This window comes from Streptomyces sp. NBC_01296 (assembly GCF_035984415.1).
Classification (GTDB): domain Bacteria; phylum Actinomycetota; class Actinomycetes; order Streptomycetales; family Streptomycetaceae; genus Streptomyces.
This window is the reverse complement of record NZ_CP130720.1, coordinates 6991068-7048291: the sequence shown is the minus strand read 5'-3', so window position 1 is coordinate 7048291 and position 57224 is coordinate 6991068. Positions and strand designations below refer to the sequence as shown.

The 57224-nt window shown below is 71.4% G+C and carries 47 protein-coding genes, 3 rRNA genes and 1 riboswitch (2 of these 51 cut by a window edge); of the genes, 16 read left to right on the top strand and 34 right to left on the bottom strand.

The annotated features are described in order from the left end of the window. Positions 1-613, top strand: partial view of a DMT family transporter gene (locus OG299_RS32175; protein WP_327363346.1) — the 3' portion only. The gene continues 320 nt to the left of window position 1, outside the view; only the last 613 of its 933 coding nucleotides appear in the window; its start codon lies beyond the left edge, outside the window; the stop codon is at positions 611-613. Positions 614-619: 6 nt separating this feature from the next. Here the strand turns inward: OG299_RS32175 and OG299_RS32170 are convergent, their stop codons facing one another. After that, positions 620-1951 carry an aminotransferase class I/II-fold pyridoxal phosphate-dependent enzyme gene (locus OG299_RS32170; protein ID WP_327363345.1) on the bottom strand — a complete coding sequence of 444 codons (1332 nt, stop codon included), beginning with the start codon at positions 1949-1951 and terminating at the stop codon, positions 620-622. Between the two features lie 65 nt (positions 1952-2016). Here OG299_RS32170 and OG299_RS32165 point away from each other — a divergent pair, with 65 nt between their 5' ends. Further along, positions 2017-2703 carry a pyridoxamine 5'-phosphate oxidase family protein gene (locus OG299_RS32165; RefSeq protein ID WP_266633705.1) on the top strand — a complete coding sequence of 229 codons (687 nt, stop codon included), beginning with the start codon at positions 2017-2019 and terminating at the stop codon, positions 2701-2703. On the opposite strand, the gene OG299_RS32160 is transcribed toward OG299_RS32165, so the two are convergent. Beyond that, the gene (locus OG299_RS32160) at positions 2685-3743 is read right to left on the bottom strand and encodes a DMT family transporter (RefSeq protein ID WP_266631346.1); all 1059 of its coding nucleotides are present in this window, start codon (positions 3741-3743) and stop codon (positions 2685-2687) included. The two genes, OG299_RS32165 and OG299_RS32160, sit on opposite strands and share 19 nt — an antisense overlap. A 164-nt stretch (positions 3744-3907) precedes the next feature. Beyond that, the gene (locus OG299_RS32155) at positions 3908-4879 is read right to left on the bottom strand and encodes an EamA family transporter (protein ID WP_327363344.1); all 972 of its coding nucleotides are present in this window, start codon (positions 4877-4879) and stop codon (positions 3908-3910) included. A gap of 171 nt (positions 4880-5050) precedes the next feature. Between OG299_RS32155 and OG299_RS32150 the strand changes: the two genes are divergently transcribed. Continuing rightward, entirely contained in the window at positions 5051-5479 is a 429-nt protein-coding gene (locus tag OG299_RS32150) for a type II toxin-antitoxin system Rv0910 family toxin (protein WP_266631342.1), read from the top strand. An 87-nt stretch (positions 5480-5566) separates the two neighbouring features. Here OG299_RS32150 and OG299_RS32145 read toward each other — a convergent pair whose 3' ends face one another. The 4 genes from OG299_RS32145 to OG299_RS32135 form a co-directional block, all read right to left on the bottom strand. Then, positions 5567-6175, bottom strand: a complete 609-nt coding sequence (locus OG299_RS32145) for a PadR family transcriptional regulator (protein ID WP_266631340.1) — start codon at positions 6173-6175, stop codon at positions 5567-5569. Positions 6176-6307: 132 nt separating this feature from the next. Next, positions 6308-6559, bottom strand: a complete 252-nt coding sequence (locus OG299_RS42825; RefSeq protein ID WP_442817548.1) for a PALP domain-containing protein — start codon at positions 6557-6559, stop codon at positions 6308-6310. An 85-nt stretch (positions 6560-6644) separates the two neighbouring features. Next, positions 6645-7130 (bottom strand): pyridoxal-phosphate dependent enzyme, encoded by a 486-nt coding sequence (locus OG299_RS42820; RefSeq protein WP_442817547.1) that lies wholly within the window; start codon positions 7128-7130, stop codon positions 6645-6647. Next, a complete protein-coding gene (locus tag OG299_RS32135) occupies positions 7131-7436 on the bottom strand; it encodes a nuclear transport factor 2 family protein (RefSeq protein ID WP_327363343.1) in 306 nt (101 codons plus the stop codon). It lies immediately after the preceding gene. 98 nt (positions 7437-7534) lie between these two features. On the opposite strand from OG299_RS32135, the gene OG299_RS32130 reads away from it, so the two are divergent. Beyond that, positions 7535-8353 (top strand): PhzF family phenazine biosynthesis protein, encoded by an 819-nt coding sequence (locus OG299_RS32130; protein WP_266631334.1) that lies wholly within the window; start codon positions 7535-7537, stop codon positions 8351-8353. A gap of 17 nt (positions 8354-8370) precedes the next feature. Here the strand turns inward: OG299_RS32130 and OG299_RS32125 are convergent, their stop codons facing one another. After that, a complete protein-coding gene (locus OG299_RS32125) occupies positions 8371-9171 on the bottom strand; it encodes a CPBP family intramembrane glutamic endopeptidase (protein ID WP_266631332.1) in 801 nt (266 codons plus the stop codon). Between the two features lie 100 nt (positions 9172-9271). Next, positions 9272-10807: a glutamate-cysteine ligase family protein gene (locus OG299_RS32120; protein WP_266631331.1), complete on the bottom strand. Its 1536-nt coding sequence runs from the start codon at positions 10805-10807 to the stop codon at positions 9272-9274. 494 nt (positions 10808-11301) lie between these two features. Here OG299_RS32120 and OG299_RS32115 point away from each other — a divergent pair, with 494 nt between their 5' ends. Together OG299_RS32115 and OG299_RS32110 are read left to right on the top strand one after the other, a co-directional pair. Next, positions 11302-11922 (top strand): hypothetical protein, encoded by a 621-nt coding sequence (locus tag OG299_RS32115; RefSeq protein ID WP_053789725.1) that lies wholly within the window; start codon positions 11302-11304, stop codon positions 11920-11922. Between the two features lie 382 nt (positions 11923-12304). Beyond that, positions 12305-12511, top strand: coding sequence for a DUF5999 family protein (locus tag OG299_RS32110; RefSeq protein WP_030303831.1), 207 nt, complete (start codon positions 12305-12307; stop codon positions 12509-12511). A 164-nt stretch (positions 12512-12675) separates the two neighbouring features. Here OG299_RS32110 and gcvP read toward each other — a convergent pair whose 3' ends face one another. Then, the gene (gcvP, locus tag OG299_RS32105) at positions 12676-15561 is read right to left on the bottom strand and encodes an aminomethyl-transferring glycine dehydrogenase (protein ID WP_327363342.1); all 2886 of its coding nucleotides are present in this window, start codon (positions 15559-15561) and stop codon (positions 12676-12678) included. 198 nt (positions 15562-15759) lie between these two features. Further along, a riboswitch (glycine riboswitch) is annotated at positions 15760-15858 on the bottom strand. 113 nt (positions 15859-15971) lie between these two features. On the opposite strand from gcvP, the gene OG299_RS32100 reads away from it, so the two are divergent. Next, a complete protein-coding gene (locus tag OG299_RS32100) occupies positions 15972-16343 on the top strand; it encodes a PRC-barrel domain-containing protein (RefSeq protein ID WP_243879077.1) in 372 nt (123 codons plus the stop codon). Here the strand turns inward: OG299_RS32100 and OG299_RS32095 are convergent. The 13 genes from OG299_RS32095 to OG299_RS32035 all read right to left on the bottom strand — a co-directional run bounded on the left by OG299_RS32095 (position 16340) and on the right by OG299_RS32035 (position 31848). Beyond that, complete coding sequence (locus OG299_RS32095; RefSeq protein ID WP_327363341.1) at positions 16340-17836, bottom strand: DNA polymerase IV; 1497 nt, start codon at positions 17834-17836, stop codon at positions 16340-16342. The genes OG299_RS32100 and OG299_RS32095 overlap by 4 nt on opposite strands. 79 nt (positions 17837-17915) lie before the next feature. Next, the gene (locus OG299_RS32090; RefSeq protein ID WP_266631319.1) at positions 17916-18554 is read right to left on the bottom strand and encodes a MerR family transcriptional regulator; all 639 of its coding nucleotides are present in this window, start codon (positions 18552-18554) and stop codon (positions 17916-17918) included. A 179-nt stretch (positions 18555-18733) separates the two neighbouring features. Continuing rightward, positions 18734-19207 (bottom strand): bifunctional nuclease family protein, encoded by a 474-nt coding sequence (locus OG299_RS32085; RefSeq protein ID WP_030009777.1) that lies wholly within the window; start codon positions 19205-19207, stop codon positions 18734-18736. A 64-nt stretch (positions 19208-19271) separates the two neighbouring features. Then, on the bottom strand, positions 19272-20036 hold the full coding sequence (gene ftsR / locus OG299_RS32080; RefSeq protein ID WP_266631317.1) for a transcriptional regulator FtsR: 765 nt from the start codon (positions 20034-20036) through the stop codon (positions 19272-19274). Positions 20037-20110: 74 nt separating this feature from the next. Next, positions 20111-21064: an FHA domain-containing protein gene (locus tag OG299_RS32075; protein WP_327363339.1), complete on the bottom strand. Its 954-nt coding sequence runs from the start codon at positions 21062-21064 to the stop codon at positions 20111-20113. A gap of 70 nt (positions 21065-21134) precedes the next feature. Continuing rightward, positions 21135-22067, bottom strand: coding sequence for a DUF881 domain-containing protein (locus OG299_RS32070; protein WP_327363338.1), 933 nt, complete (start codon positions 22065-22067; stop codon positions 21135-21137). A 5-nt stretch (positions 22068-22072) separates the two neighbouring features. After that, positions 22073-22405 carry a small basic family protein gene (locus OG299_RS32065; protein WP_030158423.1) on the bottom strand — a complete coding sequence of 111 codons (333 nt, stop codon included), beginning with the start codon at positions 22403-22405 and terminating at the stop codon, positions 22073-22075. Further along, the gene (locus tag OG299_RS32060; protein WP_327363337.1) at positions 22402-23310 is read right to left on the bottom strand and encodes a DUF881 domain-containing protein; all 909 of its coding nucleotides are present in this window, start codon (positions 23308-23310) and stop codon (positions 22402-22404) included. The genes OG299_RS32065 and OG299_RS32060 overlap by 4 nt, the downstream gene beginning before the upstream one ends. A gap of 109 nt (positions 23311-23419) precedes the next feature. Further along, positions 23420-25915, bottom strand: a complete 2496-nt coding sequence (locus tag OG299_RS32055) for a sugar phosphate nucleotidyltransferase (RefSeq protein ID WP_327363336.1) — start codon at positions 25913-25915, stop codon at positions 23420-23422. 100 nt (positions 25916-26015) lie between these two features. Beyond that, positions 26016-26606, bottom strand: coding sequence for a cardiolipin synthase ClsA (locus OG299_RS32050; protein WP_266631309.1), 591 nt, complete (start codon positions 26604-26606; stop codon positions 26016-26018). 118 nt (positions 26607-26724) lie between these two features. Beyond that, positions 26725-26841, bottom strand: a 5S ribosomal RNA gene (gene rrf / locus OG299_RS32045). Between the two features lie 77 nt (positions 26842-26918). Further along, a 23S ribosomal RNA gene (locus OG299_RS32040) occupies positions 26919-30041 on the bottom strand. A 282-nt stretch (positions 30042-30323) separates the two neighbouring features. Next, positions 30324-31848: ribosomal RNA gene (locus tag OG299_RS32035) — 16S ribosomal RNA — on the bottom strand. Together the 16S, 23S and 5S rRNA genes form the textbook arrangement of a ribosomal RNA operon. Positions 31849-32559: 711 nt before the next feature. Here OG299_RS32035 and OG299_RS32030 point away from each other — a divergent pair. After that, positions 32560-33009, top strand: coding sequence for a PTS sugar transporter subunit IIA (locus OG299_RS32030; protein WP_327363335.1), 450 nt, complete (start codon positions 32560-32562; stop codon positions 33007-33009). Positions 33010-33084: 75 nt separating this feature from the next. Further along, a complete protein-coding gene (gene ptsP, locus OG299_RS32025; RefSeq protein ID WP_327363334.1) occupies positions 33085-34755 on the top strand; it encodes a phosphoenolpyruvate--protein phosphotransferase in 1671 nt (556 codons plus the stop codon). Positions 34756-34830: 75 nt separating this feature from the next. Here ptsP and OG299_RS32020 read toward each other — a convergent pair whose 3' ends face one another. Both OG299_RS32020 and OG299_RS32015 read right to left on the bottom strand, forming a co-directional pair. Beyond that, a complete protein-coding gene (locus OG299_RS32020; protein WP_266631305.1) occupies positions 34831-35763 on the bottom strand; it encodes a DUF8829 domain-containing protein in 933 nt (310 codons plus the stop codon). A 63-nt stretch (positions 35764-35826) separates the two neighbouring features. Next, complete coding sequence (locus OG299_RS32015) at positions 35827-37809, bottom strand: acetoacetate--CoA ligase (protein ID WP_266631304.1); 1983 nt, start codon at positions 37807-37809, stop codon at positions 35827-35829. A gap of 190 nt (positions 37810-37999) precedes the next feature. Here OG299_RS32015 and OG299_RS32010 point away from each other — a divergent pair, with 190 nt between their 5' ends. After that, complete coding sequence (locus OG299_RS32010; RefSeq protein WP_266631303.1) at positions 38000-40504, top strand: glycoside hydrolase family 31 protein; 2505 nt, start codon at positions 38000-38002, stop codon at positions 40502-40504. A gap of 76 nt (positions 40505-40580) precedes the next feature. Further along, on the top strand, positions 40581-41159 hold the full coding sequence (locus tag OG299_RS32005; protein ID WP_266631302.1) for a hypothetical protein: 579 nt from the start codon (positions 40581-40583) through the stop codon (positions 41157-41159). Positions 41160-41242: 83 nt separating this feature from the next. On the opposite strand, the gene OG299_RS32000 is transcribed toward OG299_RS32005, so the two are convergent. Next, positions 41243-41755, bottom strand: a complete 513-nt coding sequence (locus OG299_RS32000) for an NUDIX domain-containing protein (protein WP_266631300.1) — start codon at positions 41753-41755, stop codon at positions 41243-41245. A gap of 29 nt (positions 41756-41784) precedes the next feature. Here OG299_RS32000 and OG299_RS31995 point away from each other — a divergent pair, with 29 nt between their 5' ends. The 4 genes from OG299_RS31995 to OG299_RS31980 are packed head-to-tail and all read left to right on the top strand — an operon-like array spanning position 41785 to position 44546. Continuing rightward, a complete protein-coding gene (locus OG299_RS31995) occupies positions 41785-42477 on the top strand; it encodes a M15 family metallopeptidase (protein ID WP_389868565.1) in 693 nt (230 codons plus the stop codon). 13 nt (positions 42478-42490) lie between these two features. Beyond that, a complete protein-coding gene (locus OG299_RS31990) occupies positions 42491-42859 on the top strand; it encodes an Mpo1-like protein (RefSeq protein ID WP_327363331.1) in 369 nt (122 codons plus the stop codon). Positions 42860-42900: 41 nt separating this feature from the next. Next, positions 42901-43359 (top strand): Zn-ribbon domain-containing OB-fold protein, encoded by a 459-nt coding sequence (locus OG299_RS31985; RefSeq protein WP_266631296.1) that lies wholly within the window; start codon positions 42901-42903, stop codon positions 43357-43359. Then, on the top strand, positions 43356-44546 hold the full coding sequence (locus OG299_RS31980) for a lipid-transfer protein (RefSeq protein WP_327363329.1): 1191 nt from the start codon (positions 43356-43358) through the stop codon (positions 44544-44546). The genes OG299_RS31985 and OG299_RS31980 overlap by 4 nt, the downstream gene beginning before the upstream one ends. Before the next feature lie 256 nt (positions 44547-44802). Here the strand turns inward: OG299_RS31980 and OG299_RS31975 are convergent, their stop codons facing one another. Genes OG299_RS31975 through OG299_RS31960 form a run of 4 tightly spaced genes read right to left on the bottom strand, consistent with a single transcriptional unit; the run spans position 44803 to position 49111 of the window. Continuing rightward, on the bottom strand, positions 44803-45429 hold the full coding sequence (locus OG299_RS31975; protein ID WP_362638156.1) for a GTP-binding protein: 627 nt from the start codon (positions 45427-45429) through the stop codon (positions 44803-44805). Next, complete coding sequence (locus OG299_RS31970) at positions 45410-45877, bottom strand: DUF742 domain-containing protein (RefSeq protein ID WP_327363328.1); 468 nt, start codon at positions 45875-45877, stop codon at positions 45410-45412. Before OG299_RS31970 ends, OG299_RS31975 begins: the two co-directional genes overlap by 20 nt. Before the next feature lie 10 nt (positions 45878-45887). Then, positions 45888-46325 carry a roadblock/LC7 domain-containing protein gene (locus OG299_RS31965; RefSeq protein ID WP_030871925.1) on the bottom strand — a complete coding sequence of 146 codons (438 nt, stop codon included), beginning with the start codon at positions 46323-46325 and terminating at the stop codon, positions 45888-45890. Then, positions 46322-49111, bottom strand: coding sequence for a sensor histidine kinase (locus OG299_RS31960; protein WP_327363327.1), 2790 nt, complete (start codon positions 49109-49111; stop codon positions 46322-46324). The genes OG299_RS31965 and OG299_RS31960 overlap by 4 nt, the downstream gene beginning before the upstream one ends. A gap of 347 nt (positions 49112-49458) precedes the next feature. On the opposite strand from OG299_RS31960, the gene OG299_RS31955 reads away from it, so the two are divergent. Beyond that, positions 49459-49953 (top strand): hypothetical protein, encoded by a 495-nt coding sequence (locus OG299_RS31955; protein ID WP_327363326.1) that lies wholly within the window; start codon positions 49459-49461, stop codon positions 49951-49953. A 19-nt stretch (positions 49954-49972) separates the two neighbouring features. On the opposite strand, the gene OG299_RS31950 is transcribed toward OG299_RS31955, so the two are convergent. The 4 genes from OG299_RS31950 to OG299_RS31935 all read right to left on the bottom strand — a co-directional run. Continuing rightward, positions 49973-54799 (bottom strand): hypothetical protein, encoded by a 4827-nt coding sequence (locus tag OG299_RS31950; RefSeq protein ID WP_327363325.1) that lies wholly within the window; start codon positions 54797-54799, stop codon positions 49973-49975. A 76-nt stretch (positions 54800-54875) separates the two neighbouring features. After that, positions 54876-55778: a hypothetical protein gene (locus tag OG299_RS31945; protein ID WP_327363324.1), complete on the bottom strand. Its 903-nt coding sequence runs from the start codon at positions 55776-55778 to the stop codon at positions 54876-54878. Continuing rightward, positions 55775-56047: a hypothetical protein gene (locus OG299_RS31940; protein WP_327363323.1), complete on the bottom strand. Its 273-nt coding sequence runs from the start codon at positions 56045-56047 to the stop codon at positions 55775-55777. Before OG299_RS31940 ends, OG299_RS31945 begins: the two co-directional genes overlap by 4 nt. Next, positions 56044-57224 carry the 3' portion of a hypothetical protein gene (locus OG299_RS31935; RefSeq protein WP_266631277.1) on the bottom strand. It continues 325 nt past the right edge of the window, so 1181 of the gene's 1506 nt are visible here — the last part of the coding sequence; the start codon falls outside the window, past its right edge — the gene reads right to left on this strand; its stop codon occupies positions 56044-56046. The genes OG299_RS31940 and OG299_RS31935 overlap by 4 nt, the downstream gene beginning before the upstream one ends.

Below are 57224 nucleotides of genomic sequence, written 5' to 3'. Positions count from 1 at the left end.
GCTGAGCATCCCGTCGGGCCTGGCCGGGATCTGCAACGCCACCTCGCCGCTGTGGGGCATGGCGCTGTCGCTGGTGGCCCTGTCGGAGGACCGCCCGACGCGCCGCCGCTTCGCCGGCCTGGGCCTGGGCTTCCTCGGCGTCCTGACGGTCCTCGGCGCCTGGCAGGGCTTCTCGGGCATCGACGCCAAGGGCACCGCGCTCGCCCTGCTCGCCTCGCTCTGCTACCCGATCGGCTGGATCTACGTCCGGCGCACGCTGGCCTCGGTCCCGGGCTCGCCGGTGGCGCTGACCGGAGCCCAGCTGATGCTCTCCGCACTCCAACTGCTGGCGATCAGCGCCGCGTTCACCTCGACCCCCGCCTCGTTCCCGCTCTGGCCGACCCTCTCGGTGATCGCGCTGGGCGCCCTGGGCACGGGGATGGCCCTGCAGATGCAGTACGGCCTGGTGGCGGAGGTCGGCCCGACCACGGCCCAGATGGTCACGTACTTCATCCCGGTCATCGCCACCGCGGCGGGCGTCCTGCTCCTCGGCGAACAGCTCCACTGGAACACCCCGGTGGGCGCCGCGATCGTCCTGGCCGGAGCGGCCCTGACCCAGACCCGCCGCCGCTAGGCGGCGTCAGTCGAAGCGGCCGCCCGTCGCGGGCCGGACCGATGCGGCCACCGCGGCCGCGAGCCCCGGCACTTCGCCGATCCGCACGCCCGACACCGTGATCCGCACGCCCGGCCCCGACTCCACCCGGAACCGGCTGCCCGGGGCCACCGCCCAGCCCGCGGCCAGCAGCCGCGTCACCGCCCCCGTCTCGTCGGCGACGGGCACCCATACGTTCATCCCGGTGCGCCCGTGGGCCCGTACGCCCCGCTCCCGCAGGGCCGTGACCAGCCCGTCCCGCCGTTCCCCGTACGAGCGCGCGACCGCCGCCCGGTCCACCGCGCCCGAGGTCCACAGCTCGACCACCGCGTACTGGAGCAGCCGGCTCACCCAGCCCGGGCCGAGCCTCTGCCGCCCCCGTACCCGGTCCAGGGTCACGGGGTCGCCGGTCAGCACCGCGAGGCGCAGGTCGGGCCCGTACGCCTTCGCCGTGGACCGCACCAGCGCCCAGTGCCGGGTCACCCCGCCCAGCGAGTGCAGCGGCAGGTCCACGATGGCGTGCCCGTGGTCGTCGTCGACCACCAGCACCTCCGGGTACCGCGCCAGTACGCCGCGCAGCTGCGCCGCCCGGTCCGCGCCGACGGCGGCCCCGGTCGGGTTCTGCGCCCGCGCCGTCACCAGCAGCGCCCGTGCGCCCTCCGCTAGCACCCGTTCCACCGCCGAGACGACCGGTCCTTCGTCGTCCACCGCCACCGGCACCACGCGCAGACCCAGCGCCGCCGCCAGGTCCAGCACGCTCCCCCAGCCCGGATCCTCGATGGCCACCGCGTCCCCCGGCCGCAGGTGCGAGGCCAAGACCCGCTCGATCCCGTCCAGCGCGCCCGAGGTCACCCCCACCGGCCCGGCGGGCACCCCGTCCGCGTCGAGGTCGGCCCGGGCCAGCCGCTGCAGCTCCGGTACCACCGGGTCGTCCCCGTACAGCGTGGGGGCCTGTGCGTACCGGCGCGCGGCCGCGGCCAGGGCCCCGTCCAACGAGGGCAGCAGCCGTACGTCCGGATTCCCCGAGGCGACGTCCCGCGCCCCGGGCGGCACCGCCATCCGCAGTTCGTCCCGCGGCGCACTCGCCGGCCGCCCCCGCACCCGACTGCCGCGGCGCCCGTCGGTCTCGATGACCCCGCGCTCGCGCAGCGTCCGGTACGCGGCGGCCACGGTGTTCGGGTTCACCCCGAGCACCCCCGCGAGCTCCCGCATCGGCGGCAGCAGCGCTCCCGGCGCGAGCGCGCCCGATCCGACGCCCGCTTCGACACTGGCCGCGATATCCGATGCGCGACGCCCTGTGATCCGATACTCTCCTAGCACAAAGTAAAGTATGCACTAGTACAACGGAGCGCGCCACCATGACCGCCACGACCGACACGCAAGAGATGCCCGAGACGAACGGGACGACCGGGACGACCGGCGGCGGCTACGAGCCCACCGACCGCACCGTCCCGAGCCGCTCCCGCGAGCGGGCGCGCTACGACCGCGAGACGGTCCACTCGATACTCGACCAGGCCTACGTCTGCCACCTCGGCTTCGTCCGCGACGGCGCGCCGGTGGTCCTGCCGACGCTCTACGGCCGGGTCGGCGAGACCCTGTACGTCCACGGCTCGACCGGTTCGCGCCCGCTGCTCGCCGCCGGCCAGGCCGACCCGGGCCTGCCCGTCTGCCTGACCGTGACGCACGTGGACGGGCTGGTGCTGGCCCGGTCGGCCTTCCACCACTCGATCAACTACCGCTCGGTGATCGTGCACGGCACCGCGTACCAGGTGACCGACGAGGACGAGCGCCGGATGGCCCTGGACGCCCTCGTCGACCACGTGGTGCCGGGCCGCTCGGCCGACTCCCGGCCCGCCAATGCGAAGGAGCTCGCCGCCACCGCGGTGATCCGCCTGGACCTGAACGAGGTGTCGGCGAAGCTCCGCACCGGCGGCCCCAACGACGAGCCCGAGGACATGGACCTGCCCTACTGGTCGGGCGTGGTCCCGGTCGCGCCGGTGCACGGGACCCCGATCCCGGCGGACGACCTGGCCCCCGGGATCGCCACCCCGGACTATCTCGCCGCGCTCTGAGCCTCGCGGGTCTCTCGGGCGTCATGGGTCTCGCGGGCCTCGGGGGTGTCGCGAGCCTCATGACCCTGACGGGACTCGCCGGGCTCATGGGACCCACGGGCGGGCCGGACCACCGGCCCGCCCTTGGGCCTGCGCGCCTCGGCCGCGATCAGCGCTCCCACCGCGGTGAGCAGCAGTACGGTGCCCAGCACCACGGCGCCGGTCAGCCGCTCACCGAGCACCAGCACGGCGATCACCGCCGCGGCGACCGGCTCGATCAGCATGATCACGGACACCGTAGCGGCCCGCACCGCGGCGGCCCCGGTGAAGTACAGCGCGTACGCCAGGGCCGTCGGCACGGTGGCCACGTACACCAGCAGCCAGAGCACCCGCCCGAGTTCGGCGGTGTGCGGCACCAGCCCCTCCGCCGCGGCGAGCGGCAGCAGGCACACCGTGCCCACCGCGACCGACCAGGCGGTGGTCACCAGCGGGTCCCCGCCCGCCCCGCGCCGCCCCAGCGAGCGCGCCCGCAGGGTCATCGCGGCGTACCCGGCGGCCGACAGCAGGGCCCAGCCGACGCCGACCGGCCGCACCTCACCGCCCCCGCCGCCCCCGCCGCCCAGGACCAGCACGGCGAGCCCGGCGAGCGCCCCGACAACGGCGGCCACCCCGCCCCGGCCGAGCCGCTCGCCCATCCAGTGCCGCGCCCCGAGAGCGATCAGCACCGGCCCGGCGCCCAGGGTCACCACGGTCCCGACTGCGAGGCCGGTCTCCCGTACGGCGGCGAAGTACGCGGCCTGGAACAGGGTGAACATCAGCCCCGTCCCGATCAGCGAGACCGCCGACGGCCGCGCCCGCCGCGGGCCCCGGGGCCGGCGTACGGCGAGCACTCCCAGCAGCACCACCAGCCCGCCGGCGCACCGCCAGAACGACAGGGCGAGCGGGCCGAGGTCACTGGCCAGGAAGAGGAGGGAGGCGGCCGCCCCGGCGGTGCCCCAGGCGGCTCCGGCGACGACGAGGTACAGCAGACTGCGCCCTGAGGCGGGCGAAAGATTCGACACGAGTGTGCTCCGCGCATGCGTGAAGGATGAAAGGGAAGGTCATCGCTTCGCGGGCAGCGCGGACCCGCCCGGGAACTCCCCGGGCCGGGTCTACGTCACGAGGGGCAGCTGCCCGCGGCTACGCGGCGGGAGGCGGAAGCACGGTCGAATGCACGATCGCCACCTTAGGCCGTCATCGTCTCGCGGTCCAGAACGGCCGATTCCGGATCCGCCGCACCCGGCGGGGTGGGCCGCGCGGACTGCGCGATGAAGGCCCCGGCCAGCACCAGCGCGCCGCCGACGATCTGAGGGGTCGAGAGGTGCTCGCCCAGCAGGATCCAGGCGAACACGGTGGCCACCACCGCCTCCAGGCAGGCCACGACACCGGCCACCTGCGGCGAGAGCATGCGCACGGAAACCACGCCGGTCAGGTACGCGAACACCGTCGCGATCAGCACCACCCAGCCGAGCAGCGTCCATGCGGGCACCGACAGGTCCCCCATCGCGGCCCGCCCGCCCAGCAGCTGCCAGTCGATCTCCCACGGCCGGGCGATCACCGTCATCACCAGCGCGCCGATGAGCATGCCGTACGCGATCACCCCGAGCGGGTCGGGCACGTCGCCCCCGGCGGCGGCGTCGGCACCGTGGTCCGCGAACACGAAGTAGAAGGCCTGGCAGCAGGCGGCGGCGAGGCCGAGCAGCACGCCGAGCAGGTCCAGGCTCAGCCCGGACCAGATCTCGACGACACAGGCGAGCCCCACGACGGCCACGGCGGCGCCGGCCGCGGCGGCCCGGGTCACCGGCTTGCGCTGCACGAAGCGGATCCAGCCGAGCAGCAGCGCCGGGCCGAGGTACTCAAGGAGCAGGGCCACGCCGACCGGGATCCGGGACAGGGAGGCGAAGTAGAAGGCCTGCACGCCGGCGACGCCGACGAGCCCGAAGCCGGCGAGCAGCAGGGGTTTGCGCAAGAGGAGGCCTCGGTGGCGCCAGGCCAGCGGGGACAGCACCAGCGCCGCCCCGGCCACCCTGAGCCAGACCATGTGCAGCGGGTCCAGACCCGCCTCGATCAGCGGCTTCGCCGCCACACCCGAGCCACCGAACGCGAACGCCGAGACGAGCGCGAGGCCCAGTCCGGCGTTTCTCCCTGACGCTTGCATCCGGCCATCATGGCAGGGCCGGTCAGCACCATCACAGATGTGACACCTGTTGAGACGCATCCGAGACCCGCCGTGACCGGGCCGTCCATTTCTGACAGGTCGTCAGTATTGAATGTTCCGCCCGCCGGGGCTACGTTCCGCCGCACGTACCCGACGAGAAGGGGTGGTCGCATGGCCGAAGTCACCGCGGAATCACGCATTGAGGCGTCCGCCGCGAAGCTCTGGGCCCAGCTGACGGACTGGGCGGCGTACGGCCAGTGGAGCATGACCCACACGAATTTCCCGAAGGGCGGCCCGGAGACCCTCGCGGTCGGCGCCACCTTCGAGGAGAACATGAAGATGATGGGCTTCCCGGCCGAGGTCGCCTGGACCGTCTCGGAGCTGGAGGCCGAGCGCGTCTTCGCGATCACCGGCAAGGGCCCGATGGGCGTGGCCATCCTCACCCGGTACACCCTGATCCCGGACGGCGGGGCCACCACGGTCCGCATCGACGGGGAGTTCAACGGGGCCGCCGTCTCCCTGATGGCGGGCAAGCTCAAGGACTCGGCCACCGCCGCCCTGAACGAGTCGCTCCGCAAGCTCGCCGGGCTGGTCGTCTGACCCCGCCTCCCCCGGCCGGTACGCAGGTACGGCGGCGCGCCCCGCGAGAGGACTCGCGGGGCGCGCCGTTTTCGTCGGCCGGCCGGCTCAGTGCTCGTCGGCCAGGATCAGGTAGAGCTTCTTGCGGGCGTCGTTGATGACCGCGAGGGCCTTCTCGCGCTGCTCGGCCGAGCCGGTCTTGAAGACCTGACCGAAGGCCTCGAACAGGCCGATTCCGGCCGTCCGGACCTCGTGCATCGCCTCGAAGTCGAACCCGCGCCCGGCCTCGGCCCAGGGGGCCTCCGGGGCCGACTCGGCCTCGGTGCGGCCGGCGTCGGTGAGCGTGAACAGCTTCTTGCCGCCCTCGCTCTCGCTGGTGATGAGCCCCTCGTCCTCGAGCAGCTGCAGGGTCGGGTAGACCGAGCCCGGGCTGGGCTTCCAGGCCCCGCCGCTACGCTCGCCGATCTCCTGGATCATCTCGTAGCCGTGCATCGGCCGGTCCTTGAGCAGCGCCAGGATCGAGACGCGCACATCTCCCCGCCGGGCCCGGCCGCGCGGTCCGCCGCGCCCGCCGCGCCCACCGAAGGGACCGCCGCCGAAGGGCGGTCCGAACGGGCCGAAGGCGCCGCGCCGCCCCTGGAACTCCTCCCGACGATCCGGCCCGCAGTGGCCGTGGCCCCGTCCGTGCTCGTGTTCGTGCTGTCCGTGTGAACGCATGACTGCGCTCCTTTCGTCTTCCGGTTTCTCGCTATCGCTCTTGCGATACGTCAACTATCGCTGACCCATCACGATGCGTCAACGATATATCGGAAACTCCCAACGAACACGCCCCTGACCAGGCCGGTCGCCTCAGTCTTCGGCGGTGAGTGCGGCCTCCGCCCTCGTGAGCGTCGCCGGGTGTCCGAAGAGGCCCGGCAGGCCGCCCGAGTGCAGGAAGACGGTGCGCCGGCCCGGGCGGATGTCGCCGTCCTCGACCGCTGCGGCCGAGCCGGCCATCGCGCGCCCGGTGTAGACGGGGTCGAGCACGATGCCCTCGGTGCGGGCGGCGAGCGTCAGGGCGGCCAGGACCGGCTCGGTCAGCGCCCCGTACCCGTTGCCCACCTGGTCCAGCCTGAGCCTGAGCGCGTCCGGGGCCGCCCGGTGCGGAGGAGTTCGCGCCCGCACTCCACGTAGCCGCGCGCACCGGTCACGCTCGAACCGCCGAAGGGGAGCAGCGCCGGCACCTCGCCCCGGCTCCGCAGCCGCTGCGCCACCTCAGCCGCCGTGGCGGCGAGCGCACCCCCTCCGGCGGAACCCGCCCAGACGACCCTCGCGCCGAAGAGCCGTCGAGCGCGAGGTTGCCGGAGGCCGAGGATCCGGGCGCGCCGGCGAGCACGAGGACGGCCCCCAGCCCCAGCCGGGCCGCGGCGGCCGCGGTCAGCCGGGCGTGGTTGCTCTGCGGCGCGCCCGTGGTCACGAGGGTCGTCGCGCCCTCGGACAGCGCCGCGCCGCACAGCCACTCGAGCTTGCGGATCTTGTTCCCGCCGCCGCCCAGGCCGGTGAGGTCGTCCCGTTTGCCCCACAGGTCGTCCGGGCCGAGACCGAGTGCGCGGGCCAGCCGCGGCGCGGGCTCGAGCGGGGTCGGCCAGGTGCCGAGCGGGGCCCGTTGCGGGGTACGTCCGTCGGAGGTCATTCAGTTCCCCGGCGCCTCGTGGTGGATGGGCCGGCCGACGGCTTCGCACACCGCGACGGGGTCGAGGCAGTCGCGCCGGTGCGAGATCCCGCGGTCCTTGATCGTGACGACCGACACGAAGCGGTTGCCGTAGGCGCGCCCGGTGCCGACCGTTCGGCCGTGCACCGCGCACTCGGGGACGACGACCGAGGTCTCGCGGTCCCGAGGATCCGGAATCGCCGCGGCCTTCCGCCGCCACCACGGCCGGCCGCCCGGCCCGTGGCGCGAGCAGCAGGCAGAGCGAGCCGCGCTGTCGGGGGACGGCACGGGGACGGCCGGCGACGGTGTCCACTTCGGCTGAGACGGGGCCAGTCATCCCGGATTGGCCTTTGCCGACGATCAGGAACCGGCCCTACGGTCGCTCCATGCGCCTGCGAATCGTCGATGCCTTCACCGACCGCCCCTTCCGCGGCAACCCCGCCGGGGTCCTGCTCCTCGACGGGGAATTCCCCCCGGACGCCTGGCTCCAGCAGGTCGCCACCGAGGTCAACCTGTCCGAAACCGCGTTCGCCCGCCCGCTGCCGCCCGGCGGGGACGCCGACTGGGCCCTGCGCTGGTTCACCCCGTCCGCGGAAGTCGACATGTGCGGCCACGCCACGCTCGCCACGGCGCATGTGATCGCGACGAGCGGCCTGGCCACGGGGCTGATCCGGTTCTCCGCCCGGTGCGGCGTCCTCACGGCCGCGACCGCCGAGGACGGCACGATCACGATGGATTTCCCGACGTCCTCGCTGACACCCGTGGACCCCGACCCCGCCGTACGCAGCGCCCTGGGCGCCGAGATCAGGTCCGTCCACGACACGGCCGAGCACATCGGCGACCTGGTCGTCGAGCTGGCGGACGAGCGGGCCGTACGCGAGCTCACCCCCGACATCGCCGCCCTGCGCGGCTACTCCCGCCGCGGGGTGATCGTCACCGCGGCCGCCGAGGACCCCTCCCGCGGGTACGACTTCGTCTCCCGCGGCTTCTTCCCGGCCGTCGGGATCGACGAGGACCCGGTCACCGGCAGCGCCCACACCGCGCTCGCCCCGTTCTGGGCCGCGCGCCTGGGCCGCACCTCGCTCGTCGGACTCCAGGGCGGCGCGCGCACCGGCCTCGTCCGGGTCCGCCTGGCGGGCGACCGTACGCTCCTCACCGGCAACGCGGTCACGGTCGTCGACGGCGAACTGCTGGCCCGCCCCTGACGCGCGCCGTTGCAGGCTTACGGCGTCGGCAGCCAGCCCACCTTGCCCGCGAGCAGTGCGTACCCGCCGAAGGCCACGATGTCGAGCAGTGCGTGGGCGACGACGAGCGGGCCCACCCGGCCCCAGCGCCGGTAGGCCAGGACGAAGACGACGCCCATCACCATGTTGCCGAGGAAGCCGCCGATGCCCTGGTAGAGGTGGTACGAGCCGCGCAGCACCGCACTGGCCAGCAGCGCGGCCGTCGGCGACCAGCCCAGCTGATCGAGCCGACGCAGCAGGTAGGCCAGCACGATGACCTCCTCCACCACGGAGTTCTGCACCGCGGAGAGGATCAGCACGGGGAACTTCCACCACACGTCGGGCAGCGCCTCCGGCACCACCGTGAGGTTGAAGCCGCTCGCCCGGGCCGCCAGGTAGAAGGCGAGCCCCGCGCTCCCGATCCCGGCCGCGACCAGGGCTCCGCGCCCCAGGTCCCAGCCGGGCCGGGTGCGGTCGAAGCCCAGCACCCGCAGCCCCGGCGCGCCCTCCCGGGTCAGCAGGTGGGCGACCAGCAGCACCGGCACCAGCGCGGTGGCGATGCCGAACAGCTGCCAGGCCAGGTCCAGCCAGGGCCGGCCGGGGGCGTACGAGCCGTTGAGCGTGGCGGCCTGGTCCTTGAGGCCGCCGGGCTTGGTCAGCGAGCCGATGAAGCTGATCAGCGAGGAGAAGGCGCTCGCCCCCAGCGACAGCGCCAGCACGAGCAGCGTCTCGGTGCGCAGGACCCCCCGCCGCCCGTCCTCGTGCAACGCCTTGACCTCCGGCTCCGGCTCCGCCCGCACGTCCGACTCCGTCCCGCCGTTCCGCTTCCGTCCACCCCATACTGCCTCGTCGGCGGGGGAAGGGGATCACCGGACCCGGAACGCGCGCGGGGCGGCCGGTTCAGCGCCGGACCGGCACCGGGGCGCTCACCTCCTCGTCCACCAGGCCGACGGGCCAGGTGTGCACCGGATCGCCCTTGTGCATCAGCTCGCTGTAGCGCCGGGTGATCGCGGCCAGCGCCGCGTCCCGTTCCATCCCGGATGCGAGCGCCCGGTGGTAGGTGTCCACCTGCCAGGTCGCCCCGTTGACCCGCCGCTGGCAGCGCTCCTCGATGATGCCGAGGTAGTGGTCGCGGTCGGCGGGCTCGATGCCCCAGGCGTCCAGCCCGGCCGCCGCCATCGGGAGCAGTTCGTCCAGGACCAGCCGTACGGCGGGCACGCCGGCCAGCCCGCCGCCCCGGCCCCGGCGCGGCCAGCGCAGCCGCGCGTCGATCCCGTACCGGCAGGCCGCGTCGAAGTTGGCCTCCGCCTCGGCGAACGGCAGCCGGGTCCACACCGGCCGCTGCTCGTCGGCGAGCGTGCGGACGAGCCCGTAGTAGAAGGCGGCGTTCGCCACGACGTCGGCGACCGTCGGCCCGGCCGGCAGCACCCGGTTCTCCACCCGCAGGTGCGGCATCCCGTCGGCGACCCCGTACACGGGCCGGTTCCACCGGTAGACCGTGCCGTTGTGCAGGACCAGTTCCTGCAGGCTCGGCACCCCGCCCTCGGCGAGCACCCGCAGCGGCTCCTCCTCGTCGCAGATGGGCAGCAGGGCCGGGAAGTAGCGGACGTTCTCCGCGAAGAGCTCGTACGCCGACTCCACCCAGCGCTCCCCGAACCAGGTCCGCGGCCGCACCCCCTGGGCCTGGAGCTCGGGCGGCCGGGTGTCGGTGGCCTGGGTGAACAGCGGCGGCCGCGACTCCCGCCACAGCTCACGCCCGAACAGGAACGGCGAGTTGGCGCCGACGGCTATCTGCACGGCGGTCACCGCCTGCGCCGCGTTCCACACGTCGGCGAACCGGGCCGGCGTGACCTGCAGGTGCAGTTGTACGGAGGTGCAGGCGGCCTCCGGCACGATCGACCCGGTGCTCCACGTGAGCCGCTCGACCCCGTCGATGTCGAGCATGAAGTCCTCGCCGCGCATCATCAGGATCTGTTCGTTCAGCAGCGAGTAGCGGTCCACCGCCGAGAGGTTCGCGGTGACCAGGTCGGAGCGGGTGATCGTCGGCAGGATGCCGATCATCACCACCCCGGCGTCGATCTCCGCGGCCTGCCGGTGGGCATAGCCGAGCCCCGCACTCAGTTCCTCGGCGAGCTGGTCGAATACCCGGCCGCCGAGCCGGTGCGGAAGTACGTTCACCTCCAGGTTGAACATTCCGAGTTCCGTCTGGAAATCCTGGCTCGCTATCCGCTCCAGAACCTGGGCATTCACCATTCTCGGCAACCCGTCTGCACCCGCGAGATTCAGCTCGATCTCCAGCCCCATCATGTTCTTGGGCCGATCGAACCTCTTCTCCGCCAGAAGCCGCTCCAGCCCCTCCAGGCACTCGTGAAGCTTCCTCCGGTACTTCTGCCGATCGGACAGGTCGAATCCGCCCGCCACGACCTTCTCCCCCATCGAAGCGTCCCTCCTCGAATGGGCCTGGCCTGTGCCACCCAGGCGCGCGTGTACGGTCGATGATGCCCCGGCGGCGTGATCGATAACGCCGAGGGGGCGTGCATGGCGGGGAGCGCGCGCCGGTTTGGCCGAAGGGCGCTATGGCACATTCACGTGGCAAGGCACCGTATGCAAATTCCGCATGCGTAGTGCCGGTTCCGCATAATGGGCGCTTTCCAGCCGAGCCCCTGTCCGGTAACCTCCGAGGTCAGCGCGACATGTTCGCGCGCATCCGGCATGAATGCCATGTCAGCGGGACCGGTAAGCGCCTTGTCGGCAATAGGCGGGACAGCTAGCCGAAACACTGCGTGAACACATGTCGTATAAACTCCGCAAACGAGGCAGAGAGTTGGCGCGCGGCCATTGCCCCTCAGCCCCCCTCTGGCCCCAGAATGCGACAGCGCCGTCCGCACCTGCCCCGATCCACAGGTCTCCCAAGTGAGAGGCGACCCACCATGCCGCTGCATGTCCCTCCGGCTCCCGCGCCCGCCCTGCGCAGCGTCCTCGCGGCACTCGGTTCCCCCACCGCCGTCCACGAGGCGCACACTCCGGCCCTGCGCGCGCTGCAGGGTCCGATGACCGCCGAACTGCCGCTTCCGGTCCACGTCCTCGACCGGTTGAACATCTCGGAGCTGGCTGCGGGGGGCCGTCCGCCCCGTACCCGGCTGACCGCCTGGCGGTTCCTGATCCGCAGCGGCGACCGCTACGTCGCCGCCGCGGACACCCGGCTGACGCCGGACGGCTGGGCGTTCTCCCATTTCTTCGAGGGCCCCTATGTCGCGGCCACCGAACGCGCCCTGCGCCAGGCGGAATCCCTCGGCAAGAGCTACCAGCCGCGGCTGCTCTCCGTACCGGAGCTGTACATGCTGACGCTGTGGCTGCACGGGGCGGTCGGCGCCGATGCCTCCGCCGGGCTGCCGGCCGCCGCGGATCTGCTGGTGCCGCTGGCCCCGGCCCCGCCCGGCATCGCCGCGTACCGGCCGCACCCGGTGTCCGAGCTGCTGCCCGTGATGACCCACCGGCTCGCTCCGCCCAGTCCCCCGCTCCCGCCGTCGCTGGCCGCGCCGGCCGCCTGACCCGGGACCCGACCCCGGGGTCCGAGCAGGTCCCGAGCGGAGCCCGAGCGGAGCCCGAGCCGGTTCCGGGGACGGGTCGAGCGGCGTCCGGGCACGGTCTGAGCTGGCCCGATGAGGGGCCGGTGACCCGTACGACCCATTCGGTCTAGCCCACTCGGGTCACCTGCGAACCACCCGAAATGACAGGGGAGTTGAGCTGAACCGCCCGCACGAGTGATGCGTCATCAATCTATGAGGACAGCTGCCGGGAAATCCCTGCGGACTCAAGTCCGGGGGGCAACACTGGGACCCTGACCAAACCAAGACGTTGATACGGGGGGCGGCCATGAACAACGCATCGAGCCGCAGCACACAGACCACATCGCAGCGAAAGAACGCATCCATGTGCCAGCACCAGCCAGCGTGCCCGTCAGCCGACTCCGCCGACCGGGAGGCGGCCAAGCCCGTGGCCAACCACCCGGAACAGGGCTGGAGCCTGCTGTGCAACGGCGTCCTGCTCTTCGAGGACACCGGTGAGCTGCTGCCGGACGGCCAGATCATCGCCCCGCACCGCCCGCTCGCGGCGGCGCAGGTGATGAAAGCGGCCTAGTCCGACCACAGCACGGAGCGAACGAGACGGAACAGTACGGAACAACAGAACGCAGAGGGGCCGGCCCGGGAATCATTCTCCCGGACCGGCCCCTTCGTCATGCGGTCATGTCATACGAATATGTCATGTCACCGAACGGACACGGTGTCGTAGTGCCCTACGGCTCAGTTGTCGTACTCGTCCAGCGGCGGGCAGGAGCACACCAGGTTGCGGTCGCCGAAGGCACCGTCGATACGGCGTACCGGCGGCCAGTACTTCTCGGCCGCCGTGACCCCGCCGGGGAAGACGGCCTCGTCACGGCTGTACGGGTGGTTCCACTCGCCGCCCAGCGCCGCCGCCGTGTGCGGGGAGTTGGCCAGCGGGTTGTCGTCCACCGGCCACTCGCCGCCCGCGACCCGCTCGATCTCGGCGCGGATGGCGATCATCGCGTCGCAGAAGCGGTCGATCTCGGCGAGGTCCTCGGACTCCGTCGGCTCGATCATGAGCGTGCCGGCGACCGGGAAGGACATGGTCGGCGCGTGGAACCCGTAGTCGATCAGGCGCTTGGCGATGTCGTCGATGCTCACACCGGTCGCCTTCGACAGCGGACGCATGTCGATGATGCACTCGTGCGCGACCAGGTTGCCCGGGCCGGTGTAGAGCACCGGGAAGTGGGGCTCCAGGCGCTTGGCGATGTAGTTCGCGCCGAGCACCGCCACCTGGGTGGCGCGCTTGAGGCCCTCGCCGCCCATGAGGCGCACGTACGACCACGAGATCGGCAGGATGCCGGCCGAGCCCCACGGCGCCGCCGAGATCGGGCCGACGCCCGTCTCCGGGCCCGCGGTCGGCTGGAGCGGGTGGTTCGGCAGGTACGGGGCCAGGTGCGCCCGGACACCGACCGGGCCGACGCCCGGACCGCCGCCGCCGTGCGGGATGCAGAAGGTCTTGTGCAGGTTCAGGTGCGAGACGTCGCCGCCGAAGTGACCCGGCTTGGCCAGGCCCACCAGGGCGTTGAGGTTGGCGCCGTCCACGTAGACCTGGCCGCCCGCGTCGTGCACCTGGGCACAGATGTCGGCGACGTGCTCCTCGAACACACCGTGCGTCGAGGGGTACGTGATCATCAGCACGGCGAGCTCGTCGCGGTACTGCTCGATCTTGGCACGCAGGTCGGCCGCGTCCACCTCGCCGTCGTCGGCGGTCTTGACGACGACGACCTTCATGCCGGCCATCACGGCGCTGGCGGCGTTGGTGCCGTGCGCGGAGGACGGGATGAGGCAGACGGTGCGCTGCTCGTCGCCGTTCGCCCGGTGGTAGGCCCGGACGGCCAGCAGGCCGGCGAGCTCACCCTGGGAGCCGGCGTTCGGCTGGATGGAGACCTTGTCGTAGCCGGTGACCTCGCAGAGACGTTCCTCCAGCTCGGAGATGAGCGTGAGGTACCCCTCGGCCTGCTCGACCGGGGCGAACGGGTGCAGCTGGCCGAATTCCGGCCAGGTGACCGACTCCATCTCGGTGGTCGCGTTGAGCTTCATGGTGCAGGAGCCCAGCGGGATCATGCCGCGGTCCAGCGCGTAGTCCTTGTCCGCCAGCTTGCGCAGGTAGCGCAGCATCGCGGTCTCGCTGCGGTGCTGGTGGAAGACCGGGTGCGCCAGGTAGTCGTCCGAGCGCAGCAGGCCCTCGGGCAGGGCGTCGGCGGTGGTCTCGTCCAGCGCCTCGATGTCGGCGCTCACGCCGAAGGCGGCCCAGACGGCCTCGACGCCGGCGCGCAGGGTCGTCTCGTCGCAGGAGACGGAGACGTGGTCGGCGTCGACCTGGAACAGGTTGACCCCGCCCGCGCGGGCGGCGGCGGCGATCGCGGCGGCCTTGCCGGGCACCCGAGCGGTGAGGGTGTCGAAGTACGCGCCGTGCACGAGCTCGACCCCGCCGGCCGTCAGACCGGCCGCGAGCAGGGCCGCGTAGCGGTGCGTACGGCGGGCGATCGTCCGCAGGCCGTCCGGACCGTGGTAGACGGCGTACATGCCGGCCATGACGGCGAGCAGCACCTGCGCGGTGCAGATGTTGCTGGTGGCCTTCTCGCGGCGGATGTGCTGCTCACGGGTCTGCAGCGCCAGGCGGTACGCCTTGTTGCCGTCCGCGTCCACGGAGACGCCGACGAGGCGGCCCGGCAGCGAGCGGGCGTGCTTGTCCTGGACGGCCATGTAGCCGGCGTGCGGGCCGCCGAAGCCCATCGGGACGCCGAAGCGCTGGGTGGTGCCGACGGCGATGTCCGCGCCGAGCGCGCCCGGGGAGGTCAGCAGGGTCAGGGCGAGCAGGTCGGCGGCGACGGCGACGATCGCGCCGAGGCCGTGCGCCTGGTCGATGACCGGCTTGATGTCCCGGACGGCACCGGAGGCGCCCGGGTACTGGACGAGCACACCGTAGACGCCGCGCTCGGCGACCTCGGCCGGGATGCCCTCGGACAGGTCGGCGACGACGATCTCGATGCCGATCGGCTCGGCGCGGGTCTCGATCACGGCGATGGTCTGCGGCAGCGCGTCGGCGTCGACGAGGAAGACGTTGCCCTTGGACTTGCCCACGCGGCGGGCCAGCGTCATGGCCTCGGCGGCCGCGGTGCCCTCGTCGAGCAGGGAGGCGCCGGAGGTCGGCAGGCCGGTGAGGTCCGCGACGACGGTCTGGAAGTTGAGGAGCGCCTCGAGGCGGCCCTGCGAGATCTCGGGCTGGTAGGGCGTGTACGCCGTGTACCAGGCCGGGTTCTCCATGACGTTGCGCAGGATCACCGGCGGCGTGAAGGTCCCGTAGTAGCCGAGGCCGATCATCGGCGTCAGGACCTGGTTGCGGTCGGCGAGCGAACGCAGCTCGGCGAGCACCTCGGCCTCGGTCAGCGCCTCGGGCAGGTTCAGCGCCTCGGCGCTCTTGATCACATCCGGTACCGCGGCGGCGGTCAGTTCGTCCAGCGAGCCGTAGCCCACGTGGGCGAGCATCTTCGCCTGCGCCTCGGCGTCCGGGCCGATGTGGCGCTGCTCGAAGGGGATCCCTCGCTCCAGCTGGGAGAGCGGAATGCGGTTGGCGGTCATGTACGGAGGCCTCCTGGGTCGTACGACCTGCGAGGGGCACCACGGCGCGGGCACCCGGACGGCCTCCCCCTCTGTCATCTCAACCTGAGAGCTTCACCGGAGTCGCGGGGATGGCCCGCGGATTCCGGCTTTCACCGTCGGTGAGGAGAGGAACCGGCGCTGCGCACCCGGTACCTGCCCCTGCTTTCCAGAGTGGCCTCGTCACGTGCGGTACGTATGCCTGAGAGATTCCGGGGAGGATTTGCTCCTTCGGCGCCTCCGTCATGCTCACTCGGAGGACTCTCCCGCACAGGGTCAACAGCCGTCACCCAGCCTACCAGCGACGTTCTCGGCCCTCCTTCGAGTGGCCCCCACTCCGGAAATGCACTTTTGTAGTCGTTACGGAGGAGTTGCGACCATATGGAGGGACCGTGCAGACCGACATCGATCCGCGCAGCCTGATCGGCCGCAAGGCGTTCGACCGCAACGGAACCAAGATCGGCACCGTCGACGAGGTCTACCTCGACGATGCCACGGGCGTGCCCGAGTGGGCCGCCGTCCGGACGGGCCTGTTCAGCCGGGACGCGTTCGTCCCGCTGGAACCGAGCGAGGTGGTCGACGACACCCTGCGGGTCCCCTTCGAACGCTCCCTCATCAAGGACGCCCCGGACTTCGGCGTCGGCCGCCACCTCTCCCCCGAACAGGAGCTGCAGCTCTACCACCACTACGGACTGGATGTCTCCCTCCCGTCGGACATCCAGCGCGACTTCGGCCGCCTGGCGAACGGAGACGACGCCCCTTAGCCCTCTTCCGGTACGGGTCCCCCTGCCGCGGGTTGCCCCGCCGCAGGTTCCCCCACGAGGGGCAGCGGATCGGACGGCTCCAGCTCGGGGTCGTCCACCCGGAAGGTGCGCACCCGGCCCGGGGGCGATCCGGGCCGCTCGAACCGCACGGTCACCCTCCCGACCCCGCTGCCCTGCACCCACCCGGGCCCGTACACGGCGTGCCGTACGTCGCTCCCGGCCGCCCAGCGGCGCTCCCGGGCGGGCTCCGGCTCGTCGGACGGCTCCGCACGCTCGGGGGCCTCTGCGGGCCCACCAGGCCCCGCAGGGCCACCGGACCCGCCTGCCCCTCCCGTCCCGGCGGCCTCGGCAGCCCCGGCCGGCTCGATGGCCCCGCCCTCGCCCGCCGAGGCAGCCTCCGCAGCCGCCTCCGCCTCCGCCGCCATGGACTGCGCGAACAGGTCCTCCTGCGTGTAGTCCGCCAGCCCGGTCACGCCCACCCCCAGCAGCCGCACCCCGCCCGTGGTGTCCACCGCCTCCAGCAGCCGCGCCGCGGCCTCCCGCACCACTGCGGGGTCGTCGGTGGGCCCCCGCAGCGTCTCGGAGCGCGTCAGGGTCGAGAAGTCGTACCGCCGCACCTTCAGCACGATCGTGCGCCCGGAGTGCCCCGAGTCCCGCAGCCGGTGCACACACCGGTCGGCGAGCCGCTGCACCTCGTTCCGGATCCGCACCCGGTCGTGCAGGTCCACGTCGAAGGTGTCCTCGACCGACACGGACTTCGCGTCGCGCTCGGCGACCACCGGCCGGTCGTCCAGCCCCAGCGCCATCCGGTACAGCCCGACCCCGTGCGAGCGCCCGACCATCCGGACCAGTTCGTCCTCGCCGGCCTCGGACAGCTCCCCCACGGTGGTGATCCCGGCCCGCCGCAGGTGCTCCCCGGTGGCCGGCCCCACCCCCGGCAGGGTCCGTACCGACATCGGCGCGAGCAGGGCCCGCTCCGTGCCCGGCTCGATCAGCAGCAGCCCGTCCGGCTTGGCCTCCTCCGAGGCCACCTTCGCCAGCATCTTCGACCCCGCCAGCCCCACCGACGCATTGAGCCCGGTCGCCGCCAGGATGTCCGCCCGCAGCCGCTGTCCCGTCTCCAGGGCGGATTCCGCGTCGAAGGCGGTTCCGCCCGCCTCCAGGTCCACGAAGGCCTCGTCCAGGCTGAGCGGCTCCACGAGCGGCGACAGCTCCCGCAGCAGCGCCATGACCACGTCGCTGACCGCCCGGTACAGGCTGAAGCGCGGGATCAGGCAGGCGCCGTTCGGGCACAGCCGCCGCGCCTGGGCCATCGGCATCGCCGAGTGCACCCCGAAGCGGCGGGCCTCGTAGGAGGCGGTGGCGACCACACCGCGCGGGCCGAGCCCGCCGACGATCACGGCCTTGCCGCGCAGGCTCGGCTTCGATGCCTGCTCCACGGATGCGTAGAAGGCGTCCATGTCCAGATGCAGGATGGTCGGCGCGGCTCTCACAGCCCCGATGCTGCCCTACGGCACTGACAATCGGCCGGGGCCGGGCCCGGCGCCTGCGCGGCCGGGCCGGAGACCGGTCTCAACCGGCCCGGTTGCGCCGTGCGGCCAGCTCGTCGGTCGGGTTGTGGCCGACCACCGTCTCGCCGGTGTCGACCCGCTCGCCGTGCAGCTGCGACAGCGCGTTCTCGACATCGCGCCAGACCACACCCACGGCGATGCCGAAGATGCCCTGCCCGCCCTGGAGCAGGCTCACGACCTGGTCCGGCGAGGTGCACTCGTACACGGTGGCGCCGTCGCTCATCAGCGTCATGCGCTCGAGGTCGGCGAAATCACGGTCCCGCAGGTGCTGGACCGCGGTCCGGATGCTCTGCAGCGCCACACCGGTGTCCAGGAAGCGTTTGACGATCTTGAGGACGACGACGTCCCGGAAGCTGTACAGGCGCTGCGTGCCCGAACCGTACGCGGGGCGCACCGTGGGCTCCACCAGCCCGGTCCGCGCCCAGTAGTCGAGCTGCCGGTACGTGATGCCCGCCGCGGCGCACGCCGTCGGACCCCGGTAGCCGACTTGTTCGGGTGCCGGGTCCGCGCCGGCCCCTGCGACCGTCGCCGCCTCCGGCTGACGGCGCGCGGAACCTGCCGCGCTGCCGTGGAGCGGGTACGGCCCACCGTCACTCCGCACGGGGATGCCCCCGGTCGTACCGTCGCCCGTGACTCTCACGCCGACCCTCCGTCCTTGACCTGCCCCCTCGAAGGTAGGCAGTCACCAGGGGTGCGTCAACGATCGCCACACTCGGCACGCCGAGTGATAATCACCCTGAGAGTGGTTTCCCGTGCCCTATATCGGGGAAAGGGTCACCGGATGGGCTGTCACTCCCCGTGGACGGCACGGTCGGCGGCTCACTGCGGCCCGGTGCCGAAGTCCTCCGGAGAGATCTGGTCGAGGAACTCGCGGAACTTCTCCACCTCGTCCTCCTGCTCATCCGGAATGGCGATTCCGGCGTCGTCCAGCACGCCGTCGCTGCCGTAGATCGGCGTCCCCGTACGCAGGGCCAGCGCTATGGCGTCGGAGGGCCGCGCACTCACCTCGACCCCGCTGGCGAAGACAAGCTCCGCGTAGAAGACGCCCTCCCGCAGATCTGTGATCCGGACCTCGGTGAGCTCCTCACCGATCGCCTCCAGCACGTCCTTGAACAGGTCGTGCGTCAGCGGCCGGGCCGGGGCCATGCCCTGCTGTGCGAAGGCAATGGCGGTCGCCTCCCCTGGTCCGATCCAGATGGGGAGGTACCGGTCGCCTCCCACTTCACGCAGGAGCACGATCGGTTGGTTGGAGGGCATTTCCACCCGGACACCCACAACGTCGAGCTCGTTCACACAGCAACCCTAGGACCTGCCCGGCAGGTTTGGGTAGTCGGGCCCCCCTCGAAGATCCCCGGGGTCAGTGCAGACGGACCCCGAGAGCCGTCTGCACCAAGGCCTCGTGCAGCCGTACGGAGAGCCCCGCGAGTTCCTTCATGGTGGCCTCGGCATGCGCCCTGGTCTGCGGGTTGCGGTGCCGCCGCAGCGGTGCCACGACCTGCTCCACCAGGCCCGCCTCCCGGTCCGCGGCGGCCTTCATGGCCCGCAGGTGCCGCGGCTCCAGCCCGAACCGGCCCAGATCCGCCACCAGGCGGGCCACCGTGACCGCCTCGGCGTCGAACCCCCCGCCCGGAGCTTCGCCGAGCAGCCCGTACGACTCCCAGTCGGCGAGCTGCGCCTCGTCCACCTCGGCCGCGGCGATCAGCTCGGCACGGCCCACCCGGGCAGCGCTCGACCGCTCCCGGCCCACCTCGCCGTAGACGGCGGAAGGGCTGGTCGGATCGACGGAATCCCCGTGCGCCGTGGGCGACGGGATACGGATCTGCTCACCGCGGGCGAGCGCGTCCAGCTGTTCGCGGATGACCTTCAACGGCAGGTAGTGGTCCCGCTGCAGACGCAGGATGCGGGCCAGCCGCTCCACGTCCTCCGTGCTGAACTTGCGGTATCCGGAAGGTGTGCGCCTGGGCTCGACGAGTCCCTCCGCCTCCAGGAAGCGAATCTTCGAGATGGTGACTTCGGGGAACTCGACGCGCAGCATGGTGAGCACCGTGCCGATGCTCACCAGCCGCCCGGGCGAGCCGGCGGTGCCGCTCTTCTGGGCACCGCCGGTGGGGGTACGCAGCATGGGACCTTCCCTCTGGGGATCCCCCCGGACGGAATCCGGGGTGGGGGTCCCCCCAGGCGGAGCCTAGGGGGCGGTCAAACGCCCCGCAGGCTCGCGTAGAAGACCATCCGGTACTTGCCGATCTGCACCTCGTCGCCGTTGTGCAGGGCGACCGAGTCGATCGGCTCACGGTTGACGTACGTGCCGTTGAGGCTGCCCACGTCGGCGACGGTGAAGCCGCCGTCCTGGCTCCTGCGGAACTCGACATGCCGCCGGGAGACCGTGACGTCGTCCAGGAAGATGTCGCTCTGCGGGTGCCGGCCCGCCGTGGTCAGCTCACCGTCCAGCAGGAAGCGGCTGCCGGAGTTGGGGCCGCGCCGCACGATCAGCAGGGCGGAACCCGGAGGCAGAGCTTCCACCGCGGCCTGGGCCTCGGGGGACAGCGAGGACGACACGTGCTGCTGTCCGGACACCTCGGCCTCGTAGGCCTCGAGGCCCGAGATCGAGATGGTGGACGTGGTCTCCGAGGCACGCTCCGGCGTCAGACCCGCCCGCAGCGGCGCGCCGCAGTTGGAGCAGAACCGGCTGGCCGCATCGCTGCGGTGTCCGCACCTGCTGCAAACCTGCTCGGCCGACATGGACGGCTCCTCGCGCCGCGGCTGCCCCGCGGAGGCATTGGTGGCATACGGGTCGGAGGCAAACCCTCCACCCGAACTTGAGGTTGATGGTTCACCGAAACCTATGCGTCCGGAACCGGCAGGGTCAACAGACGACGCGCCCGGCGCGCCCGAAACCTCACCTGTGCCGGCGACCTCGTCACGGAAGAGCGGCCGGTCGCCCTGCCCTTCCACCTCTCCCTGCCCCGCGCGGTGCCTCGCTGCACCGTCCTCGCGGTTCTTCTTTCCGAACAACTTCTCAAACAACTTCACGGGCGATTCCCCTTGAACGAAACAGACCCGCCCGTGGGGCAGGACGAACTCCGAATGCACACACCTGCCGACCCGGACATTCTCACAACGTCCGTAACCACCAGACAGTTTCCACCACACACCACGACTTCAGTGCGCCGACCCCCCGCAGGCATCAGCCCGCGTGAGCCCGTCCGCTCCCCGTCCCGCATCACGACGTTGACGACCGAGCGTAGTCAGGCTGCTTCGCAGCCCGCAAGGCATCCACAACGATCTTCGCCGACCGTGTGACGGCGACGTTGGCCTGTTCCTTCTCCAGCGTCTGCACGACACCGCCGGGAATGTTCAGAGCAGGCTCCAGATCCTGCGCCTTGCCGATCACCTTGAACTCATAAGGCTGTGTGATCTTCTTACCGTCGATCCCGATCCCGCCGCCCTCGTCCGAGAAGAACGAGCCCGCCACGATGCGCACACCGTTGATCTGGATCGCCTCGGCCCCGGCCGCCCGCAGCTCCTGGAGGGTGTCCAGCAGCTGGTCCGACTGCACCTGGCCCTTGGGATCAGTGATCTTCAGCGTGATGCCCGGCCCCTGCGCTGCCACCGTACCGGCCAGGATCCCGAGTTGACGTTCCTTCTCGATGGTCTGCCGCCGGGCCTCTTCGGCCTGGTTGGAGCTGCTCTCCAACTCCTTGCGCTGGTCCTCCAGCTGCTGCTTCTCGTCCTCCAGGCGCTTGGTCCGCCCGTCGAGCTCGTCGAGGATCCGTACGAGGTCCTCCTGACGGGCCCCGCGCAGCGCGCTGGAGTCGCTGTTCGACCGCACCTGGATGGCCAGGCCCAGCCCGAGCACGAACAGGAGCAGCGCCACGATCAGTTGGGCCCGGCTCACCCGCGGGGGCCACAGACCCTCCGCCAGCCGCTGCCTGCCGTTCTGCGCCGGCTCGGCGGCCTGGCCGGCGGCCGCCGCCTCGGCCGGGGCGGTTTCGGCCGGTTCGGCGCTCTCAACCGGTTCGGCGGCTTCGGCGGGCCGAGCGGGCCGGTCCGGCCGGGCGGGCTGCGCCTCGCGCTGCGCCCCCTGCTCCGGCTGCTCCTGCGGCGGCAGCTCCGAGCCCATCGGCTCCTCGGGCGGATTGTCGTTCGTACTCATCGGCCTCACGCCCGGAACACGTGCCGGCGGATGGCCGCGGCGTTGGAGAAGATGCGGATGCCGAGGACCACGACCACACCCGTCGACAGCTGCGAGCCGACGCCCAGCTTGTCACCGAGGAAGACGATCAGCGCCGCCACGACCACGTTCGACAGGAACGACACCACGAAGACCTTGTCCACGAAGATGCCGTCCAGCATCGCGCGCAGGCCCCCGAACACCGCGTCCAGCGCCGCCACCACGGCGATCGGCAGATAAGGCTCCACGACGGCCGGCACTTCGGGCCGGACCAGAAGTCCGACCACCACTCCGGCCACCAGGCCCAGTACCGCGATCACGATGCACCCTTCTTCGGCTCTTCTGCTGTAGCTGTACGTACGGTCAGGCTCGACGCGGCCGGCAGCCGCAGCTCGTCCGCGGGGGACAGGGTGTAGCGGATCCCGTAGTTCTCCTGCAGCGCGTGCAGGTACTGCCCGTCCGCCGAGTCCTGGAACGCGGTACCGAGCCGCTTCTTGTCCCCCACCGCCAGCACCTCGTACGGCGGTACCAGCGGCCTGTTGTCGACCAGTATCGCGTCACCCGCGGCCCTGATCGCCGACAGCGCCGTCAGCCGCTGCCCGTTGATCGAGATGGCCTCGGCCCCGGACTGCCAGAGCCCGTTGACGATCTTCTGCATGTCCCGGTCCCGGAGCCGGCCGGTGTCCGAGAACCCGGTGTTCTCGCGCGGCTTGCCACCACCGCCCGACGAGGAGCCCTTGGCGTCGTCCACGACCAGCTTGACCCCCGGACCGCGGGCCTCCGTGGCACCGGCCAGCAGGGCCACGAGCTGCCCGTGGTCGCCGCCGTGCTGCTTGAGCGCCTCACGCTGGCGGCCCGCGACGTTCGCCCGCAGCCGCTCGATGTCCCGCTCCAGGCCGTCCGCGCGCTCGTCGGCCCGCTGCACCCGGTCGATCAGCTCCTGCCGCTCCTTGGCCAGCACCGGCGCGGCTATCCGCGCCTGGGCGGCACCCAGCGTGACGACCATGGCGGCGAGCACGAGCCCGGCGGCGAGCGCCAGCTTGGCCTTGAGGGTGCGCGGCAGGCCCGCCGTACCCTCCGCCTCGCGCCGGGCCGACGCCTCCGCATAGCCCTCGTCGAGACTGTGGTCCATCACGTGCGTCAGCAGCGACATGGACGCGTCCGGGCGCGCGGGCGGCGCCGGCGCCGAAGTCCGGTTGTGGGGCGGCTGCGACATGCCGCTCATCGTCGCATGTCGGTGCCGCCCGTACCGAATGCGCCCGTCCGGTGGACAGGGAGCAACGCGCTCCTCACCCGGTCCACCGGACTGCGCAGGTCCGCAACGTCTCCGGCGCTCAGTGCCCGGCGCCGTCCACCACGCCCGCCCACTCGTCCAGCAGGGCCTGCGCGGAGGCGTCGTCGGGACCTTCGGCCCACAGGTGCGTGACCGCCTCCGCCGGGTCCGGCAGGACCAGCGCCCACCGCCCGTCGGCCTCGACCACGCGCACCCCGTCGGTGGTGTCCACCTGCCGGTCCCCGGCCGCCTCCACGACCCGCCGCATCACGAGCCCCTTCACCGCCCACGGGGTCGGTACGTCCCGCTTGAGTACATGGGCTCGCGGTATCCGCGCATCGATCTGGCTCAGCGTGAGCTGGGTCCGCGCCACCAGGCCGATCAGCTGGACGAAGGCCGCCGACCCGTCGAAGACGCTGCTGAACTCCGGGACGATGTATCCGCCCCGGCCGTCCCCGCCGAAGATCGTGTTCTCCGCCCGGCCCACCCGTGTCAGGTCGTCGGGCGAGGTCGTCGTCCACTCGACCTGCGTCCCGTGGTACGCCGCCACCTGCTCGGCGATACGGGTCGTGGTCACCGGCAGCGCCACCTTGCCGCTGCGCTTCTCGGCGGCCACGAGGTCCAGCAGCACCAGCAGCGCCCGGTCGTCCTCGATGATCCGCCCGCGCTCGTCCACCAGCGAGATCCGCTCCCCCACCGGGTCGAAGCGCACCCCGAACGCGGCCCGCGCCGAGGCCACGATCTCCCCGAGCCGCACCAGCCCGGCCCGCCGGGATTCCGCGGTCTCCGTCGGCCTGGACTCGTCGAGCCCCGGATTGATCGTCAGCGCGTCCACGCCGAGTCGGCCCAGCAGGCTGGGCAGAACGAGCCCGGCACTGCCGTTGGAGGCGTCCACGACCACCTTGAGCCCGGAATCGGCGATCCCGGTCGTGTCCACCCGCCGCAGCAGCGATCCCGTGTACGCGTCGAAGACGCTGCCCGGGAACTGGAGGTCACCGATCTCTCCCGGGAACGCCCGCCGGTACTCCTGCCGCGCGTACACCCGGTCCAGCTTGCGCTGCTGCTGGAGCGAGAGGTCCGCTCCCCGCTCGTCCAGGAACATGATGTCGACCGAGTCCGGAACTCCCGGGGAGGTCCGCAGCACGATCCCGCCCGCGCTGCCCCGCGCGGTCTGCTGCCGTGCCACGGGCAGCGGTACGTTCTCCAGGTCGCGCACGTTGATCGCGCTGGCCTGCAGCGCCGAGATCACAGCCCGCTTGAGCGCTCTCGCGCCACGGGAGTGGTCTCGGGCCGTGGTGACCGTCGCCCCCTTCTTCAGGGTCGTCGCGTACGCGCCGGCGAGCCGGACCACCAGCTCGGGGGTGATCTCCACGTTCAGGATCCCGGAGACTCCGCGGGCGCCGAAGAGGTGCGCCTGCCCGCGGGACTCCCAGATCACCGACGTGTTGACAAAGGCGCCTGCCTCGATCGTCTTGAAGGGGTAGACCCGCACGTTCCCCTGAATGATCGATTCCTCACCGACCAGACACTCGTCACCGATGACGGCCCCGTCCTCGATCCGGGCGGACCGCATGATGTCCGTGTTCTTGCCGATGACGCAGCCGCGCAGATTGCTGTGCTGCCCGATGTAGACGTTGTCGTGGATGACGGCGCGGTGCAGGAAGGCCCCGCTCTTCACGACGACGTTGGACCCGACGACCGTGTGCTCGCGGATCTCCACGCCGGCCTCGACCTTGGCGTAGTCACCGATGTACAGCGGCCCGCGGAGCACGGCGTCGGGGCTCACCTCGGCGCCTTCGGCGATCCACACGCCGGGCGAGATCTCGAAGCCGTCCATCTCTACCTGGACCTTGCCCTCGAGCACGTCGGCCTGCGCCTTGACGTAGCTCTCGTGCGTGCCGACGTCCTCCCAGTAGCCCTCGGCCACATAGCCGTAGATCGGCCGGCCTTCCTTCATCAGCTGCGGGAAGACATCGCCGGACCAGTCGACCGAAACATCCGGGTCCACGTAATTGAAGACCTCGGGCTCCATGACGTAGATACCGGTGTTGACGGTGTCCGAGAACACCTGGCCCCACGTCGGCTTTTCCAGGAAGCGCTCGACCTTTCCTTCCTCGTCCACGATGGTGATGCCGAATTCCAGCGGGTTCGGCACCCGGGTCAGGCACACCGTGACGAGTGCGCCCTTCTGTTTGTGGAAGCGGATGAGGTCGGTGAGGTCGAAGTCGGTAAGTGCATCGCCGGAAATGACGAGGAAAGCGTCGTCCTTCAAGGCCTCCTCGGCATTCTTCACACTGCCGGCAGTGCCGAGTGGCTTCTCCTCGTTGGCATAGGTGAGCTCCATTCCGAGCTCCTCGCCGTCACCGAAGTAGTTCTTGACGAGCGACGCCAGGAACTGGACGGTCACAACGGTCTCACTGAGCCCATGCCGCTTGAGCAGCCTGAGCACGTGCTCCATGATCGGCCGGTTGGCCACCGGCAGGAGCGGCTTGGGCATGCTCGAGGTCATGGGGCGAAGGCGAGTGCCTTCACCACCGGCCATCACGACGGCCTTCATGTCGGAAGAGTCCTCCTTGAGAGACGACGTTCTCGCCGACCTCACCCGTCCCGGACGGTGACTCCGCAAATCTTTCGCGTCAGCCGGGCGCCGAGCGAGCTCAATCGGCCGCGGCGTCCGCCTTCACGAGCCGGCGGACTTGCACCACGTAAAGGATTCCTGCCCACCAGTAGAGGGTTGTACCCCATCCGGCGAACGCCCATCCGAAAACTGCCCCCATCCAGGCCAACCAACCCGTACCGTCACTGAGCAGCAGCAGAGGGAAGGCGTACATCAGGTTGAAGGTCGCGGCCTTGCCGAGGAAGTTGACCTGCGGCGGCGGATAGCCGTGGCGGCGCAGGATCCAGACCATGACCAGCAGCATCAGCTCACGGGCGATCAGCGCCCCGGTGAGCCACAGCGGCAGAATGTCTCGATAGGTCAGGCCGAAGAGCGTGGAGAGGATGTACAGCCGGTCCGCGGCCGGGTCCAGCAGCCGGCCGAGGCTGCTGATCTGATTCCAGCGCCGTGCCAGCTTCCCGTCGAGGTAGTCGCTGACCCCGCTGAGCATGAGGACCGCCAGGGCCCAACCGTCGTGCTCCTCCAGAATCAGCCAGAGGAACAGGGGTACGCCGACGAGGCGAGCCATGCTCAGGATGTTCGGAATGGTGAAAATTCGGTCCGTCTGAACCCGAGTCTCCTGGACCTCCACCCGGGGGCCTCCACTGTTGAACGTACGAACGATGCCCCATGACCCTACAGGAAGCTGCACCGGCCCTGAACGCAGAAAAGCCCCGCACCATAAGGTGCGGGGCTTTCCCACAATGATTGTTCGGCGGCGTCCTACTCTCCCACAGGGTCCCCCCTGCAGTACCATCGGCGCTGAAAGGCTTAGCTTCCGGGTTCGGAATGTAACCGGGCGTTTCCCTAACGCTATGACCACCGAAACACTATGAAATTTGAACGCTGGCCGACAACACAGCTGTTCGTTATTTCAGAACTAACACAGTGGACGCGAGCAACTGAGGACAAGCCCTCGGCCTATTAGTACCAGTCAGCTCCACCCGTTACCGGGCTTCCACATCTGGCCTATCAACCCAGTCGTCTACTGGGAGCCTTACCCTCTCAAGGAGGTGGGAATACTCATCTTGAAGCAGGCTTCCCGCTTAGATGCTTTCAGCGGTTATCCCTCCCGAACGTAGCCAACCAGCCATGCCCTTGGCAGGACAACTGGCACACCAGAGGTTCGTCCGTCCCGGTCCTCTCGTACTAGGGACAGCCCTTCTCAATATTCCTACGCGCACAGCGGATAGGGACCGAACTGTCTCACGACGTTCTAAACCCAGCTCGCGTACCGCTTTAATGGGCGAACAGCCCAACCCTTGGGACCGACTCCAGCCCCAGGATGCGACGAGCCGACATCGAGGTGCCAAACCATCCCGTCGATATGGACTCTTGGGGAAGATCAGCCTGTTATCCCCGGGGTACCTTTTATCCGTTGAGCGACGGCGCTTCCACAAGCCACCGCCGGATCACTAGTCCCGACTTTCGTCCCTGCTCGACCCGTCGGTCTCACAGTCAAGCTCCCTTGTGCACTTACACTCAACACCTGATTGCCAACCAGGCTGAGGGAACCTTTGGGCGCCTCCGTTACTCTTTGGGAGGCAACCGCCCCAGTTAAACTACCCATCAGACACTGTCCCTGATCCGGATCACGGACCGAGGTTAGACATCCAGCACGACCAGAGTGGTATTTCAACGGCGACTCCACAACCACTGGCGTGGCTGCTTCAAAGTCTCCCACCTATCCTACACAAGCCGAACCGAACACCAATATCAAACTATAGTAAAGGTCCCGGGGTCTTTCCGTCCTGCTGCGCGAAACGAGCATCTTTACTCGTAGTGCAATTTCACCGGGCCTATGGTTGAGACAGTCGAGAAGTCGTTACGCCATTCGTGCAGGTCGGAACTTACCCGACAAGGAATTTCGCTACCTTAGGATGGTTATAGTTACCACCGCCGTTTACTGGCGCTTAAGTTCTCAGCTTCGCACGCCCGAAAGCGCACTAACCGGTCCCCTTAACGTTCCAGCACCGGGCAGGCGTCAGTCCGTATACATCGCCTTACGGCTTCGCACGGACCTGTGTTTTTAGTAAACAGTCGCTTCTCGCTGGTCTCTGCGGCCACCCCCAGCTCACGGAGTAAATCCGATCACCAGTGATGGCCCCCCTTCTCCCGAAGTTACGGGGGCATTTTGCCGAGTTCCTTAACCATAGTTCACCCGAACGCCTCGGTATTCTCTACCTGACCACCTGAGTCGGTTTAGGGTACGGGCCGCCATGAAACTCGCTAGAGGCTTTTCTCGACAGCATAGGATCATCCACTTCACCACAATCGGCTCGGCATCAGGTCTCAGCCTTAATGAGGGACGGATTTGCCTACCCCTCGGCCTACACCCTTACCCCGGGACTACCACCGCCCGGGCTGGACTACCTTCCTGCGTCACCCCATCGCTTACCTACTACAAGTCTGGTTCGTCGGCTCCACCACTTTCCTTTCCCCGAAGGGTCCGGAACGGCTTCACGGACTTAGCATCGCCTGATTCGATATTGGGCGTTTCAAAGCGGGTACCGGAATATCAACCGGTTGTCCATCGACTACGCCTGTCGGCCTCGCCTTAGGTCCCGACTTACCCTGGGCAGATCAGCTTGACCCAGGAACCCTTAGTCAATCGGCGCACACGTTTCTCACGTGTGTATCGCTACTCATGCCTGCATTCTCACTCGTGAACCGTCCACAACTAGCTTCCGCTGCTGCTTCACCCGGCACACGACGCTCCCCTACCCATCACAGCGGGCGTTGGCCCTATTGCTGCAATGACACGACTTCGGCGGTACGCTTGAGCCCCGCTACATTGTCGGCGCGGAATCACTTGACCAGTGAGCTATTACGCACTCTTTCAAGGGTGGCTGCTTCTAAGCCAACCTCCTGGTTGTCTCTGCGACTCCACATCCTTTCCCACTTAGCGTACGCTTAGGGGCCTTAGTCGATGCTCTGGGCTGTTTCCCTCTCGACCATGGAGCTTATCCCCCACAGTCTCACTGCCACGCTCTCACTTACCGGCATTCGGAGTTTGGCTAAGGTCAGTAACCCGGTAGGGCCCATCGCCTATCCAGTGCTCTACCTCCGGCAAGAAACACGTGACGCTGCACCTAAATGCATTTCGGGGAGAACCAGCTATCACGGAGTTTGATTGGCCTTTCACCCCTAACCACAGGTCATCCCCCAGGTTTTCAACCCTGGTGGGTTCGGTCCTCCACGAAGTCTTACCTCCGCTTCAACCTGCCCATGGCTAGATCACTCCGCTTCGGGTCTAGAGCGTGCAACTCAATCGCCCTATTCGGACTCGCTTTCGCTACGGCTTCCCCACACGGGTTAACCTCGCTACACACCGCTAACTCGCAGGCTCATTCTTCAAAAGGCACGCAGTCACGACCGTCATTCCGAAGAATAACGGCGACGCTCCCACGGCTTGTAGGCACACGGTTTCAGGTACTATTTCACTCCGCTCCCGCGGTACTTTTCACCATTCCCTCACGGTACTATCCGCTATCGGTCACCAGGGAATATTTAGGCTTAGCGGGTGGTCCCGCCAGATTCACACGGGATTTCTCGGGCCCCGTGCTACTTGGGAGATTCTTAAGCAAGCCGCTGATGTTTCGTCTACGGGGGTCTTACCCTCTACGCCGGACCTTTCGCATGTCCTTCGACTACATCAACGGTTTCTGACTCGCCGACCGGCCGGCAGACCGATCAAAAGAATTCCCACAACCCCGCATGCGCAACCCCTGCCGGGTATCACACGCATACGGTTTGGCCTCATCCGGTTTCGCTCGCCACTACTCCCGGAATCACGGTTGTTTTCTCTTCCTGAGGGTACTGAGATGTTTCACTTCCCCTCGTTCCCTCCACACTGCCTATGTGTTCAGCAGTGGGTGACAGCCCATGACGACTGCCGGGTTTCCCCATTCGGACACCCCCGGATCAAAGCTCAGTTGGCAGCTCCCCGGGGCCTATCGCGGCCTCTCACGTCCTTCATCGGTTCCTGGTGCCAAGGCATCCACCGTGCGCCCTTAAAAACTTGGCCACAGATGCTCGCGTCCACTGTGTAGTTCTCAAACAACGACCAGCCACCCATCACCCCACCAGACAAGCTGGCGAGTTCACTGGGGCCGGCACTGAAGACATGACCTTACGGCCGTACCTTCAGGACCCAACAACGTGCCAAGCACGATCCCCTCCACTTCACTGTTTTCCACGCCGAAGCAGTACTTACAGAGAGTTTTGGAAACCGTGCCAACTAATCAACGTTCCACCCATGAGCTGACCGTGCAGAACGTTTGTCTGCAATCGGTACTGTGCTCCTTAGAAAGGAGGTGATCCAGCCGCACCTTCCGGTACGGCTACCTTGTTACGACTTCGTCCCAATCGCCAGTCCCACCTTCGACAGCTCCCTCCCTTACGGGTTGGGCCACCGGCTTCGGGTGTTACCGACTTTCGTGACGTGACGGGCGGTGTGTACAAGGCCCGGGAACGTATTCACCGCAGCAATGCTGATCTGCGATTACTAGCAACTCCGACTTCATGGGGTCGAGTTGCAGACCCCAATCCGAACTGAGACCGGCTTTTTGAGATTCGCTCCACCTCACGGTATCGCAGCTCATTGTACCGGCCATTGTAGCACGTGTGCAGCCCAAGACATAAGGGGCATGATGACTTGACGTCGTCCCCACCTTCCTCCGAGTTGACCCCGGCGGTCTCCTGTGAGTCCCCATCACCCCGAAGGGCATGCTGGCAACACAGGACAAGGGTTGCGCTCGTTGCGGGACTTAACCCAACATCTCACGACACGAGCTGACGACAGCCATGCACCACCTGTATACCGACCACAAGGGGGGCACTATCTCTAATGCTTTCCGGTATATGTCAAGCCTTGGTAAGGTTCTTCGCGTTGCGTCGAATTAAGCCACATGCTCCGCTGCTTGTGCGGGCCCCCGTCAATTCCTTTGAGTTTTAGCCTTGCGGCCGTACTCCCCAGGCGGGGAACTTAATGCGTTAGCTGCGGCACCGACGACGTGGAATGTCGCCAACACCTAGTTCCCAACGTTTACGGCGTGGACTACCAGGGTATCTAATCCTGTTCGCTCCCCACGCTTTCGCTCCTCAGCGTCAGTAATGGCCCAGAGATCCGCCTTCGCCACCGGTGTTCCTCCTGATATCTGCGCATTTCACCGCTACACCAGGAATTCCGATCTCCCCTACCACACTCTAGCTAGCCCGTATCGAATGCAGACCCGAGGTTAAGCCTCGGGCTTTCACATCCGACGTGACAAGCCGCCTACGAGCTCTTTACGCCCAATAATTCCGGACAACGCTTGCGCCCTACGTATTACCGCGGCTGCTGGCACGTAGTTAGCCGGCGCTTCTTCTGCAGGTACCGTCACTTTCGCTTCTTCCCTGCTGAAAGAGGTTTACAACCCGAAGGCCGTCATCCCTCACGCGGCGTCGCTGCATCAGGCTTTCGCCCATTGTGCAATATTCCCCACTGCTGCCTCCCGTAGGAGTCTGGGCCGTGTCTCAGTCCCAGTGTGGCCGGTCGCCCTCTCAGGCCGGCTACCCGTCGTCGCCTTGGTGGGCCATTACCCCACCAACAAGCTGATAGGCCGCGGGCTCATCCTTCACCGCCGGAGCTTTCAACCCCCGCCCATGCAGGCAGGAGTATTATCCGGTATTAGACCCCGTTTCCAGGGCTTGTCCCAGAGTGAAGGGCAGATTGCCCACGTGTTACTCACCCGTTCGCCACTAATCCACCCCGAAGGGCTTCATCGTTCGACTTGCATGTGTTAAGCACGCCGCCAGCGTTCGTCCTGAGCCAGGATCAAACTCTCCATGAATGTTTACCCGTAATCGGGTGCACACGCACTTAGAGCGGGTCAATCATGTCGGAATATGACCGACTGACCACTGCGTCCTCGCTGTGTAATTGCCTGCAAGCATCACGGCGAACCGCGACCTCACAGGTCTTTTTCAAAGGAACCTCATCCACCGAAGTGGACGGGGTATCAACTTTTGGCGTTGATTTTTGGCACGCTGTTGAGTTCTCAAGGAACGGACGCTTCCTTTGTACTCACCCTCTCGGGCTTTCCTCCGGGCTTCGTTCTTCGTTTCCGACTCTATCAGAGTCAGTCCCGCTTGCTTTCCAGGTCCATCGCTTTCGCGTTTTCCCTTTCCGGCGATTCCGACTCTATCAGGGCTTTTCCGGCTCCCTGACCACTCGCCCGATTTACCGAATAGGCATACGAGAAGAAGTAAGGATCAAGATCGGCACTGAAGAGGAGGATTCCCGTCCATCGGCTGTTCGCGAGATGTTCACGCGGCACGTCCTGGCGGGAGTCACGACAGTACAGGGCCCGTGGTGCCCAAGCAAATCGATTCAGGCGTATGGTCTAGTCCACTACGTCGCCGCGGCAGCGTGTCGTGGCCTCCGGCAGGGGGTGCACTTCATGCGAACCGGGACGTGTCATGACATACCCTTCGAAAAGTATGTCGTCGCAGCACTGGCTGTGACGGCGACACGATGAAGCCCCACCCCTGGGAGGCCCCCCATGACCAGCGTGACGTCCCCACTTGCCGGGCGCGCGATCGGACTCGCGGCAGTGCCCGATCCGGTGTTCTCCGGCGCAATGGTGGGTCCGGGTACCGCTATCGACCCCGTGCGTGAGCCCTCGGAGGCGGTGTCCCCGGTCGACGGTGTGATCGTCTCCTTGCACCCGCACGCGTACGTCGTCGTCGACGGCGAAGGGCACGGCGTACTCACCCACCTCGGGATCGACACCGTTCAGCTGAACGGCGAGGGCTTCGAGCTGCTCGTCGACAAGGGCGACACCGTGACCCGTGGTCAGGCCGTCATCCGCTGGAACCCCCAGGCCGTCGAGGAAGCCGGCAAGTCGCCGATCTGCCCCGTCGTCGCGCTCGAGGCCACCGCCGACTCCCTCGGCGGCGTGAACGAGGACGGCGACGTCAAGGCCGGAGACGTTCTCTTCAGCTGGCAGTGACGCGTCCGCCCCACACGGACGGGTCGGACATCCACCGCGGCGGCTGGGCCCGCCGCTCAATCGGAGACGGGTGAAATGGAGACAACGCTGCGAGGCGTCGGCGTGAGCCACGGGGTGGCGATCGGCGAGGTGCGGCACATGGGCACGGCGGTTCTCGAGCCGCCGGCCAAGCAGATCACCGCGGACGAGGCGGAGCGCGAACAGGGGCGCGCCCGCAAAGCCGTGGAGGCTGTATCCGCCGACCTGATCGCGCGCGGCCAGCTGGCCGGTGGCGAGGCTCAGCACGTGCTCGAGGCCCAGGCGATGATCGCCACGGACCCCGAGCTGATGGCGGACGTGGACCGGCGCATCGCCGTCGGCAGCACCGCCGAGCGCGGGGTGTACGACGCGTTCGCCTCGTACCGCGACCTGCTCGCGGGGGCCGGGGAGTACATGGCCGGCCGGGTGGCCGACCTGGACGACGTACGGAACCGGATCGTGGCGCGGCTGCTGGGCGTGCCGATGCCGGGTGTGCCGGACAGCGACGAGCCGTACGTGCTGATCGCGCGGGACCTGGCCCCCGCCGACACGGCTCTGCTCGACCCGGCGCTCGTCCTCGGCTTCGTGACCGAGGAAGGCGGCCCGACCAGCCACAGCGCGATCCTCGCGCGGGCGCTGGGCGTGCCGGCGATCGTGGCGCTGCCGGGTGCCGGGGAGATCGCCGAGGGTACGGTCATCGCCGTCGACGGCAGTACCGGTGACCTGTTCGTCGAGCCGACGGCCGAGAAGCGGGCCGATCTGGAGGCCGCGGCCGCCGAGCGCAAGGCCGCCCTCGCGGCCTCGTCCGGTCCGGGTGCGACTTCCGACGGTCACAAGGTGCCGCTGCTGGCCAACGTCGGCGGTCCGGCGGACGTGCCGGCGGCCGTGGAGGCCGGGGCCGAGGGTGTGGGCCTGTTCCGTACCGAGTTCCTGTTCCTGGACGACAGCAAGAAGGCGCCGTCCGAGGAGAAGCAGATCGAGTCGTACCGCAAGGTGCTCGAGGCCTTCCCCGAGGGTCGTGTCGTCGTACGCGTCCTGGACGCCGGTGCCGACAAGCCGCTGGAGTTCCTGACGCCGGCCGACGAGCCGAATCCGGCGCTCGGCGTGCGCGGTCTGCGGTCGCTGCTGGACCACCCGGACGTGCTGCGCACGCAGCTCACCGCGCTGGCCAAGGCGGCCGAGGGCCTGCCGGTCTACCTCGAGGTCATGGCCCCGATGGTGGCCGACCGGACCGATGCGAAGGCGTTCGCGGACGCGTGCCGCGAGGCCGGACTGAAGGCGAAGTTCGGCGCGATGGTGGAGATCCCCTCCGCCGCGCTCCGGGCGCGCTCGATCCTGCAGGAGGTCGAGTTCCTGTCGCTGGGCACCAACGACCTGGCCCAGTACGCGTTCGCCGCCGACCGTCAGGTCGGTGCGGTGTCGCGGCTGCAGGACCCGTGGCAGCCGGCGCTGCTCGACCTGGTCGCCATGTCGGCCGAGGCCGCCAGGGCGGAGGGCAAGAGCTGCGGTGTGTGTGGCGAGGCCGCTTCCGATCCGCTGCTGGCCTGTGTGCTGACGGGTCTGGGTGTCACCTCTCTGTCGATGGGTGCCGCTTCGATTCCCTACGTGCGGGCGACGCTCGCCAAGTACACGCTGGCCCAGTGCGAGCGTGCCGCTGCCGCGGCGCGTGCGGCGGACAGCGCCGAGGAGGCCCGCGTGGCCGCTCAGGCGGTGCTGTCCGGCGAGTAGCCGGGCAGGGTGTTGTCGATCGAGGGGCCTTCGCCGGTGGCGGGGGCCCCTCGGTCGTGTCCGATGGGTAGGCGGCTAGTGGAGCGGGGTGGGGTCGTCGACCTCGTAGCCGGGGCTGTATTCGACGCCGGGCTCGGGGGCCACGGGGTCTCCGGTGTCGGCGTCGGTGCAGTAGGCGTTGAACACGGCTGCCGCGGAGAGCGGGACCAGGCGCCCGCGGTCGAGGCGCCAGCCGTGGACCCGGTCGCGGAAGCCTTCGGTGGTGCTGCGCAGCACCAGTCCCCCGGGGCCGCCGAGGGCGAGGCCGGCGGCGAGGACGGTCACGAAGTCGAGGCCTTCGCGGCCCTCGATGCGCGGTGGGCCGTCCGGGTTCCCGGTGACTTCGGCGTGCAGGACGGCGAGGAGCTGTTCGTCCTGGGTCGGGACGCTGCACACGAGGTGGTGGTGGCCGGGTCCGGCGCCGGCGACGAGGCGGGTGAGCGTCTCGGCGGCCCGGGTGAAGGAGGCCTGGCCGATGTCCTCGCCGCAGTCGGCGCAGTTTCCGACCCCGGCGAGCAGGGAGGTGGCGTACTCCCAGGTGGCCTGGCGGACGGCCTCGTCGACGAGGAGCGGGACGATTTCGTCGATGGGCTGGCCGGTGTAGGGCAGTACGGCGCCGGCGCCGGCCAGTTCGGCGGTGAAGCGGGTGCGGGCTGCGGCGGTGTCCGGGTCGATGCCGTGTTCCGTGCAGTACTCGGCGTACTCGTCGGGGTCGAAGAGGGCGACGGTGGTGTGGATGCCTTGGGCCGCGAGGGACCGGAGCAGGCCTTCGACGTGGCGGAGGTAGTCGCCGTAGTCGTCGTGGTGGTCGAACGTGAAGCTGCGGTAGCCGCGCATGGCCGCGAAGTCCCCTGCGTCGGCCAGGAGGCCGACGGTGCTGGGGACTTCGCGGCGCAGCATGCGGCGCCGGGTGGTGCGGCCGGCCGTGCGGCCGGTGGTGCCGTCGTCGTGGTGGCGCGTCCGTGGCATGGCTCCCCCTGAGTGGCGCATTCGATTGCTCACTCACGGTAACCATGACCACTGACAGTGACCTCAGTCGCGGGTACGGGTGCGGCCCAGCTCCTCGTAGAAGGGCAGGAGGTCCAGCCGGTCGACCGAGCCCGGGTTGACCGCCTTCGCCATGGGGGTGCCCTGGAGGAGGCGCTTGACCGGGACCTCGATGCGCTTGCCGGTGAGGGTGTGCGGGATGCCCGGGACCTCGATGACCTCGTCGGGGACGTGGCGCGGGGAGAGCTCCTCGCGGATCGTCGCCTTGATGCGGCCGCGGAGGTCGTCGTCGAGGGTGGCGCCGGGTGCGAGGTGGACGAACAGCGGCATCCAGTAGCCCCCGTTCGGCTCCTCCAGGCCGATCACGAGGGACTCCTTGATCTCGGGGAGCCGTTCGACGGCCTCATAGATGTCGGCGGAGCCCATCCGGACGCCCTGCCGGTTGAGGGTGGAGTCGGAGCGGCCGTGGATGATCACCGAGCCGTGGTCGGTGATCGTGATCCAGTCCCCGTGGCGCCAGACGCCCGGGAACATCTCGAAGTAGCTGTCGCGGTAGCGGCTGCCGTCCGGGTCGTTCCAGAAGTGGATCGGCATGGAGGGCATGGGGTTGGTGACGACCAGCTCGCCGACCTCCCCGGTCAGCGGCTTGCCGGACGGGTCCCAGGACTGCAGGTCGGTGCCCAGGCAGGCGGCCTGCAGCTCGCCGATGTGGACGGGGAGGGTGGGGACGGCGCCGGCGAAGCAGCTGCAGACGTCGGTGCCGCCGCTGACGGAGGCGATCCAGAGGTCTTCCGCAACCTCGTCGTGGAGCCAGCGGAAGCCGTCGGGCGGCAGCGGCGAGCCGGTGGTCGCCACGCACTTCACGGCGGAGAGGTCGAAGTCGCGCGCGGGGTGCACGTCCGCCTTGCGGCAGGCCATGACGTACGCGGCGGAGGTCCCGTACAGGGTGGCCTTGGTCCGCTCCGCGATCCGCCACTGGGCCCCGGTGTCGGGGTAGCCCGGGCTGCCGTCGTACAGGACGACCGTCGTACCGGTCAGCAGGCCGGAGACGAGGAAGTTCCACATCATCCAGCCGGTCGAGGTGTACCAGAAGAACCGGTCCTCGGGGCCGAGGTCGCAGTGCAGGCCGAGCTGCTTGAGGTGCTCCAGGAGGATGCCGCCCTGGGACTGCACGATGGCCTTGGGCAGGCCGGTCGTGCCGGAGGAGTACAGCACCCAGAGCGGGTGGTCGAACGGGACGGCCTCGAAGACCGGCTCGACGGTGGCGGAGGTCAGGTCCGACCAGGCGAGGGCGCCTTCGGGGGCGGCCGTGCCGAGCAGCGGGATGTGGACGACCGCGCGCAGCGAGGGGAGCTCGGCGCGCAGTTCGGCGACGGCGTCGCGGCGGTCGTGCTCCTTGCCGCCGTAGCGGTAGCCGTCGACGGTGAACAGGACCACGGGCTCGACCTGCTGGAAGCGGTCGAGGACGCTGCGGGCGCCGAAGTCGGGGGCGCAGGAGGTCCACACGCCGCCGACGGCGGCGGTGGCCAGGAGCGCGGTGACGGCCTCGGGGATGTTGGGGAGGTAGCCGCTCACCCGGTCGCCGGGGCGTACGCCGAGGGCGCGCAGCTCGGCGGCGAGTGCGCCGACTTGGCGGCGGAGCTCGGCCCAGGTCACGGGGGTGACGTCGTGGGTCTCGTCCACATGGAGGAGCGCGGCCTCGTCCGCGCGCGCCGGGTCCTCGGCGGCGCGCAGGGCGTGCTCGGCGTAGTTGAGCTCGGCACCGGTGAACCAGCGCGCGCCCGGCATGGAGCGGTCCGCGAGGACGGATTCGTACGGGGTGGTGAACCGGACCTCGAACCACTCGGCGACGGCCTGCCAGAAGGTGTCGAGCTCGTCGACGGACCAGCTGTGCAGCGCGGGGTAGCCGCCGTCCACGGGGGCTCCGAACCGCTCCGCGGCCCAGGCCTGGAACGCGGTGATGCGGGCCGCGGCGATGCGGTCCGGGCCCGGGGACCAGAGGGGTTCCGGCGGGGTGGCTGAGGTCATGGGTCGGCTCCCGGTCAAGTCTGCGGCTCGCGCGTGGTGTGCGTACGGTGCCATCGCGCGGTGGGTGTGCGCGCGGCGGCTCACAGGGACCATGCCATGCGATCTAGATCCGCACCAGAGGGGTCATGGACGAGTGAACGGAAGTTGAACGCAGCCCGCTCGCCCGGCGGCCGGTGGCAGGGTGAGCAGCATGAACGGTCGCGATCTGGTGCGTGCGGTGAAAGAGATCGGTACGGAGCGCGGACGGCGCGCGTGGCGCTCGGCCTGGCGCCACCGGCGCGCGGACGCGGTGGGGCTTCCGCGCCGGGGCGCGGAGCGGGCCCGCGTGCCGGGTCTGCTGACCGGTACGGAACCGCGGCCGGGCGGCGGGGTGCTGAAGTTCGCCCGGTCGGAGCTGCTCGTACGGGTCACGGCGGGCGGCGCGGTGTTCTGGGGCTGGGACGGGGCCGGGCCGACGCCCTCGTACGCGCTGGTCGGCAGCGGCCCCGAGCCCGATCCGCGGGCCTCGCTGGAACCGGACACCGGCGGCGGTTGGCGGGTGGTGTCGGAGCGGGTCACGGTGGCGGTGTCCCGGCACGGGGCGGTCGAGGTGCGCACGCCGGGCGGGACGGTGCTGCGCCGGGAGCTGCCGCCGCGCTGGTGGGAGCCGGCAGAGCCGGTCGCCGGGGAGCCGGTCGAGCCGCGGTGGCTGCAGCGGGCCGAGGTGCCGGCGGACGCCCGGTTCTTCGGGCTGGGCGGGCGGGCCGGCGGGCCACGGCTGCGGGACGGGGTGTACCGGCTGTGGAACACGGACCCCAAGGGCGGCTTCGGGCCGGGCGACGACCCGCTGTACATCACCATGCCCGTGCAGATGGTGGTCGCCGACGCGGGAACCCACCTGGTGTTCCACGACAACTCCTGGGACGGCCGGGTGGCGCTGCGCGAGGGCGAGGAGGGCGCCGGCTCGGGGGCGGACCGGCCCGGGTCGAGCGAGCTGCGCATGGAGGGCGGGCCGCTGCGGTGCTGGGTGCTGGTGGGGACGCCGGCCCGGGTGCTGCAGGGCTGGTCGGGGCTGACCGGCGGGGCCGCCGTACCGCCCGAATGGGCGCTCGGGTACCAGCACGCGCGGTGGGGGTTCGGGAGCGCGCAGGAGGTGCGGCGGGTGGTGTCGGGCTACACCGCGCGCGGGCTCGCGCTGTCGGCCGTGCACCTGGACATCGACCATTACGACGAGCACCGTGTCTTCACGGTCGACAAGGAGCGGTTCCCCGATCTGCCGGGCCTGGCGCGGGAGCTGGGGGAGCAGGGCGTACGGCTCGTCTCGATCGTCGACCCGGCGGTGAAGGCGGGCGACGCCGTCCACGCGTCGGGCCGCGCGGTGGGGGCGGGCGGGGCCTTCGTACGGGATGCGCAGGGGCAGGAGGTGCGGGGCGAGGTCTGGCCCGGTGAGTGCGCGTACCCGGACTTCACGGATCCGGCGGTGCGCTCGTGGTGGGGCGGGCTGTACGCGGAACGCCTGGAGCAGGGCTTCTCCGGGGTGTGGCACGACATGAACGAACCGGTGTCCTTCGCGCCGTTCGGGGACATGACGCTGCCCCGTTCGGCGCGGCACGCGATGGACGGCGCCGGCGGGGACCACCGGGCCGCGCACAACGTGTACGCGCTCGGGATGGCGCGGGCGGGCTGGGAGGGGCTGGTGCGGCTGCGGCCCGACGAGCGGCCGTTCCTGTTCTCCCGGTCGGGGTGGGCGGGGATGCAGAGGTACGGGGGCACCTGGTCCGGGGACGTGGAGACCGGCTGGGAGGGATTGCGGGCCTCGCTCGCGCTGGTGCTGGGGCTCGGCCTGTGCGGGGTGCCGTACTCGGGCCCGGACGTCGGCGGTTTCGGGGGCTCGCCCTCCCCCGAGCTGTATCTGCGGTGGCTCCAGCTGGGGTCGTACCTGCCGCTGTTCCGGACCCACTCGGCGATCTGGGCCGGGCGGCGCGAGCCGTGGGAGTTCGGGGCGGAGGTGGAGGAGCGGGCGCGGGCCGTACTGGCGGAGCGGGAGCGGCTGAGGCCGTACTTCCTGACGCTGGCCCAGCTGGCGCGGCGGACGGGGGCCCCGTACGTACGGCCGCTGTGGTGGGGGGCGCCGGAGGACCGGGCGCTGCGGGACTGCGAGGACGCGTTCCTGCTCGGCGACGCGCTGCTGGTGGCGCCGGTGCTGGAGTGCGGGGCGGACCGGCGGGCGATCCGGCTGCCGCGCGGCCGGTGGTACGACACCGCGACGGGTGCGGCGTACGAGGGCCCCGGGCAGATCCTGCTGGACGCCCCGCCGGGGCGGATCCCGGTACTGGCCCGGGCGGGGGCGGTGCTGCCGGTCCGCCGGGCCGGTGAAGGCGGGGTGGCCCTGGAGGCCTGGGCTCCGGCTCGGGGGCGCATGGGTGGCGGGGTGGTGATCCGGGACCCGGGGCCGGGCTTCGAGCCGGGCGAGGTCGAGCGGTACACGGTGCGGTGGGTGGGGGACGCGGTGGTGGTGGAGAACGAGGCCGGGGAGCCCGTGGAGGGGGTGGAGGTACGGGGACTCGACCGCGAGGGGCCGACCGGGGCGGGATCCGGAACGGCTCCCGGGGCGGGGTCCGGAACGGGATCCCGGACAGGATCCGGGACGGCTCCCGCATCCGGTTCCGGGGCGGCTTCCGGGGCGCATTCCAGCGCGGATACAGGCCCCCTCTAGGCCGCCGGGGGATCCTGCCCTGTGCGGCGGCGACCGACTGTGCTGCCGTCGGAGCCGTTCGTTCAGGGGGTTTGTGATGGTCTTGGCGAGCCCGGCCGACCCGACGAGGCCTGCGCGGGTCCACGCGCCCGTGCTACGGGCACTGCGCCGACCGCGCCGGTGGGACATCGCACCGGGAGCCGAGGTCGTGGGCGCCTGCCAGCTGCTCCTGGCGTGGGGGCTGCTCGTCGCGACGCAGGAGGCGTCCCCGGCCGGATTCCTGGTGATGCTCGGGGTCGGTTCGGTCGCTGCGGTGGCGTTGGGGTTCCTGCACGGGCTGCTGCTCGTCAAACCCCTGGCGCTCCTGGGGCGCCTGACCGCCCGTCTGACGGCGTGGCCCGAGCCGGTCGCGGTCCTCGTCCTGCTGGTGCCGGTCTCGGCGCCGCCCGCCCTCATGGCCCACGGGTGGCTGCGTGATCACGTCGCGTCGGCTCCCGGGTTCGGGGCGGTCTGGGCGTGCACGGTGGCGAGCGCGGTGCTCCCGATGGTCGCGGGGGCGTGCCTCCGGGCCCGGCCGGTGCCGTTGAAGGCGCTGTGGGGACGGGGTCTGACGGTGACGGCGGCAGCCGTCGCGGTGCTGACGATGGCGGGCTTCGTGATGGACCTGGGGGTATGAGCGGCGGGCGTCCGGCCGGCATCCCGCCGGCCCCGCCCTCATGGGCGGCCGACGCTGCTTTGACGACACCGCCTAGCCCAGCGTCAACCGCCGTAGCGTCCCGCGAACCACGCCGCCGCAGCCTGGGTGTGCAGCGGGAACGCCAGCTGCGTCGGGGTGCGCAGGACGTGCCAGCCCGTGGTCTCGTCCGTCGGGGCCGACGGCGGCAGGGATGCCGTCGGGCGCAGCGGCAGCAGGCCGAAGAGCAGCAGGTGGCCCGCCGGGGAGCTCATCGCGTCGGCCAGGACGACATCCGAGGCCGGAGCACGGATGCCCGTCTCCTCGCGCAGCTCGCGGACGACCGCGTCGCGCCAGTCCTCGCCGTAGTCCATGAAGCCGCCCGGCAGGGCGACGCCGCCCAGGGCCGGCTCGATGGTGCGCGTGATCACCACGAGGCCGGTGCCCGCCTCGTCCTCGACCGGGAGCAGCGTGACGGCCACCGGGAGCGGGTTGCGGTACGTGACGGCGCCGCACGAGGCGCACGTACGGGGCCAGGCGGTCGTGTCGAACAACGAACCGCAGGTGGAGCAGTGCGAGTCCCTCGGCTGTACCTGCATGCCGTGATGATATGCCAAGGGGTATGAGGATGACTGCAGTTGCGGGAGTCATGGGCTGTGCGGCGGTGCTCGCCGGCGGCGGCACCGGGGGCTCGGCGCCGCCCGGGTTCGTGGCGCTGGCCGAGGTCGATCCCACGATCGGCCAGGACATCAGGTACGCCACCGCGGACAATTTCACCGGCGCGGTCGTGGACGGGTACGAGGAGCCCGTCTGCCTGCTCGCCCGCCCCGCCGCCGAGGCGTTGCACCGCGCCCAGCGGGAGCTGTTGCCGCGCGGGTACTCGCTGACGGTCTACGACTGCTACCGGCCGCAGCGCGCGGTGGACCGCTTCGTGCGGTGGGCGGCGGATCCGCAGGACCAGTCCACGAAGGCGGAGTTCTATCCGGACGTGGACAAGGAGCGGCTGATCCCCGACGGGTACATCGCCGAGAAGTCCGGGCACAGCCGCGGGAGTACCGTCGATGTGACGCTCGTGCGGCTGCCGCTGCGGCGGCCCGTCGACATGGGGACCCCGTTCGACCGCTTCGATCCGCTCTCGCACACCGACAACCCCGGGATCACGGGCGCCGCCCGCGCCCACCGGAAGCTGCTGGGGCAGACGCTCGCCGCGCAGGGCTTCGTGAACCTGCCCGAGGAGTGGTGGCATTTCACGTTCAAGCCCGAGGCCTTTCCCGATACCTCCTTCGACTTCCCGGTCTCTGTCGCCTCGGTCCGGCCGTGAGTACCGTGCCCGCATGACTTTCCGCTCTTACGAGGAGTTCTGGCCCTACTACGTCGCCATGCACTCCCGCGCCGCCACCCGCTGGGTCCACCTCACCGGCACCCTGACCGGGCTCGCCCTCACCGCGTACGGCCTGGCGCGCGGCCGCAAGCGCTATCTCGCCGCGCTCCCCCTCATCGGGTACGGGACCGCCTGGCCCGCGCATTTCCTGATCGAGGGGAACAACCCTGCCACCTTCGGGCATCCGGCGTGGTCGCTGCGCGGGGACGCGCAGATGATCCGGATGATGCTGGCCGGGCGGGACGCGGAGCTGGCCGAGATCGCGCAGAAGTGGCTTGCCGAGAACCCGTGCCAGGGCTGCCCTCCCGTGACAGACTCCTGACGATCCGTCAGATTGCTGTGACTGGCTAGGGAGGGGTTCCCTTGGGACGCACACGCACCCCCGTCGTGAGCGGGTGGTTCACCGAGGACGGACCGGAGGGCGGCGGCTTCCGGCTGCTCGGCACCCGGTGTTCCGCCTGTACCGCGGTGTTCTTCCCCCGCGAGGACGCGTACTGCCGCAATCCGCACTGCCCCGGTGGCGGCGAGCTCGCCGAGGTGCCGCTCTCGCCCCGCGGGCGGGTGTGGTCCTTCACCGACGGGCGCTACCGGCCGCCCGCGCCGTACGTGTCCGACCCGGACGCGCCCTGGGAGCCGTACACCCTGGTCGCGGTGGAGCTGGAGGCCGAGGGGATGGTCGTGCTCGGGCAGACGGTTGCCGGGGTCACCGTCGCCGATCTGGCGGTCGGGACGGAGGTCGAGGTGGTCGGCGGCGTGCTGAACGAGGATGCCGACACCACGTGGACCACCTGGCGGTTCAGGCCGACGGGAGGAACCGCGTGAGCGCCGACATCGCCGTCCTCGGGGCCGGGATGCACCCCTGGGGCAAGTGGGGCCGCAGCTTCGTCGAGTACGGGCGGGCCGCGGCCCGGACCGCGCTCGCCGACGCCGGGCTGGAATGGGCCGACGTCCGGTCGATCGTCGGCGCCGACACGGTGCGCTCCGGCTACCCCGGCTACGTGGCCGGCGCGACCTTCGCGCAGGCCCTCGGCTGGCAGGGCGCGCGGGTGACCAGCGTGTACGCGGCGTGCGCCTCCGGGGCCCAGGCCATCGGCGCGGCGCGGGCGCAGATCCTGGCAGGGCTGGCCGACGTCGTCCTGGTGGTCGGTGCGGACGCGGCGCCCAAGGGGTTCTTCGCCCCGGCGGGCGGGGACCGGCCGGACGATCCGGACTGGCTGCGGTTCCGCGTGCTCGGCGCCACGAACCCGGCGTACTTCGCCCTGTACGCGCGCCGCCGGATGGCCGTGTACGGGGACACGCTCGAGGATTTCGCGCAGGTGAAGGTCAAGAACGCCGCGGCCGGCGCCCTCAACCCGCACGCCCGCTACCGCAAGCCGGTCACGGCCGACGAGGTCGCGCAGTCGGCGGTCGTCGCCGATCCGCTGCGGCTGCTCGACATCTGCGCCACCTCGGACGGGGGCGCGGCGCTGGTCCTGAGCAGCATGGACTTCGCGCGCTCGCGCGGGGTCGCCGATCCGGTGCGGATCCGGGCGGTGTCGACGGTGACGCCGGCGTATCCCCGTACGGTCCTCGACCTCCCGGACATCGCCACCGACTCGGTGACCGCCGTACGGCCGGCGCCGGGCTCGTTCCGGGCGTCGATCGCCCGGGCCGCGTACGAGGAGGCCGGGATCGGGCCCGGGGACCTCTCGCTCGCCGAGGTGTACGACCTCTCCACCGCCCTGGAGCTGGAGTGGTACGAGGACATCGGCCTGTGCGCCGAGGGCGAGGGGGCCAAGCTCGTACGGGAGGGCGCGACGGCGCTCGGCGGGCGGGTGCCGGTGAACGCCAGCGGCGGGCTCGCCTCCTTCGGGGAGGCGGTGCCGGCGCAGGCCATCGCCCAGGTGTGCGAGCTGACCTGGCAGTTGCGCGGTACGGCCGGGGACCGGCAGGTGCCGGGGGCCCGGGCGGGGATCACCGCGAACCAGGGGCTGTTCGGGCACGGATCGGCCGTCGTCGCGGTGCGGTGACGATGCCGGCGGAGGTGACGCCGGCGGCTACGCCGGGGTGACGGCGGCGGCCGGGCGCGGACCCTGAACAGGGGCTGTTGTCGGAACGCTTGACGGCCCCGGGCGGCAGGTTCACACTCGCTCCACAGTCCCGCGCCGCGTACGACGCCGCGACCGGGGCCCTCCGTCCCCCCATGAGAGCTGCGGCCCGTACCCCAGTCGGCGGGGGTACGGGCCGCCTCCCGTGCGCCCGGCCCGCGGGGCCGGAGAGCGCTGCTCAGGTCCCCGCGGTCAGGCTCCGGCGCCGGGCCCGCGCCAGGGACATCGCATGCTCCACGACCCCGACCAGCACGTCCTTCACGGACTCCCGGTCCCGGGCGTCGCACAGCAGCACCGGCACCTCGTGATCGAGGTCCAGCGCCTCCCGTACGGTCACCACCGGATGGCGGTCGGCCCCGTCGAAGCAGTTGACGGCCACCACGAACGGGATCCCCCGCCGCTCGAAATAGTCGACGGCGGCGAAGCAGTCGGCGAGGCGGCGGGTGTCGGCGAGGACCACGGCGCCGAGCGAGCCCTGGGCCAGCTCGTCCCACAGGAACCAGAAGCGGTCCTGTCCGGGCGTGCCGAACAGGTACAGGACGAGGTCCTCGCGCAGGGTGATGCGCCCGAAGTCCATCGCCACGGTGGTGGTGGACTTGCCCTCCACTCCCCCGGTGTCGTCGATGCCGACACCCGGCTCGGACAGCAGTTCCTCGGTCCGCAGCGGTCTGATCTCGCTCACCGCACTGACCAGGGTGGTCTTGCCCACCCCGAAGCCGCCCGCGACCAGGATCTTCAAGGTCAGCGGCTCGACCGGTGACACAGCGTGCATGGCACCGGTGCGGCTAGAGCGCCCGAAGGCCATCGATCACCTCACGCAGAATGGATTCATCGGGCAGTTCGGCCGGCGGTACCGGCCGGGTCACATGGACCAGTTCCTCGTCGACCAGGTCCCCGATCAGGACCCGTACGACCCCGACCGCGAGGTCGAGTTCGGCCGCGAGCTCGGCGACCGACTGCGGGCGCTCCCGGCACAGCCCGAGGATGTGGGCGTGTTCCGGGGACAGGGTCATGTCCCAGACCGGATCGTCGGCCGCCGGTTCGGCGACGACGAGCGCGATCAGGTCGAGCCGGTGCTGGCCGGCGTGGCTGGTCCGGCCGCGGGTCATGGCGTACGGGCGGACGACGGGGCCCGCCTCGTCGTCGAACCAGTGCGGGTGGGCGGGCTCCTGCGCTGCCCCGGGGGCGCCGGCGGGGTGGTCCGGGCGGTGGTCCGGGCGGTGGTCCGGGCGGTGCCGGCCTGGATCGCTCATACCGTCCGCCTCACCCTCCGGCTGGCAGCCCGGAGCGGGGAGCGGTCGCCAGGTGGTCGCCTACCCGCTTGACCATGAGGGTCATCTCGTACGCGACCTGCCCGACGTCGGAGTCGGCGTCGGAGAGCACGGCCAGGCAGCTGCCGTCGCCGGCGGCCATGACGAAGAGGAAGGCCTCGTCCAGCTCGACGACGGTCTGGCGGACGCTGCCGGACTCGAAGTGGCGGCCGACGCCCTTGGCCAGGCTGTGGAAGCCGGAGGCCACGGCGGCCAGGTGCTCGCTGTCCTCGCGGGTCAGGTCCTTGGAGCTGCCGGTGGGCAGGCCGTCGCCGGAGAGGACCACCGCCTTGCGGATGCTGGCGACCCGGTCGACGAGCTCGTCGAGGAGCCAGTTGAGCGGACCGGAGCCGCGGCCCCGGGTGTCGTTGCCGGTCTGCGGTGCGGTCATCGACCGTCCCCCTCGTTCTCGGATCCGGAACCGGTGGCGGCGGAAGTGCCTGCCCCGGTCCCGGACTGCTGCTGGGCCTGCTGCTTGCGGCCCGCCGTCCAGCCGCGCTGGAGTGCGGTCATGCGCGTACGTACGTCTTCCGCGTCGCGGTGGACCACGGGGTCCGCGGCGGCTTCGGCGGGGGCGGGGGCGTTCTTCAGCTGGGGCGCCAGGCTGGCCTGGCGGACGCGCTTGGGCAGGGCGCCGGGGCCCTTGGCGGGCGCACCGCCGGGCTGGGCGGGGCCGGGCGCGGCCGCGCCGGGGCGGAGGCCCGGCTCCGGGTCCTGCGCGGGCTGCGGGACCGCGGACACCGGGCGGGGCTCCACGCGGCGGCCGTGCTCGGCGACCAGCGTCGGGGTGGGCCTGCGGCGCGGGAGCGGTACGGCGCCCGAGGAGCGGGGCCCGTCCGGGCGGGCGCTGCGGATCGCCTCGGGGCGGTGGCTGTCGAGGCGGACCGGGCCGGTGGGGGCCTGCGGCTCCCGGTCGCGGTCCCGGCCGCCCTTGCGGTCGGTGTGCGGCCGGTCGGCCGGGCCGAGCCCCAGCAGGGCGCTGCGCGGGGTGCCGTTCGGCGGGGTCTCGTCGTCGAGCGTGGCCATGGCGGGGCGGCCGCCGACGCCGCTGAGCCCGGTGATCCCGGTGGTGACCTCGTCCAGGGCGGCCGGGTCGTCGAGGCCGTCCAGTCCGAGCACGCCGAGCGGGGCCTCCAGTTCCACGGGGCCGCGCAGTTCGGGAGCCGGCAGCTGGCGGCCGGCCGGGGTGCGCTCCACGGCGGCCGGGGCGGGCCGGGCGGGGCCCTGGCCGTTGGCGCGGCCTGACTTGCCGTCGCCGAGGCGCAGGCCGGTGCCGTTGGTCTCGGGGGCCTCGGTGAGCAGGGCCGCCGGGAGGAACACCACGGCGGTGGTGCCGCCGTACGGGCTGGGCTGGAGGACGACCTTGACGCCGTGGCGCTGCGCGAGGCGGCTGACGACGAACAGGCCGAGGCGGTCGGTGTCGGAGAGCTCGAACTCGGGGGTCTCGGCGAGCCGGAGGTTCGCGTCGAGCAGCGCCTCGGGGTTCATGCCGAGGCCGCGGTCGTGGATCTCGAGGGTGAAGCCGTTGGCGACGCGCTCGCCGTGCACCTGGACGGCGGTGTGCGGCGGGGAGAACACGGTGGCGTTCTCGAGGAGTTCGGCGACGAGGTGGGTGACGTCGGCGACGGCGGGGCCGGCGATGCCGAGCCGCGGCAGCCGGCGTACCTCGATGCGCTCGTAGTCCTCGACCTCGGCGACGGCTGCCCGTACGACGTCCATGAGCTGGACGGGCTTGCGCCACTGGCGGGAGGGGGCGGCGCCGGAGAGGATCACGAGGCCCTCGGCGTGGCGGCGCATGCGGGTGGTCATGTGGTCGAGGCGGAAGAGGTCGGCGAGTTCCTCGGCGTCCTCGGTGCGCCGCTCCATGGTGTCGAGCAGGGTCAGCTGGCGGTGCAGCAGGACCTGGTTGCGGCGGGCGAGGTTGACGAACACCTCGGAGACGCCGCGGCGGAGCTCGGCCTGTTTGACGGCGGCCTCGACGGCGGCGCGCTGGAGGGTGTTGAGGGCCTGGCCGACCTGGCCGACTTCGTCCTTCTCGTACTCCAGGCGCGGGGCCTCGGTCTCGACGTCCACGTGTTCGCCGGCGGCGAGGCGGCGCATCACGGCGGGCAGCCGGACGCCGGAGACCTCGTGGGCCTCCTTGCGGAGCCGGGACAGGTCGCGGACGAGGTCGCGGCCGATGCGCACGGAGAGGACGACGGAGACGACGAGGGCGATGAAGCCGAGGATGCCGGCGATGGCCGCCTGGACCAGGACGTCCATCGCGACGGGTTCGACGCGCTTTTGGTAGCGGTCGCCGGCGGCGGTGCCCATGGTGGCGAGGTCGTCGAGGACCTTGTTCGCGGCCTCGTCCCACTGGGCGGCGGTGATGCGCGGGTTCTTGCCGGCGCCGCCGGTGAGGAAGCGCTCCTCGGCGTCGCGCAGCGGCTTGGTCTCGGGGCTGCTCCAGTACTGCTCGAACAGCTCGCGGTCGTCGGCCGGGAGGATCGCGAGGTTGAACTCGTAGAGCAGGGTGCGGTTGGCGGCGAAGTCGGAGACGTGCCGGATGTCCGCGGCGCTGACGTTGCGGGCGGCGAGGGCGGCGGCGATGACGGCGTCCTCGCGGGAGAGCGTCTCGCGGGCGCGGGTGATGCCGACGAGGGCGCGGCCCTGCTTGTCCATCTCCACGTTCTCGAGCGCGTGGAGGTTCATGAGGAACTCGTAGCAGGGGTCGACGAGCCGGCTGTAGAGCTCCAGCGCCTGGCTCGGGTCGAGGGTGTTCTGGTCGACGGAGCGGCGCAGCGCGCCGATGTCGCGGAAGGCGTCGAGGATGGAGTCGAGGCGCTGGGCGGCCGCCGGGGACAGCTCGTCGGCGACCTCGGGGTCCTTGGCGTTCCGGCCGATCCGGTCGACGATCTCGTCGGTGGCGGCGCGGCGCTTGACGAGTTCGGCGGTGGCGGTGGAGGCGCGGGGGTCGCCGAGGACGACGAGGGTCTGGCGGCGTTCCTTCTGGATGACGCGGACGACGTCCTCGACGGGGTAGCCGACCTTGTCGATGACGTAGGCGACGTCGAGGAGCTGGACGGCCTGGCGGCCGGTGATCACGGTCGCGAAGCCCCAGAGGGCGGTGAGGGAGATGAGCGGCACAAGGAGCAACGCCACGATCTTCCGGCGGATGGACTTCCCGCGAAAGCGCATGGCCTCCCCAGCCTCCCCCAGCTCAACCCCGTTGTCGGGGGTCGGTGTTCCGTCATTTAAACGGCGTGAGCCTACTACTGCCGGGGAGCGGGTTCGAAGGCGTGTCCGGACATTTTCGGCCGGACGCCCGGGCGTAGATCACGAGTTGTCCGACACATCCGGTCAAGAGCGGCCCGTTATGTGGCAGATGACACTTGGTGGGGTGTGAGTTCCCGCAACCGGATGGATGGCTGGAATTCTTCGTTCCGGGATGGGCAGGTGCTGGGGAGGACTCAGGGATACGGGAATCTCTCGGCGGCGTCGAACGTCTACCTGTTCGAGGGGATTCGTCGGGGTGGGAGCGTGCGATGGGGATCTACGAGGACACCGGCGCGGCGGCGGTGGGCGCGCCGGGGCGGTCGCTGTGGGAGGAAGAGCCGGCCCGGCGGCGCAGGATGCCGGACCCGGTGCGGGACTCGGCGGTGCGGGCGGTGCTGATCGTGGCCGTCACGCTGACCGAGGCGACGGTCGCCTTCTTCCTCATGCTCACCGGCTCATGGCTGGCGCTGCCGATGGGGATCGGCGCGATAGCCGGGACGGTCGTGGCCACTTGGGGCGTGCTGGACGTGCTGATCACCCGGCAGATGTGGAACCAGCGGTACGGGGTGGTGTCGGAGCCGAGCAGCACGGCGCGGGACCGCCGGCGCGAGCGGCGCCGGGCCCGCCGGGAGGCGCGCACCGAGGCGGCCGCCGGGGCGGACCGAATACGGCTGCGGGGCGGTGCGGGCGGGGGCGCCCGGCAGGCGGTGTGGCCGCCTCCGGGCGCGGACAGGCGCTACCAGGCGAGCTCGGGCCGGGGCTGACCCCGGCCCGGGGCTGCGATCAGGAACCGACCGTGGAGCGGCGGAACATGCGGGTCGCCGTGATCTCGCCGTGGATGGTCTCCTCCTGCGGGGACTGCTGGGGCAGCCCCGGGCGCAGGTGCTCCTCGACGCTGATGTACTTCAGGCCCGCCCGCAGGTCCGCGTCGTTGCGCAGCCGGATGACCAGCGGGAACTCGGCGAGGGCCGTGGTGTCGAACAGGCCGGTCGTGTAGAGCAGCTGGACGCCCAGCGCGTCGGACACGGCCCGCTGGAGTTCCAGCAGGTACGTGGCGTTCGCGCGGCCGATCGGGTTGTCGAGGAACAGCGTGCCCGCGTGGCGGTGCTTGTCACGGCCGCGGTCGTTGCTGCGCAGCGCCGCCATCGTGCAGTACAGGGCGATCGCGGCGGTCAGCAGCTGGCCGCCGGAGAAGACGTCGCCCATCTGCCCGACCGGTACGCGCTCGGCGCGCAGCACCGCGTCCGGCTTGAGGATCTCGACCGCGATGCCCTTGGGTTCCAGAGCCGCCTGGACTCCGCGCAGCAGCAGGGACATGCCGTCGCGGCGGCCCTCGCCGAAGGAGGCGCTGCTGTTCTTCTTCACGGCCGCGCGGGTGGCCTCGTCGATGACCTCGCCGAGGCGCTCCGTGAGGGTGGCCTGGTCCGGCTCCTCGAAGCGGATGCGCAGGAACTCCTGGCCCGACCACTCCCCCAGCCCCTCGGGGAGCTGGGAGAGCCGCTGGGCGGAGCGCAGGGTGGCCAGGGCGGACTCCACCAGTCCGCGCAGCCGGTCGACGATGCTGTCGCGGTTGCGCTCCAGCTGGGCCAGCTCATCGGTGAGGACGCGCAGCCGGGGCGCGAAGGCCGCGGCCCAGGCCGCGGCGTGCTCGGGCAGGGCGGAGGCGGGCAGTTCGCGGATCTGCTGGCGCGCGGGGGTGCGTACCTGCTCGTACCGGTTGGCGTTGGCGTGGCGGACCAGGATGTCGCTCGCCTCGCGGACCGCCGACTCGGCGGCCGAGAGGTCGGCCGCGCAGCCCCGCAGGGAGCGGCGGGCCTCGGCGGCGGACTGCCGGGCCTCCTCCAGCGTGCCCGGGTGGGCCGCAGGCTCCTGCTCGTCGTCCTGGTGGGCGTGGTCGCGCAGCAGGTCCCGCAGCATCGCCGCGGTCTCGTCGAAGCCTCCGGCCCCGTCCTCGGCGGTGCGGTGGGCGCGCAGCAGGTCGGCGTGGGCGGCCCGGGCGGTCTCCACGGCCGCGGTGAGCGCGGCGAGCTGGGCGGTGGCGGTGCGCAGGAAGGCCTGGGCCTGTTCGACGTCGCCGGGGATCAGCTCCTCGGGCAGGTCGGTGTGCGCCCCGCCCTCGGTGGGGGCGTGCCGTTCGGCCTCGCCGCGCAGCCGGCCGAGCTGCTCGCTGGCGACCTGCGCGCGGGTCTCCAGCATCTGCACGAGGGACTCGGCGCGGGCTGCGGCCGCCTGGCGGGAGGGCCCGTCGGCGCCGTCGGTGCCTTCGAGGAGCTGGGCGGCCCGGGTGCGGACCTTGTTGGTGAGCCGGTCGAGCTCGGCGAGGGCGGCGCTCTCGTCGCTCTCGGCTCGGGCCTGCTCGGCGCGCAGGTCGGCGCCGACGCCGACCTTCTCGTACAGCTGGGAGGCGGCCCGGTAGGCCTCGCGGAGATCGGGCAGCGGCACCTTGGCCGTGCTGTCGTCCTCGGGCAGCGCCTCGGGGGCGCCGGCGATCTCGGCACGCTCGGCGCGCAGCGCGCGGGCGGTACGGCGGGCGTCGTCGGCGGCGCGCTGGGCGGCGCGGCGGTCCTCGTCGGCGGCGCGGGCCCGGTCCAGGCAGACCTCGGCGCGGGCCTCGGACTCGGCGGCCTCGTCGGCGAGTTCGCGGACCTTGACCTGCCAGCCGGTGCGCTCGCGCAGGCGGAAGGCGAGCCCGGCGAGGGCGTCGGCGGCGCGGCGGGCCCGCTGGGCGGTCTCCTGGCGCTCGTCGCGGACGCGGGCGGCGTCGGCCGCGGCCTCGTCGGCCTCGGCGCGCACCGTACGGGCCTCCGTCAGCTCGGCGTCGGCCTCCTCGGCGAACGCACGGGCGGCCTCGGCCTGCTGCGCCAGCTCGGCGAGGCGGCCGGGTGGGCAGCCGGTGCGCCAGGAGGCGAGGCGGGCGGCGAGCTCGCGGTCCCCGGCGAGGCGGCCGGCCAGGTCGCGGATCTCGGTGTCGCGGGCGGTGGCGCGGGTGCGCAGCGCCTGGCGCTCCTCGTCGGCGGCGTGCTCGTCGTGCATGGCCGGGTTCGGCGAAACGATGAAGATGCCGGAGACCGCGGTGTCGCCCTCCGCCGCGGGCGGTACGGGGGCCAGCAGGGCGGCGGCCGTACCGACGGCGACGGTGGAGCGGGGCAGCAGGGCGGCGCCGGAGAGGACCTCGCGGGCCCGGGAGTGGGTGTCGGGGTCGGTGATGACGACGCCGTCGACGAGCTCGGGGCGGGCGGCGAGGACGGCGGCGTGGTCGGCCGGGTCCACGGACTGGGCGAGGTAACGCCAGCCGGGCAGGGCCGGGATGCCGTGTTCGCCGAGGTACTCGACGGTGGCGAGGACGTCGGGGCCGGGCGGCAGCAGTCCGCCGTCGCCGAGCGCGCCGAGGATGCGGGCGTCGTCGGCGGCGGCGGTGCGCAGCTCGAAGAGCTGGCGCTCGGCCGAGGCGACTGCGCGGGTGAGCAGTTCGCGCAGGTCGTCGGCGTTCCGGTCGAGGTCGTCGACGGTCAGCCCGTCGCCAGCGGCGGTGGCGGCACGGGACCCGGCGGCTCCTGCGTGCCCGGCGGCGTCGGGGCCGGCGGCCGGGGCCGAACCGCGGGCTCCGCCGTCCGGGCCGGGGCCCGCGGTGCGGGATCCGGCGGTTGCCGGCGACCCGCCTGCTGCCGCGCCGCGGCCGTCGGGGCCGGGGACATCGGCGCCCGCGCCGCCGGCCGAGCCGGGCCGGGTGCCCGTCCGCGGGTGGGGGAGGAAGGTTTCGGGGACCGACGGGAGGCCCAGGAGCTCCGCCAGGCGGGGGGAGGCGGCGAGGGAAGCGGCCGCCCGGTGCTCGGCGTCGTGCACGGCCTCGGCCGCGTCGGCGGCGTCCGCGGCCCGAGCGGCGGTGAGTTCGGCGCGGGACTCCGTGGCGGCCGCCTCGCGTGCGGCGTCGGCGGCGCTGCGCGCGGCGTCGCGGGACTCGTCCCAGGCGGCCACGGCGGTCTTCTCGGCGTCACTGGCGGCGAGGGCCGCGCGGGCCGGGTCCGCGTCGGGCGCCGAGTCGTCGAGCCAGCCGGCCCGGACGGCCTCGGCGGTCTCCTGCTGGACCTCGGCGAGCCGGGCCCGCAGGTGTTCGGCCTCGCTGCGGGCGCGCTGGGCCGCCGTGGCGGCGGCGGTGGCATCGCGGTGGGCGGCCTCGCCCGCCTCCTGGAGGGCGGCTGACCGCTCCTCCTCCTCGTTGGCGACCCGCTCCCCGCCCTCGGCGGCGGTGTGCAGGGCCCGTACGAGCGCGGCGGCGGCCGTGGCGCGGGCGGCCAGCGCCGGGGCGGCGTCCCGCTCGGCCTCCAGGATCGCGGCGGCGACCCGGGCGGAGCGGTCGGAGGCGGCACGGTGGCGCAGCACGATCTCGGCGGCCTGCCACGCGGAGTGCAGGGTGCGGGCTTCGAGGAGCTCGCGGCGCTGGGCCGCGGCGGCCTTGTCCGCGACGGTCAGCGCCAGTGAGGCGTGCCGGTAGGCGAGTTCGGCGGAGACGGCGGCGCTGCGGGAGCGCGCGGACTCGGCGGATGTGACCCCGTGGGCGGCGCCGGTGACCCGCTGGGCGAGGTCGGCGGCGCGCCCGCGCTCCTCGGCGGCGCGGGCGGACAGCCGCCGGGCGAGGGTGCGCGTACGGCGCTCCGCGCCAGCGTGGACGTCGCGGAGCCGGGAGCGGGTCTCGGCGGCCTCGACGATCTTGGTGAGCAGGTCCACCGAGCCGGCGGTGAAGTCCCGTTCGGCCATCAGCTCGGCGCGGCGGCCGAGCTTGTTGCCGAAGCCGTGGACGAGGTCGGCGAGGCCGTCGGTGTCGCGGGTGTCGGTGACGGCGCGCAGCAGGAGGTCGGTGAAGTCGGAGTCCTTCTTGACCGCGAAGAGGCCGGCGGCCTCGCCCTCGTCGGCGTTCATCTCGCGCTGGTAGCGGAAGAGTTCGGGGTCGAGGCCGAGTTCGGTGAGGTGCTCGTTCCAGCGGTCGTGGATCTCCTCGAAGTACACCTCGAGGTGCGGGTAGGCCTTGCCGGCCTCGGTGAGGGCGTCGCGGAAGCCCTTCATCGTGCGGCGCCGGCCCTGGGCTCCGGAGGCGCCTTCGACGGGCGGGCGGACGGCGGTGGCCTCGGCGACGGGGAGGTTGTCCAGGCTCAGGCCCGGGCCGGGCCGGAAGGAGTACCAGGCCTCGGCGAACTTGCGCGGGTCGTTGGAGACCTGGCGGCCGCGCCACTCGCTGACCTTGCCGACGACCACGCACTCGCCGGTCTGGGTGTGCTGCCACTCCAGGGCCACGTGCCCGCAGTCGTCGGCGAGCAGGAACTTGCGCAGGACGCCGGAGCTGGCGCCGCCGAGGGTGTTGCGGTGGCCGGGCAGCATCACCGAGAAGATCAGCTTGAGCAGGACGGACTTGCCGCCGCCGTTCTCCAGGAAGAGCACGCCGGCGGGCGCGGGGCGGCGCGGCGGGCCGGTGGGCTCGTCCTGGAAGAACTCCGCCTGTGCGGGCGCCGGGTGGGGCACCGGCTCGCCGACTCCGCGCAGGTCGAGCACGGTGTCGGCGTAGCGCGCACCGGCGGGCCCGATGGAGTAGAGGCGGATCCGGGACAGCTCGTACATGGCGGCGGACTCTCGTTGTTTCTCGGTGTGTCTCGGTACGTGGGGCAGGTCGGGCGGCGGTGCTCGGCGGCGGGACTCAGGCGTGGAAGGGCAGGCCTGCGTCGGCGGCGAGCTCCAGGTCGTCGCCCTCGGGCGGCGGGAGGAGGCTGGCGGAGCCGTCGCTGACGGGGACCACGCCGAGTTCCAGGAGCTCGGCCATGGCCGCGCTGCCCGCCATGTCGCGGACCTGGAGCTGGTAGCGGGGGGTGGTGCGGTAGGTGCCTCCGGCGTCGTCGCCGGTGCGCTGGAGGAACCCGGAATCGGTGAGGAAGGCGGCGGCCTTGCCGACGATGCCGGTGGTGGAGCCGGCGAGGCGGCGCGCGTCCTTGGTGGCGCCGGTCGCACTGCGGCGGGCGTAGACGCGCCAGGCGGCCTCCAGGCCGGGGGCGTCGGTGGCCGGGTCGGTGTTCTCGCCGAGCTCCTCGGCGCGCTCCTCGAGGCGGCGGCAGGTCTGCCGGACGAAGGCATCGACGCCGTTGACGGTGACACGGCCGATGTAGCCGTCGTCGGCGAGGTCCTCGGGGCGGGGGAAGGCGAGGGCGGCGACGGCGAGGTGGGCGAGGCCGTGCAGGAACCGGTCGGCGGAGTCGGCGGTGGTGCGGCGGGCGTAGTCGCCCATCCGGACGGCGAAGACGGAGTCCTCGCCGGCGGCGACGGCCATGCCGGCGCGCGGGGACACCTCCAGGACGACGAGGCCGAGGCCGGTGGCGACGGCGTCGGCGAGGCGGCCGAAGGCCGGGTCCTCGCGGTAGCGGCGCAGCAGTTCGGCGTACTCGGCGTCGCGGGCGGGGAGCAGCTTGGGCTGCAGCCCGAAGGCGACGAGCCGGGCCGCGTCCGCGGCGTCGGCTGGGGTGACGGACCCTCCGGGGGCGGGCGCGACGGGAGCCGACGGCGCGTCGGGCTCGCTCCACGCGGGGTTCTCGGCGTGGTGGTCGCTCACGGGTGGGTCTCCTCGGCGGTGGGGTGGTCGTGATGTGCGGCGGGCGCGCCCTGCGCCCTGCCCGGTTCGGCAGCGGCCCGGCCGTCCGGGCCGCAGGCGGCCGGGCGGGCGGCGCGCCCGGCGGGACGCCCGGCGGGACGCCCGGCGGGACGCCCGGCGGGACGCCCGGCGGTCGGGCCGGAGGTGGCGCCGGCCAACGGGCGCGGATGGCGGCCCGGCCCGGCGGTGGCGCCGGTCCGCGGGCGATGGACCGGCCCGGGGGTGGTCATGCCGCCTCCGTGCGGTCCGCCGTCATCGCGGCCGCGTCCAGGAGGGCCGTGCCGACGATCAGGTCCGCGCCGCCGAACTCGGGGTCGTCGAGCTCCGTGCCGTCGTCCACCGCGAAGAGCAGCCGCTCCTCGCCCTGGCGGTACGCAGTGCCGACCGCCGGGCTCGCCGCGTGGACGGCCAGCAGGGCCACCAGGTACGGCAGGTCGGGGTCGCTGCGCCGGGCCTCGGCGAGCAGGCCCGACAGGCGGCGCGGGGCGTCGTGCGGCAGGTCCAGGAGCTCCATCGCGGCGGCGAGCTGCTGCTCGCTGAAGCGGCTGTCGTCCGGGGTCGCGATGAGGTCCGGCTCCGGCATCTCCGCGCCGAGGTGCTCGCGCTCCACCGGCGGCGTCAGCAGTATCTCGACGAGGTCGGCGACGCGCACGGAGACGGGCGTGCGCAGGCCCGCGCCCGCGGCGAAGAAGGCGTCGGTGACCCGCCCGGCCTGCGCGACCGGCAGCGGCAGGACCGGGGCGACGAGCTGCCCGTACAGGTCGATCCCGGAGCGCGGCGCGGGCGCCGCGAAGGCCTGCCGGTCCTGCTCGGCACGGAACAGCGGGCCCGCGTCCAGCAGGCGCGACTGGAGCTGGGTGTGGCGGCGGATGCAGTCCTTGACGATGTCGACGAGCTCGGCGGCGCGCCGCTTGTTGTCGGGCTCCTCCGCCTCGTCGCGCGCCCGGCGGATGTTCGTCAGGATCGCGTTCTCGTGCCGGTAGCGGTCGGCGACGTGGTCGAGGGCCTCCTCGATCATGTCGGGCACGGACTGGAGCCAGTCCACCGCCCGGACGTTGCGCCGGGTCGCGTCCAGCGTGCGGCGCAGCGTCTCGGCGTACTGGACCGTGCGGTAGCGGGCCTGCTCGGCGGCGAGCTGGGCGTCGGCCAGCCGGCCCCGGCTGATCAGGACCTCCAGCTTCACCTCGGCCGCGATCTGCGCGCTGGTGACGTCCGTGTCGAGGGCGCCGACCAGCACGTTGACGGCCTCGTCCGTCGTACGGAGGTAAACCGCGCCACCGTAGCCAGGGACCTCTTCGATCAGCTTGAAGTCGTAGTCCCGGCGGACGTACACCCCGTCCGGGCCGAACGTGCCGTAGATCGCACGAAAACCCCGGTCCACGCTGCCCACGTTGATCAGGTTCTCGA

What these genes read in the sequence shown, in the direction of transcription:
- OG299_RS32165 (WP_266633705.1), top strand. Translation starts at nt 2,017, where the DNA reads ATGCCCGAGACGAACGGGACGACCGGGACGACCGGCGGCGGCTACGAG.
- OG299_RS32145 (WP_266631340.1), bottom strand. Translation starts at nt 6,175, where the DNA reads ATGCGTTCACACGGACAGCACGAACACGAGCACGGACGGGGCCACGGC.
- OG299_RS32000 (WP_266631300.1), bottom strand. Translation starts at nt 41,755, where the DNA reads ATGCAGGTACAGCCGAGGGACTCGCACTGCTCCACCTGCGGTTCGTTG.
- OG299_RS32115 (WP_053789725.1), top strand. Translation starts at nt 11,302, where the DNA reads ATGCCGCTGCATGTCCCTCCGGCTCCCGCGCCCGCCCTGCGCAGCGTC.
- OG299_RS31950 (WP_327363325.1), bottom strand. Translation starts at nt 54,799, where the DNA reads ATGTACGAGCTGTCCCGGATCCGCCTCTACTCCATCGGGCCCGCCGGT.
- OG299_RS42820 (WP_442817547.1), bottom strand. Translation starts at nt 7,130, where the DNA reads ATGACCTCCGACGGACGTACCCCGCAACGGGCCCCGCTCGGCACCTGG.
- OG299_RS31955 (WP_327363326.1), top strand. Translation starts at nt 49,459, where the DNA reads ATGGGGATCTACGAGGACACCGGCGCGGCGGCGGTGGGCGCGCCGGGG.
- ptsP (WP_327363334.1), top strand. Translation starts at nt 33,085, where the DNA reads ATGGAGACAACGCTGCGAGGCGTCGGCGTGAGCCACGGGGTGGCGATC.
- OG299_RS32010 (WP_266631303.1), top strand. Translation starts at nt 38,000, where the DNA reads ATGAACGGTCGCGATCTGGTGCGTGCGGTGAAAGAGATCGGTACGGAG.
- OG299_RS31975 (WP_362638156.1), bottom strand. Translation starts at nt 45,429, where the DNA reads ATGGCCTTCGGGCGCTCTAGCCGCACCGGTGCCATGCACGCTGTGTCA.
- OG299_RS31995 (WP_389868565.1), top strand. Translation starts at nt 41,785, where the DNA reads ATGACTGCAGTTGCGGGAGTCATGGGCTGTGCGGCGGTGCTCGCCGGC.
- OG299_RS32005 (WP_266631302.1), top strand. Translation starts at nt 40,581, where the DNA reads ATGGTCTTGGCGAGCCCGGCCGACCCGACGAGGCCTGCGCGGGTCCAC.
- OG299_RS31965 (WP_030871925.1), bottom strand. Translation starts at nt 46,325, where the DNA reads ATGACCGCACCGCAGACCGGCAACGACACCCGGGGCCGCGGCTCCGGT.
- OG299_RS32110 (WP_030303831.1), top strand. Translation starts at nt 12,305, where the DNA reads ATGTGCCAGCACCAGCCAGCGTGCCCGTCAGCCGACTCCGCCGACCGG.
- OG299_RS32030 (WP_327363335.1), top strand. Translation starts at nt 32,560, where the DNA reads ATGACCAGCGTGACGTCCCCACTTGCCGGGCGCGCGATCGGACTCGCG.
- OG299_RS32055 (WP_327363336.1), bottom strand. Translation starts at nt 25,915, where the DNA reads ATGAAGGCCGTCGTGATGGCCGGTGGTGAAGGCACTCGCCTTCGCCCC.
- OG299_RS32020 (WP_266631305.1), bottom strand. Translation starts at nt 35,763, where the DNA reads ATGCCACGGACGCGCCACCACGACGACGGCACCACCGGCCGCACGGCC.
- OG299_RS32150 (WP_266631342.1), top strand. Translation starts at nt 5,051, where the DNA reads ATGGCCGAAGTCACCGCGGAATCACGCATTGAGGCGTCCGCCGCGAAG.
- OG299_RS32130 (WP_266631334.1), top strand. Translation starts at nt 7,535, where the DNA reads ATGCGCCTGCGAATCGTCGATGCCTTCACCGACCGCCCCTTCCGCGGC.
- OG299_RS31990 (WP_327363331.1), top strand. Translation starts at nt 42,491, where the DNA reads ATGACTTTCCGCTCTTACGAGGAGTTCTGGCCCTACTACGTCGCCATG.
- ftsR (WP_266631317.1), bottom strand. Translation starts at nt 20,036, where the DNA reads ATGCTGCGTACCCCCACCGGCGGTGCCCAGAAGAGCGGCACCGCCGGC.
- OG299_RS31940 (WP_327363323.1), bottom strand. Translation starts at nt 56,047, where the DNA reads ATGACCACCCCCGGGCCGGTCCATCGCCCGCGGACCGGCGCCACCGCC.
- OG299_RS32015 (WP_266631304.1), bottom strand. Translation starts at nt 37,809, where the DNA reads ATGACCTCAGCCACCCCGCCGGAACCCCTCTGGTCCCCGGGCCCGGAC.
- OG299_RS32155 (WP_327363344.1), bottom strand. Translation starts at nt 4,879, where the DNA reads ATGCAAGCGTCAGGGAGAAACGCCGGACTGGGCCTCGCGCTCGTCTCG.
- OG299_RS31970 (WP_327363328.1), bottom strand. Translation starts at nt 45,877, where the DNA reads ATGAGCGATCCAGGCCGGCACCGCCCGGACCACCGCCCGGACCACCGC.
- OG299_RS32060 (WP_327363337.1), bottom strand. Translation starts at nt 23,310, where the DNA reads ATGAGCGGCATGTCGCAGCCGCCCCACAACCGGACTTCGGCGCCGGCG.
- OG299_RS32070 (WP_327363338.1), bottom strand. Translation starts at nt 22,067, where the DNA reads ATGAGTACGAACGACAATCCGCCCGAGGAGCCGATGGGCTCGGAGCTG.
- OG299_RS31960 (WP_327363327.1), bottom strand. Translation starts at nt 49,111, where the DNA reads ATGCGCTTTCGCGGGAAGTCCATCCGCCGGAAGATCGTGGCGTTGCTC.
- gcvP (WP_327363342.1), bottom strand. Translation starts at nt 15,561, where the DNA reads ATGACCGCCAACCGCATTCCGCTCTCCCAGCTGGAGCGAGGGATCCCC.
- OG299_RS32120 (WP_266631331.1), bottom strand. Translation starts at nt 10,807, where the DNA reads ATGGGGGAGAAGGTCGTGGCGGGCGGATTCGACCTGTCCGATCGGCAG.